Source organism: Bacteroides pyogenes (assembly GCF_014196225.1).
GTDB lineage: Bacteria > Bacteroidota > Bacteroidia > Bacteroidales > Bacteroidaceae > Bacteroides > Bacteroides pyogenes_A.
In genome coordinates, this window is sequence record NZ_JACIDI010000011.1 from 18,091 (window position 1) to 75,761 (window position 57,671).

The window sequence follows — 57,671 nt, forward strand, 5'->3', positions numbered from 1 at the left end:
ACTTGACAGAAGAAGCCCTATTGTTTCTTGGAAGCGCAGTCGCCAGTCTCTTTGGGGGAACTTACTACTTAATTAACGAACTTCATCACTTCTCAAAAGCTCGACTGTCTATCAATTTTACGGAAACAGTGACTTGACAGAAGAAGCCCTATTGTTTCTTGGAAGCGCAGTCGCCAGTCTCTTTGGGGGAACTTACTACTTAATTAACGAACTTCATCACTTCTCAAAAGATCGACTGCAAAGCAGACGGAGCACAACCACCGGACCAACTTAACCGGTTTCATCTGTTCTCAAAAGCCCGATTGCCCGTCACTTTTGCGGAGGTTATTGTTTAATCGAAGAAGCTTTTGAATTTCTTGAAAATCTTTTCCTTTACCGATCCGCTTGGTTTGAAGCTGTCGGAATCGTCCCACTTCTCAAGTGTGCTCTTTTCTTCCTTACTCAAGGTTTCCGGCACATAGATACTGATGTTTACCAACAAATCGCCCGTTCCGTAGCCGTTTACGCTGGGGAGTCCTTTGCCGCGAAGGCGAAGCACTTTGCCCGGTTGCGTACCGGAGTCGATTTTTACTTTAACCTTGCCGTCGATGGTGGGAATTTCTACCGCGCCGCCCAACGCTGCCGTCGGGAAACTGAGCAGAAGATTGTATATCAGGTCGTTTTCATCGCGGATCAATTCCGGATGTGTTTCTTCTTCCACCAATATCAACAAATCGCCCGGAATACCGTTTTGCTTGCCGGCATTTCCTTTGCCTCCCATAGAAAGCTGCATGCCTTCCGCCACTCCGGCGGGTATTTTTACCGTTACCACTTCTTCGCCATAAACGATACCTTCGCCTCCACACTCTTTGCATTTGTTCTTGATGACTTTTCCTCCACCGTTACAAGTGGGGCAGGTGGATCGGGTTTGCATGGTTCCCAGAATGGTTTGCTGATTGCGGATCACTGTTCCGCTGCCTTTACAAGTCGGGCACGTTTCGGAACCGCCGTCGCCTTCCGCTCCGCTTCCGTGACAGTGATTGCAGGACACATATTTTTTCAGTTTGAATTTCTTCTCTACTCCTGTGGAAATCTCCTTCAGTGTCAGCTTCACCTTCACGCGAAGATCGCTTCCGCGATGCCGGCGTTGTTGAGCGCTTCCGCCTCCGAATCCTCCGAATCCGCTGAAGCCCCCGCCGAATCCGCCACGCCCTCCGAAGATGTCGCCGAACATGGAGAAGATGTCGTCCATAGACATTCCTTCGCCTCCGAATCCTCCGAACGGACCGCCATTACCCGCAGCTCCGCTCATTCCGGCGTGTCCGAACTGGTCATAGCGCGCCCGTTTGTCCGGGTTGCTCAAGGCATCATAGGCTTCTGCCGCCTCTTTGAACTTCTCTTCCGCCGCTTTGTCGCCCGGATTCTTATCGGGGTGGTATTGAATCGCTTTTTTACGATAAGCTTTTTTAATTTCTTCTACTGTGGCGGTCTTAGAGACCTCCAGCACTTCATAATAATCTCTTTTTGCCATTTTTTATTCAGTTATGGGAAAATTCAACGTATCGTTCGATACCAATCAGCTTATTTACTCTCCGACTACTACTTTCGAATGACGGATAACCTTGTCATTCAACGTGTAACCGGTTTGTACACAATCCAGAATTTTCCCTTTCAACTCTTCCGAAGGCGCGGGGATTACGGCGATTGCCTCATGGTAATCGGTGTCCAGCGGCTGCTCTTTCGTATCTATCACCTTTACTCCGTTCTGCCCGAGGGTAGCCATGAGTTTGTTGTAGATCAGCCCGACTCCTTCTTTCACGGCAGCTACGTCCGTAGCGGTTTCCATTGTTTTGATGGCGCGTTCAAAGTCGTCGATCACCGGAAGAATACTGCCGATACTCTTTTCGCTGCCGTTCAGTATCAGTTCGGCCTTTTCTTTGAGGGTGCGTTTGCGGTAATTGTCGAATTCGGCGGACAAGCGCAAGAACTTATCTTTTTGCTCTTCAATGATGGCCTGAGCCTCTTCCAATTCTTTTTCCAACTCTTCTTCGCGGGTCAACGGGATTTGTTCTTCCGTTTGTTGGTCTTGCGTCTCTTCTGCGGCTGCATCGCGGGTTTCCTCAACGTTCAGCTCTTCTTCTCTCACTTTTTTTTCTTTTGGATCCATATCTTGATTTTCTTTTATTCATGCTATTGCTCTTCAGCAAAAACTTTGCCATTTTGGCTTCCCTGCTCGAAAAACGCCGCAAAGGTAATATTTTTATGTCAGATTGGCACATACCTTATGGTTCATTATTCATTTTAAATGACTACCTTTGCCGGCTCAAACAGAAAACAGTCAATAGTAAAATAGCAAATAGATAAGATGATTACAGTTTCAAACGTTTCGGTGCAGTTTGGTAAAAGAGTATTGTTCAATGATGTAAACCTGAAGTTTACCGCCGGTAATTGTTATGGCATCATCGGTGCCAACGGAGCAGGGAAATCAACCTTCCTCCGTACCATATGCGGTGACTTGGATCCCACCACCGGAACAATTGTGCAAGGACCGGGCGAACGCCTGTCTGTACTAAGTCAGGACCACTTCAAGTGGGATGCTTATACGGTGATGGACACTGTAATGATGGGCCATACCGTGTTGTGGGACATCATGAAGCAGCGCGAAGTTTTGTATGCCAAGGAGGATTTTACGGACGAAGACGGCCTGAAAGTTTCCGAATTGGAAGAGAAATTCGCCGAGTTGGACGGATGGAATGCCGAGAGCGACGCGGCAATGCTGCTGAGCGGGCTGGGAGTGAAGGAAGACAAGCACTATACGCTGATGGGCGAGCTTAGCGGAAAAGAGAAGGTGCGTGTGATGCTGGCGCAGGCTTTGTACGGCAATCCGGACAATCTGTTGCTCGACGAGCCGACGAACGACCTGGATATGGAGACGGTGGCTTGGCTCGAAGAGTATCTTTCGAATTTCGAACACACCGTATTGGTGGTGAGTCACGACCGCCACTTCCTCGATTCCGTGTGTACGCATACCGTGGATATCGACTACGGAAAGATTAATATGTTTGCCGGCAACTATAGTTTCTGGTACGAATCGAGCCAGTTGGCCCTCCGCCAGCAGCAGAACCAGAAGGCGAAAGCTGAGGAAAAGAGGAAGGAGTTGGAGGAGTTTATCCGCCGTTTCAGCGCCAATGTTTCGAAGAGCAAACAGACTACAAGCCGCAAGAAGATGCTCGAGAAGCTGAATGTGGAAGAAATCAAGCCTTCTTCGAGAAAGTATCCGGGGATTATTTTCACCCCCGAACGCGAACCGGGAAACCAGATACTGGAGGTGTCGGGACTAAGCAAAACGACGGAAGAGGGGGTTGTTCTTTTCAACGATGTCAATTTCAATGTGGAAAAGGGAGACAAGATTGTTTTCCTTTCGCGCAATCCTCGTGCCATGACGGCATTTTTTGAAATCATCAACGGCAATTTGAAGCCTGATGCGGGGCATTTCAATTGGGGGGTGACTATCACCACGGCTTACCTGCCGCTCGACAATACGGATTTCTTCAATACCGATTTGAATCTGGTCGACTGGCTGAGCCAGTACGGCGAGGGCAACGAGGTATATATGAAAGGATTCTTGGGGCGTATGTTGTTTTCGGGAGAGGAAGTGCTGAAGAAAGTAAGTGTGCTTTCGGGAGGAGAAAAGATGCGCTGCATGATAGCCCGGATGCAATTGCGGAATGCCAACTGTCTGATTCTGGATACTCCGACCAACCATCTGGACTTGGAATCGATTCAGGCGTTCAACAATAACCTGAAGACTTATAAGGGAAACATCCTTTTCTCGTCTCACGACCATGAGTTTATCCAGACCGTGGCAAACCGTATCATCGAGCTGACGCCCAACGGAATCATCGACAAGATGATGGAATATGACGAGTACATCGCCTCCGATCACATCAAGGAGTTGAGGGCGCGTATGTACGGCGAATAACGATGCCGGCGGAACGGAGCCTTTGTTCGGAGCGGACGGAGGCTCTGTTTCACTGAAAAGGAGCTTTTGTTTGGAATAAACAGAAGCTCTGTTTGATTGAAGTTAAGCGTTTGCCGAAATAATCTGAAAATTTTCACCGAACTGAAAGCAGATTATACGGGGCTTTACGGTAATGCTGATGAAAACAACCGGAAATTCCGTTTAGCAGAAAAGAGACTCTTTGTTTGAAGAAGCAGTGTTTCTATATTAGGTGAAGCTGATCGTTTGCCGAAATATTCTGAAAATTTTCACTGAACTGAAAGCAGATTATACGGGGCTTTGCGGTAATCTTGCTGAAAAAAAACCGGGAATTCCGTTTAACCGAAAAGGGTTCCTTTGTTCAGCCGGAACAAAGGAACCCTTTTTATTGGTCTGCTGCATCAGACGCGTGCGGATGCTATTTCTTGTAAATCAACTTACTGCCCGTTTCGCTTCCGAACAAGTTGTCGCCCAGCGTGGTAATCTGCTTTCCCGTCACCAATACATGGCGCAGGTTGTCGCATCCGATAAAAGCGCCGTATTCGATGGCCGTCACTTCGGGCGGGAGCGTCAATGTTCCGCAAAGCCGCCCGCAATTGCTGAATACGCGCTGGCCGATGGATTTGAGGTGTTTCGGAAGTTTTACCCTCAGCAGATACTTTTTCTGCGCGAACGTGAAGTCGGGGATGACCGTCGCATTTGTACGTTCCATGTCGATGGCAACCAGATTGGGCATATAGTCGCGAATCAGTTTGAAGTCGGCATTGTCGAGCTTGCCTTCCACCGTCAGGAAATTAATAGCTTTCGGCTGCAACCCTGCTTTTAAGATCGATTCTTCCAGCGTTCCCATCATTCCCACCCGCAATGTTGCCTCTACAGGTTCTCCTTCGATGAAGGCGAAAGATTCCCACCGGTTCTTGTTGCGATACGCGTCGCTACTGCCGAGCGGTACGAAGATGGCCGTCACACTGTCTGCCAATGCCTCAGGAAGCAGGTTGGGAGGTGTCTTTTTACGTATCTGGCAGATCTTCAGGCGGGTGCATCCTTTGAAAGCGGCGTCTTCGATGTTCCGGATTTTCTCCGACAGTATCACCTTTTCCAGCGTCTCCTTTCCTTTGGTTGCCCCGTCTTTCACGTCCGAGAAAGCGTAGGCGGGTATGAAGTTGGGCATGTAGATGTAGAACTTGCCGTCGGGGTAAGTACCCGATTTGCCGGCGTACATTTTGATTTCGGCATTGGAAATGTCGAGAACTTTCAGTTGCGCGAACTCATCGCGCAGATGCCTGAAGTCTTCGGCATTCAGTTTGCCGGTGAGCGTCAGATGCGTGATGCTGTTGGCTTCCGCCTCCGTCATCATCGAAATCAAAGTTCCGGGTTTGCTCACATAAAAGGTCTTGCTCGTTTGAGCGGAGATGCCTATCGCACCGGTTGCCAGTAGCAGGCTCGTCAATAATTGCTTAATAGTCATGATAATAAGATTCTTTTACACGCAAATATAAGAAAAATAGGGAAGAAGTAGCGGTTTTTTGCGTTTTATATCTATTTTTGCGATTTAATAAACTTAACTCTGACATGGAAGAGACCGAAAGAAAGAAACTCGTATCCGGAAAGTTTGCCGTATGTATTTATTTAGCGGCTTTTATGGTGTTGCTATTCGTCTGCTCTTTGTTTTACGGCGGTATAGCCGGCGGAATCCTGCTTCTGCTGAAGGAAAACCCGGAGAATAGCGACAGCCTTTGGGTATTGTTCGTAATGGAAATAGCCCTGCTGCTGGCGGTGCTTACTTCGGTTGCCGTATTGCTTAGGATGGAGCAACGGGGATTTTCCGAACTCGGACTTTCGGTCAAAGGACGCGCCGCCGACATCGGATACGGCATGCTGATGGCTTTGTCGATATACGCCATAGGCTTCGGTCTCTGCCTCGTTACCGGTGAAGTCGAAGTGGCAGGGGTGCATTTCTCCCTCTTGTCCCTGATCGCTTCGTGGGGTTTCTATCTGTTGGTGGCGCTGGCGGAGGAGATCATGGCGCGCGGCTATCTGCTGGGGATGATGCTGAGGCACAACGTAAACAGGTTTCTTGCCCTCTTTATCTCCTCGCTGCTATTCAGCCTGTTGCATATGTTCAATCCTAACTTTGGCCTGCTGCCGATGATCAACCTCGTGCTTGCGGGTTCCCTGCTCGGAGCTTCTTTTCTTTACACCCGCAACCTCTGGTTTCCCATTTCTCTGCATCTTTTCTGGAATTGGCTGCAAGGTCCCGTGCTCGGTTATCAGGTGAGCGGCAATGAGAGGGAGGGTATACTTGACCTGCATCTGCCTCAAGAAACGGTGTGGAACGGCGGATCCTTCGGTTTCGAAGGATCGCTTATTTGCACCGTGCTGATGATTCTGGGCACGGCCGTCATCGTTCTTTGGGGAGAAAAGCGGCTACTCCTGCGGCACACCCGCCATGCTTAGCCGGATACGCTTACGTTCGGCATCGATGCCTATCACTTTCACCATCACGTGCTGATGGATGGATACCACTTCAGTGGGGTCGGAAACGAAACGCTCCGCCATTTCAGACAAGTGTACCAGCCCGTTTTCTTTGATTCCTATATCCACGAAAGCGCCGAAGTTCGTAATGTTGCCTACGATGCCCGGAAGAATCATTCCTTCGCGAAGGTCGTTCAACGTGCGGACATTCTTATCGAATTCGAACACTTTGATAGCCTTGCGCGGGTCGCGTCCCGGCTTGTCGAGCTCCTGCATAATGTCTTGTAAGGTAGGCAGCCCCACCGCAGGAGTGATGTAATCGGATATGTTTATCTTCCGGCGAAGCTCTTTATCTGCGATCAACTCGGCGACCGTACATTTCAGGTCGGCCGCCATCTGCTCCACGATGCAATAGCTCTCGGGATGCACGGCGGTGTTGTCCAGCGGATTCTTCGCCCCCGGAATGCGGAGGAAGCCCGCGCATTGTTCGAAAGACTTGGCTCCCATACGCGGCACTTTCATTAATGCCTTGCGCGAATCGAACGCTCCGTTTTCGGTGCGGTAGTCGACAATGTTCTGCGCCAGTTGCGGCCCTAATCCCGAAATGTACGTCAGCAAATGGCTGCTTGCCGTATTCAGGTTTACTCCTACCAAGTTCACACAGCTTTCTACCGTTTGGTCGAGCGCCTTTTTCAATTTATTTTGGTCTACGTCGTGCTGGTATTGTCCCACACCGATAGACTTCGGATCGATCTTCACCAGTTCCGCAAGCGGATCCATCAGGCGGCGTCCGATAGAAACCGCGCCGCGCACCGTGACGTCGTAGTCGGGAAATTCGTCGCGCGCCGTTTTCGATGCCGAATAAACTGAGGCTCCCTGTTCGCTCACTGCGAATACCGGAATCTGGCGGTCGAATGTCTGCCGGCGTATAAAGTCTTCGGTTTCGCGTCCGGCTGTTCCGTTGCCTATGGCTATAGCCTCTATGCGGTAGGCCTCCACCATTTTGCGGAGCCTCGACGCCGCTTCCCCTGTTTTGCCTACGGGAGGGTGGGGGTAGATGTTTTCGTTATGCAGAAGATTGCCTTGTTCATCCAGACAAACCGCCTTGCAGCCGGTGCGGAAACCGGGGTCGATGGCTAACACGCGCTTCTGGCCCAACGGAGACGCCAGAAGAAGCTGCCGCAAGTTCTCCGCGAATACGCGGATGGCTTCATCGTCGGCTTTCTCTTTCGACTGTCCGGCAAATTCCGTTTCGATGGAAGGCTTGAGCAATCGTTTGTAAGCATCGGCAACCGCCTCGCTCACCTGGCGGCTGCATTCGTTGTCGCCACGAACGAACTGCCGCTCCAGACGCTCGGTGCAGGCATCGTCATCAGGATTTATGGAGACTCTGAGCAGGCCTTCCGATTCCGCCCGGCGAACGGCCAGCAAGCGGTGCGAAGAACAACGTTTCAAGGGTTCGGAGAAGTCGAAGTAATCCCGGTATTTGACTGCTTCTTCCTCTTTTCCCTTCACCACCTTGGCGGTAATCGCGGCTTGCCTGCCGAATTGATGACGTACGGCGTTGCGCGCCCGTTCGTCTTCGTTCACCCGTTCGGCGATGATATCGCGCGCGCCTTTCAACGCGTCTTCGGCATCTTTCACCTCTCCTTTCACGAAAGCCGATATTTTTGCCGAGAGATTGCCCTCTCTTTGCAGCATCAATAGGGTAGCAAGCGGTTCCAAACCCTTCTGCCGGGCAATCTCCGCACGGGTTTTCCGCTTCGGCTTGAAAGGCAGATAAATGTCTTCCAACTCCGTCGGGCTCCATGTGTCGCGGATTCGTTTCTCGAGTTCCGCAGTCAGTTTGCCTTGTTGGTCGATGGTGCTCAACACGGTTTCTTTACGTTTGGCTATTTCGCATAGCTTATCGTATTGTTCTTTGATGTGCTCTATCTGCACTTCGTCCAGACCGCCCGTCGCTTCTTTCCGGTAACGGCTGATGAAAGGAACGGTAGCGCCTTCTTCCAGCAGGCGAAGGGTGTTTCCGACCTGCTTCTCCGCTATGTTCAATGTCTCGGATATCTTTTGATGAAATAATTCCATAACGCTTTTTCTGTGTAAATGAATCACAAAAGTACGCATAAATCTTTTACGAACGGTAAGTTTGGTTATATTTGCGTTAGGTTTTTAATATTGATGAATCTCTGAATTGAAATTGATGATACGATGAATCGAATAGCGTTTGTTTATCTCTGGCTGCTTTCTCTTGTGTTTACGGCGGCGGCGCAAGAAAGGACCGTGAATCTGAAAATAGTGCAGACGAGTGATGTCCACGGCAATTATTATCCTTATGATTTTATCACCCGCACGGGGTGGGAGGGCAGCCTTGCCCGCGTGCATTCTTTCGTGAAGCAGGAGCGGGAGTGCTATAAAGACAATTTGTTGCTGTTCGACAACGGAGATATTCTGCAGGGGCAGCCTACGGCATACTACTATAATTTCATCGATACGGTTTCGCCGCATCTCTGTGCCGAAATAATGAACTATATGGGGTATGACGCCGGCAATATGGGAAACCATGATGTGGAAACCGGACATGCCGTGTTCGACCGTTGGGTGGGGAGCTGTCGGTTCCCCATATTGGGAGCCAACATAGTCGATTTGTCTACCGATGAACCGTATCTTCCTCCGTATAAAGTTTTCGAACGCGAAGGAGTGAAAGTCGCTCTTCTGGGCATGATTACTCCCGCCGTGCCGGTGTGGCTCCCCGAAAACTTATGGAAAGGACTGCGCTTTGACGATATGGAAGAAACCGCGCGCCGCTGGATGAACGTAATCCGGGAGAAGGAAAAACCGGATGTGGTGATCGGCCTGTTTCATGCGGGACAGCGGGAAGAGCCTCCGATGCCGGGAGAATGCAATGAGAACGCCTCGTTGCAAGTGGCGAGGAACGTGCCCGGATTCGACGTTGTGCTGATGGGACACGACCACATGCGGGAGTGCAGAAAGGTTGTAAATGTGGACGGCGATTCGGTGTTGGTGATGAATCCTGCCAACAATGCTCTGGTTGTGTCTGCCGTAAGCATCGCTTTGACGTTGGAAAACGGCAAAGTGAAGACCAAGAAAATAGAGGGAAGCCTTGCGGATATGAGGAATTACGAGGCGGACGAGGATTTTATGCGGTATTTCGACGGGCAATACCAAGCCGTCGGCAAGTTCGTTTCGAAGAAAATAGGAAAAGCCGAGAGAACGATATCCGCGCGTTCTGCCTTTTTCGGTCCTTCGAGCTTTGTAGACTTTATCCATTCCTTGCAGCTTGCCATCAGCGGAGCGGATATTTCGTTCGCGGCTCCGCTCTCGCCGAACGCCGAAATAAAAAAGGGAGATTTATACGTCAGCGACATGTTCAACTTGTATAAGTACGAGAATCTGCTTTACGTGATGCGACTGTCGGGGCAGGAAATCAAGGATTATCTGGAGGAGTCGTACTACTTGTGGACCAACCGGATGAACTCGCCCGACGACCATCTGTTGTGGTTTAAAGAGCCGCGTGGCAACGACTCTGCAAAGAGGTCGGCATTGCAGAACTACAGTTATAACTTCGATTCGGCGGCGGGTATCATTTATACGGTCGATGTCAGACAGCCTAAAGGAAAGAAAATACATATTGTCGGTATGGCGGACGGAACCCCGTTTTCTTTGGCCAAACATTATAAAGTGGCATTAAACTCGTATCGGGGAAACGGCGGAGGCGAATTATTGACCAAAGGAGCGGGCATACCGAAGGAAGAACTTGACGAACGCAGGCTCTTTTCTACCGACAAGGACTTGAGGTTTTACCTGATGAAATACATCGAGAAAGCAGAAGTTGTCTCCCCCAAACCCTTAAATCATTGGAGGTTTATTCCTAAGGACTGGACGATTTCTGCCGCTAAGCGCGATTGCAAATACTTGTTCGATGATGGTCGATAAGCAGGCATAATTGTTCTTTTCGACCGGTAATCTCCTGTATGGGTAGGTCCCTAATTTTATTATTGGTATCTTTGGCCTAAAAACCAAAAGTTTATGAGTGTTCAATATGTTCCGAAGGTTGGAATCTCTTCGGTCTTTCATTCCAAACGCGTAGACCCTGCGGATATTGATTTTGTGGACAATGACATGGCCCTTTTTAATGCGAAGAGTATACTTTCTTTATTCGACGGACCGAGTAAGTTGGAGGTTCTTAGCATCGCACTTTGCCTGGAAGGACGTATCACGCTTAACCTTAATCTTCGTGAGTATGAATTGGTTCCGGGACGCATGGTGGTGATATTGCCTAACCAAATAATGGAATACCGGAAAGAGAATGAAGAGTTTCGGGGAATTTTCTTTGCAATGTCGATGGATATGCTGGAGCTGTTGCCTCAAATCAGAAACATGCTGTCGCTTTTTCTGTATCTGAAAGATTATCCGTGCTTGGATTTGACTTCAGACGAGCAGGATCTTGTGCAAGAATATCACGCATTTATCAGAAGGCGTTTGAAAGACGGAGAGAATCCTTATCGTAGAGATTTGGCATTCGGATTGATGCAAAGTTTTTTCTTTGAGTTATACAGTCTTTTTCATAATCATACTCCGGCAATTTCTTGTCCGGTTAAAAGCAAAAGCCGTCAAGAATATATATTCGGGCGGTTTTATGAAGCACTGCTCCGTTCTTATCAATCGGAACGCAGTGTGAAGTTTTATGCCGACCGGCTGTGCCTGACACCAAAACATTTGTCGGGCGTAGTAAAGAGTGTGAGCGGGAAAACGGTGGGAGAGTGGATCGATGAATTTGTCATCCTTGAAGCGAAAGCGCTTCTGAACTCTTCTAATCTGAACATTCAGGAGATTGCCGACCGGCTTAATTTTGCCAATCAATCTTTCTTTGGAAAATATTTTAAGCATTACACCGGCATGTCTCCGAAACAATACCGTAAAAGCAGATAGCGGAAATGAATTCCGCTCATGCTGCGATGTGTTTATAAAACACCCGAACGTACCCGGCTCAGTGTTTCGGGTGTCATCAATAAGTACGAAGCGATGTTTGCCAACGGCGCGCGTTTGATAATCTCCGGATGTCTTTCGAATAAAAGATGGTATCGCTCGCGCGCGGATTCGAATCGCCATGAATCGGCTTTGATTTGCGAGGTGATTAACGAGTGCTCCAGTATTTTGCGGTAGAACATGTCTACTTCCGGATTCTCTTTTGTCAGTTTCTGAAGAGATGTATAAGGGAACTGATAAATTACGGCCGGTTCCAAAGTCTCTACCATAAGGCGGGTGGGTTCTTGTTTCAAGAAACTTTCGATACACATCAATATGCACCCTTCGTACGAGAAATGTTCGGTGACGTCTTTCCCGTTTTTATAATAATATTGCCGGAGCATGCCTTTGCCCACGAAGATAATTTCACGGGCTATTTCCCCTTCGTTGAGGGCGATTATGCCTTTGGGGAGGTCTTTGCGTACCAAAATGCTTTCTATCAACCGCCGCCCTTCCGCGCTCATCTCCGGAAACCGGGAGTTTACAACGGCGTTTACCGTATCTCTTAATAATGTATCCATTTGATTATTTAGTCATATTGTGCGCAAAATTACTAAAACGATTGACATAAATCAAGCCGGTTTTGAAAAGAAGAGAGAAAAGGAAAGCTTCGGGTGTAAATAATGATATTTTTAAAACGCGTATCCATTCGGATTCACGTAAAGAATAAAGCTCCGTTACATGTTTCTGGATGAATGCGCGTTTAATAATGTGAGCGTCCGATTGTTTTGTCGGACTTTTTTTATTCCGTTATATTCGGCGGTTGCCTTAGAGGATGTTCATTCCTTCTAAAGTAAGTTTGACTATAAAGAGGGTGAAAATAACCCACATCGTGAGTGATATTTGTCTCACTCTGCTGCTCAAAGCTTTGAGGATGACGAATGACAGCATTCCGAAAACGATTCCGTTGGCGATGCTGAACGAGAAAGGCATCATGACGATGGTGAGGAAAGCGGGGAATGATTCCGACAAATCGTTGAAGTTAATTTTCAAAACAGAGCTTATCATGAACAGTCCGACAATAATCAGCGCCGGAGCGGTGGCTGCTGCCGGAACCATCAGAAACAGCGGGGCAAACAGTAGCGACAAGGCGAACATCATGGCAGTAGACAGCGAAGTGAGTCCGGTACGTCCGCCCGAAGCGACTCCCGAAGTGCTTTCCACAAACGAAGTAACCGTACTTGTACCGAGAATGGCGCCTACGGTAGTTCCCAAAGCATCGGCAAACAAGGCTTTTTTAATCTGAGGGAAATTGCCTTCTTCATCCAATAAGTTGGCTTTCGACGCAACTCCCAGCAAGGTTCCGATGGTGTCGAACAGATTCACAAAGAGGAATGTGAACACCACAATCAGCATGTCGAGTGAGAAAAGGTGTTTCCATTCAAAACTCATGAACACCGGAGATATGTCGGGGGGCAACGAAAAAATCCCCTCTTCGGGCAACTTCACAAGGCCGAGGAATACGGCGAATATGGTCGATGCGATGATGCCGATAAGGAAAGAACCGTGAATATTCTTAATGAAAAGCACGGCGGTAACCACCAGCCCCAACAAAGCCACCCAAATGTGCGGATCGGACATGCTGCCCATAGAAACCATCGTGTTGGGGTCTTTCACAATCAACCCGGCGTTTTGCATACCGATCAGCGCGATAAAAAGTCCGATTCCAACCGGAATGGCATCCTTTATCGACTTGGGAATGGTGTTGACAATCATTTCCCGGATGTTGCAGGCGGTAAGGATAAGGAAAATAATACCTTCGATGAACACCGCCGTCAAGGCCATCTGCCAGGAGTATCCCAGCCCGAGGACAACGGAAAAAGCGAAAAAACTGTTCAATCCCATTCCCGGGGCCTGCGCAATGGGAAGGTTGGGAATCAGCGCCATGAATAAAGTTCCTGCCACGCTGGCGATAGCTGTTGCGGTAAACAGTGCTGCGCGGTCCATGCCTGACTGACTCAAGATGTTTGGGTTTACTACCAGAATGTACGACATTGTCAGAAAAGTAATAATACCTGCGACAATCTCTGTGCGTACGTTTGTTTTGTGTTCTTTTAGCTTAAAAAGTTTTTGTAACATGGGTTTTATGATATTATGGAATAAAAAAAGCTATTTACGAAAACGGTAAATAGCTATTTAAATGATTGTAGTGAGTACGGGAATCGAACCCGTATTGCATGCGTGAGAGGCATGTGTCCTAACCGTTAGACGAACCCACCGGATAAAGTCGTATTGTATGATTTCTGTAAGCTTTGCTGCCTTTCAAGAAACACGACAATCGCTTTTTCGATAACGAATGCAAATGTAGACTATACTTTTGATATATGCAAGTCTTCAGACTTGTTTTTTTACCGTAGAAATATTGTTTTTATTATATTTCGCCAAGGCGGATTGTCATTTCTCTTATGTACCGGGAGGCTATGAAAAGCAGGGTATGTGATTAAAAGAAAACCGAACGCGATGGCTGATTTTTCAACCCCCGCTGTCTTCGAAAAAAAGCCCGCCGTGTTTGAAAAAAAGCCCGCCGTGTTTGATTTCAAAGCCCGCCGCCTTTTTTTTAAAGCCCGCCGTGTTTTTTTTAAATCCTCGTACAGCTTGTTCGGTTCATAAATAAAAAAACCGCCAAGTAATTATACCGGCGGGATTTTCTTTGCTTTGTTTTCTTTATGCGTTGCGGAAGCTGGGGGATTCGAACCCCCGGTACGGTTGCCCGTACGTCAGTTTAGCAAACTGGTGGTTTCAGCCACTCACCCAAACTTCCTTTGAATTCGCATTTTCTCTCAAATGCGGTGCAAATATAGAAGTATCTTTTGGACTACGCAAATCTTTTAGTATGATTTTTTATCTATTTCTTCCGGAAACGAGATAAAAGGCTAATCCTCAAATATTAAAAACAGACATTTATGATTTAGGCAAATTCCTCCCGTTCGGTAGGGATTTTCAGTTTCAAGGGGAAAATTCATCTTTTACCTTTGTCATATCAAAAAAGCATAATGATATCAACCATAAAAATAAAGGAATATGAGAGCGAAAAATGTTAAATACTGGGGAATAGCCTTGATAGCTATGTTGGCGATAGGGCTGACATCTTGTGATGTTGAAGTCGGTACCTTTTACGATGACGATAATATAGGTGGAGGTTATTACAATCGTTCTTCCGAATTATGCAGCCGAACGTGGGTGAGTTTTTATATCGATGCCGAAGGAAATCGTTGCCGGCAAGAGTTGGACTTTTATATGAACCGTACAGGAGTCGATTTTATTCGTGTGGAATATCCCGATGGATATGTGAAAGAATTGGAGAATCATTTCCGTTGGAACTGGGACAACTATGGGCAGACCTCACTCCGAATGGTTTACGGCCCGAAAGATGTTTCTTTCCTCGATGGCATTTACATCGGTGGAAACAGGCTGACAGGTTATCTGGACGGGCGGGACAATTATGTGGAGTATAGAGGAAAATAAGAATATTCCTTAATTTCAGGAAGATAACCTGAGACCTTGGGCGGAGGGTGCAAAATGGAAACGAAAAGCTTTGAACGCGGCTAAATAGTTTCTATCTTTGCACCCTACATTTATTACAAACTTGTGCATGGAATGGTTATATAGCTTATTTGTCGAGCACTCTGCTTTGCAAGCTGTTGTAGTTATCTCATTAATATCAGCCATTGGGTTGGGATTGGGAAAAGTGCACTTCTGGGGGATTTCGCTGGGAGTCACTTTTGTTTTTTTTGCAGGAATTCTGGCAGGTCATTTCGGGCTTTCCGTCGATCCGCAGATGTTGAATTATGCGGAAAGCTTCGGACTGGTCATTTTTGTTTATTCCCTTGGCTTGCAAGTCGGTCCGGGCTTTTTCGGTTCTTTCCGAAAAGGAGGAATGACATTGAATATGCTTGCTCTGGGAGTTGTTCTTTTGGGTACTTTAATGACGGTTATAGCGAGTTATACCACGGGGGTTTCATTACCCGACATGGTGGGAATACTCTGCGGAGCGACAACCAACACGCCTGCATTGGGAGCTGCGCAACAAACATTGGTACAAATGGGAATGCCGAGCAACTCGCCCGCTTTAGGATGTGCGGTGGCATATCCGATGGGTGTGGTAGGCGTGATTTTAGCCGTTCTTTTTCTGCGCAAATTGCTCACTCGTCCCGAAGATCTGGAAACAAAAGAAAAAGATGATACGAATAAAGTATATGTCGCCGCTTTCCAGATTCATAACCCTGCCGTTTTTAATAAAAGTATTAAAAATATTGCAAGCATGAGCCATCCTAAGTTTGTGATTTCCCGTTTGTGGAGAGACGGACATGTGAGCATTCCTACATCGGAAAAAATATTGAAAGAAGGAGATCGCTTGCTTGTCATTACATCAGAGAAAGACGTGATGGCGTTGACAGTGCTTTTCGGTGAGCAGGAAAGCACCGATTGGAATAAAGAAGATATTGACTGGAATGCCATTGACAGCGAATTGATTTCCGAACGCATTTTGGTGACTCGTACCGAGCTTAACGGAAAAAAACTGGGTTCGCTTCGCCTGAGAAACCATTACGGCATTAATATCAGCCGGGTGTATCGTTCGGGCGTACAATTGCTGGCTACACCGGAATTGCGGCTCCAGCTTGGCGATCGACTGACGGTAGTAGGAGAGGCGCCGGCTATACGGAATGTGGAAAAGGTGTTGGGCAATGCCGTCAAAAGTTTAAAGGAACCCAATCTTGTTGTGGTTTTTATCGGCATTGTCTTGGGGTTGGCTTTGGGAGCTGTTCCGTTTTCCATCCCGGGTGTCGGCACACCTGTAAAATTGGGTTTGGCTGGCGGCCCGATCATTGTAGGCATTCTGCTGGGAACTTTCGGCCCTCGGCTGCACATGATTACCTATACTACCCGTAGCGCCAACTTAATGCTTCGCGCATTGGGACTTTCGATGTATTTGGCTTGCCTCGGTTTGGAATCCGGCTCCCATTTTTTTGAAACGGTAATCCGTCCTGAAGGTCTATTGTGGATTGGATTAGGCGCAGGGTTGACTATTATTCCGGTTTTACTGGTAGGTTTTATTGCTTTCAAATTTATGAAAATCGATTTCGGCAGCGTATCCGGGATGTTGTGTGGAAGTATGGCCAACCCGATGGCTTTGAATTATGCTAACGATACAATCTCCGGTGACAATCCTTCTGTAGCTTATGCTACTGTTTATCCGTTATGTATGTTTCTGCGGGTAATTATAGCACAGGTTTTACTGATGTTTCTGTTGGGATAATCCCTTGACTGTTAATAATGTGTAATAATTCACTGAAGATTGAACATCCTTTCTTGCCTATTCTTATAACAAAATCAATGTATTATAAAACTCTGAAAACTTATGACTGTTCAAAGTAACATAACGCCTGAGAGTATCGAAAGCGATCTTCGCTATTTGCAGCTATTGTCCCGAAGTTTTCCTACGATAGCCGATGCAAGTACGGAAATTATTAATTTGGAAGCGATTTTGAACCTTCCAAAAGGCACTGAACACTTCCTGACAGATATACATGGTGAATATGAGGCTTTTCAGCATGTATTGAAGAACGCTTCGGGATCAGTGAAGAGGAAGGTTAACGAAATTTTCGGCAACACATTGAGAGAGGCCGAGAAAAAAGAACTTTGCACGTTGATTTATTATCCGGAAGAGAAGATTCAATTAGTGAAAGCCGGAGAAAAGGATTTGGACGACTGGTATCTGATCACGTTGAACCAATTGGTAAAAGTTTGTCAGAACGTATCTTCCAAATATACCCGCTCGAAAGTTCGTAAGTCTTTACCCCCCGAATTTTCTTATATTATTCAGGAGTTGCTGCACGAATCTTCGGTCGAGCCGAACAAGCACGCGTATATTGATGTGATAATAAGGACGATAATTTCAACCAAGAGGGCGGATAATTTTATCATCGCGATGTGCAACCTGATTCAGCGGCTGACGATCGATTCGTTGCATATTGTGGGAGACATTTACGACCGTGGCCCGGGAGCACATATTATTATGGATACTTTGTGCAACTACCATAATTTCGATATCCAATGGGGAAACCATGATATTCTTTGGATGGGCGCCGCATCGGGGAACGATAGTTGTATTGCGAATGTAATTCGTCTTTCCATGCGTTACGGCAACTTGTCTACGCTTGAAGACGGATATGGCATTAACTTGCTTCCGTTGGCAACATTCGCCATGGATACTTATGCGGATGATCCATGTACGGTATTTACTCCTAAAATGAGTTTTGCCGATGCATCTTACAATGAAAAGACAGTACGCCTGATTACTCAGATGCATAAAGCTATCGCCATTATCCAGTTTAAGCTGGAGGCTGCTATTATCGATCGTCGTCCTGAGTTCGGCATGGAAAACAGAAAATTGCTGCACAAAATAGATTTTGAAAAAGGGGTTCTCGTGTACGAAGGAAAGGAGTATCTGTTGCGTGACACGAATTTTCCGACAATAAATCCTGCCGACCCTTATCGGCTGACTGAAGAAGAACAAGAATTAATGGACAAAATCCATTCTTCGTTTATGAATAGTGAAAAGCTGAAAAAGCATATGCGCTGTTTGTTTACTTACGGGGGAATGTATCTGTTATGTAATTCGAATTTGCTTTATCATGCTTCTGTCCCCATGAACGAAGACGGAAGTTTCAGACATGTAAAAATACGTGATAAAGAATATTGGGGACGTAATCTGCTGGAAAAATCGGACCAGTTGATTCGTACGGCTTATTTTGATGAAGAAAGAGGAGAAGATAAAGCCTATGCCATGGACTTTATATGGTACATGTGGTGTGGTCCTGACGCCCCGTTGTTCGATAAAAATAAAATGGCTACTTTTGAACGTTATTTTATTGCCGACAAAGAATTGCATAAAGAAAAGAAAGGTCATTACTACACATTACGCAATCAGGAAGATATTTGCAATAAAATATTAGATGAGTTCGGCGCTTCGGGGCCTCATTCTCATATTATCAATGGACATGTGCCTGTAAAAACTATCAAAGGTGAACAACCGATAAAAGCCAATGGTAAGCTTTTTGTAATCGATGGAGGGTTCTCGAAAGCCTATCAGCCGGAAACAGGAATCGCCGGTTATACGCTTGTATATCACTCCCACGGTTTGCAACTCGTGCAGCACGAACCCTTCCAGTCACGGCAAAAAGCCATTGAAGAAGGGCTGGATATAAAATCTATCAGTTTCGTTCTTGAATTGAACTCTCAGCGCATGATGGTAAAAGATACAGATAAAGGGAAAGAGCTGATAATGCAAATTCAGGATTTGAAGAAACTGCTCGTTGCCTACCGTACAGGATTGATTAAAGAGAAAATATGATTCCTCCTTCTGTAATGGCTCTTTTGTCGTAATTGCCGGACCGGTTATAGTAACGTGTGAAGCCATAACCACCGGTGCCGAATATTCCGATTCTTTTCGTGAGCTGATATTCCAGACTGACGCGTGCCTGCAAAGCATAGAGCCGGCGGGGTATCAGTTCATCTTTGTTTTTGAAAGCTTCGATATGCTCATAACCTAAGTCACTGCTGACGGAAAGTTTCTTATAGAGTGGAAGAGACAATCCCGCCCGATAAGAGGCTGTAGCCGAAAACTTATCGTTCAAATGTCTGCGCTGCGCTCCCAATCCGATAATGGTATAGAATAATCGGTTTTTGAAACGGACACCTATATTGGCAATGGCAGTGTTTCCTCCATAAAGCATCATCTGGATTTTTGTATCGGGATTCGCATTCACCAAGCCTATTTGAAAACCTTTCATTTCTTCTTTGTAATAATTTAAAATACCGATTTGCAGACCATGTGCTTTAGTAGCATAATTGCATAATCCGATTTGTACTCCGTTCATTGCGTTGCCTGCTATATTTCCTATACCGGCTATTTGCACCCCGTTGACGCTTTCGCCGTTTACATTTAGAAAGCCGGATGCCATTAACCCCTTCATATTTCCTCCTGTAATATTGGCCAATCCGGAAAGTTGAATCCCGTACGCTCTTTCTCCGCTTATATTTATTCCTCCACTGACTGCCAATCCTGAAACACGATCTCCTCCGATATTGATAAGCCCTGATAAAACAACTCCTACAACGTCCTGGCCGGTAATATTTACCAGACCGCTTGCGGAAACTCCGGTCATCTTATTTCCATTGATATTGGTGATTCCGGAAAATTGAAAGCCTTCCACATTGTCGGATACTATATTTGCTATGCCCGAAACTTGTATTCCTTTGACATCGGTCCGGACTACACTTCCGAGAATATTCATTCCGATCCCGTTGAGTCGGGTCATATTTGTAAGAACACCGAGGTTCAGATAACTGGTTTGCGTGCTGTCCACCGGCTGAGTACTGATGTCTTTCCACAGAGAAAGGTTGATTCCGGCGCTTTTATTCTGAGCCGATAAACAAGCGGCAGCCATTAAAATAGCTGCCGTACATATTGTTTTCTTTACTCTCATCTTATTTATGCTTAATTATACGTATACGGTATTGCCCCAAACATGAAGTTGCTATCCTTTTGCCTCCTGATATAAATACCGCTTGATACTCTTTTTCGGAGTTTTTTCAAACTCTTCGGGATATATCTTCATCTTGGATATCTGACTGTATGCCGGCAACATCTCGTTGAGCGCTATGCGGTTTTCTTCCATCACTCGCTCGATGTCGCTGTTTCGCAGGCCGTGGGTAAAGGCTTCGTCAAAGTCGGGATAAACAAGTCCTACCAGTTTCTCGTTTTGCTGTACGATTATACTTTCAGCCACGTAAGGCAGGTTGTTCAACTTATCTTCGATCTCTTCCGGATAAATATTTTGTCCGCTCGCACTGAGCAGCATGTTTTTACTCCGACCCTTGATCGTGACATTTCCTTCAGCATCAATCAATCCCAAATCACCGGTATGAAGCCAACCGTCTTTGTCAATTACTTGTTGGGTGGCCTCTTCGTTTTTGTAATATCCTACCATCATGTTCGGACCCTTGCAAACGATTTCTCCGACAATGTTTTCAGGATCGGGCGAAAGTATCTTGACTTCCATTCGAGGCGCGGCTTTACCGCAAGAACCTCGCTTGAATCTTGTCCAGTCTTCGTAGGAAATAATCGGGCCGCACTCTGTCATTCCGTATCCTACGGTATAAGGAAAGTCGATCATTTTCAGCAATTGTTCCACTTCTTGATTGAAAGCGGCGCCGCCTACGATTACTTGTACAAAGTTTCCTCCGAAAGCTTTGATCATTTCTTCTCGTACGGTTGCTTTTATCTTATCGTTAATGAAGGGTACTTTCAAAAGTAACTTCATTGTAGGCGTTTCCAATTTGGGTAATACGTTTTTCTTTATGATTTTTTCGATAATCAATGGTACGGCAACAATGAGTCTCGGCTTGATTTCCGCAAAAGCCTGGAAAATAATTTTCGGGCTGGGCATACGTGTCAGGAAGAAAATCTGGCATCCGGCGGAAAACTCATATAAGAACTCAAAAGCTAAACCGTACATATGAGCCATTGGCAGCATGGACACAATTTTATCTCCGGCTTCCAGAGAAAGGACTTCGAATGCAAATTTAGTATTCGACCACAAGCTTCGATAAGGTAGCATAACCCCTTTAGAGTAGCTGGTGGTTCCGGAAGTGTAATTGATAACCGCCAGTTCTTCAGGCTGATCTTTATGGTATTCGATGTGCTCTTTGCGGAAATTCTTCGGATATTTTTTTCCGAACATCTCATTCAGATGTTCCCGTGCATGAGTGAGACGCTCGGTACGCGAAACCAATATGCTGAAATCTGTCATCAGGAGAATTCCTTCGAGTAGGGGCATGGCCGACTCGTTAAGGTTTTCCCAGATCATGTCTCCCACAAACAGCAACTTGGCTTCGGAATGATTGACAATATTATGTACATTGTCGGCCTTGAATTCGTGGAGGATGGGAACAATAACCGCACCGTATGTCAGTGTTGCCAGGAAAGTTACTCCCCAGTGGGAACTGTTTCGTCCGCAAACGGCTATTTTATCTCCCTTGCGGATACCGCTTTCTTCAAATATAATGTGGAGTTTTTCAATTTTGCGGGCTACATCTTTATACTGTAGGGTGGCGCCTTTGTAGTCTGTCAAGGCGTCTAAATCCCAATGGTTCTTTATACTGCTTTCTATATAAGCTATAAAACTTTGTTCCATTGTTTTGCACATTCTGTTTTAAACTGTGCAAAGATAGTATTATTAAATTAATAATGAAAGAATATGGAATTAAAATGAATTTGATTCCGAATATTCTTTCATAAGCGGCTATTGCAAGTACCATTCGTACATTTTTCGGACACCTTCTTCTATTTCGATTTGATGGTGCCAACCTAATGCGTGAAGCTTGGAAGGATCGGTAAGTTTGCGCATCGTGCCGTCGGGCTTGCTGCTATCGAACGTTATTAAGCCCCGATAGCCTACAGTCGTAACAATTTGTTCTGCCAATTCCCGTATACTGATTTCTTTTCCGGTTCCGATGTTGATATGACAGTTTCGGATCTCCTTTTCCTTTTCATTGTACGTGTCTTTAAAATCGACATGCTCCATCACAAATACGCTGGCGTCGGCCATTTCTTCACTCCATAGAAACTCCCGAAGGGGAGTACCCGTACCCCACAAAGTTACTTCCGCCTGATGAATGCCGTATTTGCTTAAAACAGCACATATCTTCTCCTGAGAGCTTTCTCCATCGATACCTTCTATCGGCCGTTTGCTTAAATCTTTGCGTATAGCTTCCCATTTTCCTTCTTTCAGGCAGTGCGCCAAATGTATTTTTCGAATCATGGCGGGAAGCACATGGCTGCGCTCAAGATCGAAGTTATCATTGGGACCATATAGATTGGTCGGCATTACAGCGATGTAGTTTGTGCCATATTGCAGGTTAAAGCTCTCGCACATTTTAAGTCCTGCTATTTTAGCAATTGCGTATGGCTCGTTTGTATATTCCAGTGAAGAGGTGAGAAGCGCATCTTCTTTCATGGGTTGCTCGGCATCGCGCGGATAAATACAGGTACTTCCCAAGAAGAGTAATTTTTTCACATGATGTCGGAAACTTTCGCCTATGACGTTTTGCTGAATTTGCAGATTTTTGAAGATAAAATCGGCCCGGTAAACATTGTTTGCCATGATTCCTCCCACAAAAGCTGCCGCAAGGAAAACGTATTCCGGACGTTCTTTATCGAAAAAACGACGTACAGCTACTGCATCCAACAAATCCAATTCTTTATGGCTACGTCCTATCAAATTGGTATACCCTTTTTCCTGAAGGTTTTTCCAAATAGCGGACCCTACAAGTCCGAGATGTCCCGCTACATATATCTTTGCGTATTTTTCCATGGTTGGTTAATGTTTGCCGGCAATCATGCGTTTCACCTTTTCCATATCGTGTCTGACCATCAGTTTCACCAATTCTTCGAATGAGGTTTTTCGAGGGTTCCAACCCAATACTGTTTTTGCCTTTGTAGGATCTCCCAGCAATTGTTCCACTTCTGCCGGACGGAAGTATTTCGGGTCTACCTCGACCAATGTTTTTCCCGTAGCTGCATCAATTCCTTTTTCATCCACACCTTCACCTTCCCAACGGATTTCGATTCCGGCCTCTTTGAAGGCCAGGGTGGCAAACTCGCGTACTGTATGCATTTCTCCGGTGGCAATTACAAAATCTTCGGGAGTATGATGTTGCAGCATCAGCCACATACATTCGATGTAATCTTTTGCATATCCCCAGTCGCGAAGGGCATCCAGATTTCCCAAATATAATTTATCCTGTTCGCCTTGGGCTATTCGGGCTGCCGCCAATGTTATTTTTCGGGTTACGAAAGTCTCTCCGCGGCGTTCGCTTTCGTGATTGAATAAAATACCGTTTACCGCGAACATGCCGTAACTTTCTCTGTAATTTTTAGTAATCCAGAAACCATATTGTTTGGCTACGCCGTATGGGCTGCGTGGGTAGAAAGGAGTCGTTTCTTTTTGGGGAACTTCCTGCACCTTGCCGAATAATTCGGAAGTGGAAGCTTGATAAATACGGGTTTTCTTTTCCAGTCCCAAGATTCGTACGGCTTCAAGCATACGCAGTGTGCCGATTGCGTCGGTTTCGGCAGTATATTCAGGAACATCAAAAGACACTTTCACATGACTTTGTGCTGCTAAATTGTATATCTCGTCCGGTTGAATTTGTTGGATAATACGTATCAGCGAACTGGAATCTGTCATGTCTCCATAATGAAGATTAATGGTACGTTTTTGTTTCATATCACGCACCCATTCGTCAAAATATAAGTGCTCAATCCGGCCTGTATTGAAAGAGGAAGAACGGCGGAGAATCCCGTGAACTTCATAGCCTTTTTGCAAAAGGAATTCAGCAAGAAAAGAACCGTCTTGCCCTGTAATGCCTGAAATAAGAGCTTTTTTCATATGCTAATTATTTTGTTTGGGTATTTGCTGCAAATGTCGCTAATTGCTATTAGATATGCAAGATTCTTTATACCTATTTCTTAAGAAAGCTTCCTCCGGAGTGCCCTTACAACACTTGTGATGAGAGATCTTTTGTCATGGCAAACGACCTCCTTTACCCATCACTTTATCAACAATCAGGGCGATGGCTCCGTCGCCTGTTACATTGCAAGCTGTTCCGAAACTATCCATGGCAATATAAAGCGCAATCATTAACGCTTGTGCCGACTCATCGAACCCCAGCATCGATTGCAGGATTCCCAACGCTGCCATGATGGCTCCTCCCGGAACACCCGGTGCGGCTACCATTGTTATGCCCAACATAAATATGAAACCCGCAAACATGGGAAAGTCGAACGTCATTCCTTGCATCATCATCAGCGCAAGTGCGCAGGCAACAATTTTAAGGGTGCTCCCCGAAAGATGTATTGTGGCACAAAGTGGTATTACGAAACCTGCGATATCGGCAGATACTCCATTCTTTTTCGTCTGCTCCAGTGTGACAGGGATAGTAGCGGCCGAAGATTGAGTTCCCAACGCTGTGAAATAAGCGGGCATCATTCGGCATAACAACCGGAGCGGATTCTTATGTACAAAAAGAGATGCAATGAAATATTGCAGAATCAGCAAAAAAATATGTAGAATAAAAATGATACCTATGATTTTGATGAAAACCATCAAAATGGAAAACACCTGTCCGGAATGTGTCATATTCAGGAAGATGCCGAATATGTAAAGCGGAAGCAACGGAAGAATGACTGCGCTTATCATACGAATAATTATTTCCTGGAAATCACGCGCTACATTTTTCAATGCTTCTGTATTTAATGAAGCGAGTCCCAAACCTAATGTGAAAGCGAAAATAAGTGCTGTCATCACATTCATCAATGGAGGAATCGAGACAGAGAAATATGGCAGTATTCCTTGCGCTTCACTCACATCTTCCAGAGAAACATCAGTCTGAATGAGAGAAGGAAATATAGCGGCACCTGTAAAATACGACAAGAAACCTGAGAACAAGGTTGCTCCATAAGCGATCAAAGCAGTAAAAAGCAACATTTTCCCTGCTCCTTTTCCGATGTCGGCTATTGCGACGGTAACCAGTCCGAGAATAATAAGAGGGATGGAGAAGTTCAGATATTCACTGAAGATGCCGTTGAATGTAACGAAAAGTCGTACTAACGAAACGGGTAAAATCGCACCTGCGGCAATGCCCAGTATAATTGCAATGATGATACGTGGCAATAAACCTATTTTGAGTTTTCTCATTGAGTTGCTTTTGTTTTATTTAAGGTTTGATAAAACGCAAAAATAATATTTTAATCTGTAAAATCTACGAACATTTGTTCATTTTCATCTGTTATCCACATAATAATTCAATAAAATATCGTAACTCAAAAGAAATATGGAAAATCGTTATAAATCGGATATCGGATTGATTGGCTTGGCTGTGATGGGCGAGAACTTAGCTTTGAATATGGAGAGCAAGGGATGGCAAGTATCGGTATACAATCGTACGTTACCCGGAGTGGAGGAGGGCGTGGTTGAACGTTTTGTCAACGGGCGCGGTAAGGATAAAAATTTTAAAGGATTCACTGAAATGAAAGCTTTTGTTGAATCCATCGCCACTCCGCGTAAAATTATGATGATGGTTCGTGCAGGGAAACCTGTCGACGAACTGATGGAGCAGCTTTTCCCGCTGCTTTCTCCCGGAGATATATTGATTGATGGGGGGAATTCTAATTATGAAGATACGAACCGACGTGTTGCGCTGGCCGAGTCGAAAGGTTTTCTGTTTGTCGGCAGTGGTGTATCCGGTGGCGAAGAAGGAGCATTGAACGGTGCTTCTATTATGCCGGGAGGATCGGCGAAAGCCTGGCCGGAGGTTAAGTCTGTATTGCAAAGTATTGCGGCGAAAGCGGACGATGGTTCTCCTTGTTGTCAATGGGTAGGCCCTGAAGGAGCAGGACATTTCGTGAAAATGATTCATAATGGTATTGAATATGGCGACATGCAGCTTATAGCCGAGGCATATTGGGTGATGAAAAACCTGGCGGATATGAGCAACGATGAAATGGCGGATGTGTTCACTCGTTGGAATGAAGGAAAGCTCCGAAGCTATCTGATTGAGATTACAGGAAACATCCTGCGACATAAAGATGTGAACGGAGATTATCTGATCGATAAGATTCTGGATGCCGCAGGACAAAAAGGAACCGGCAAATGGTCGGTCATCAATGCCATGGAGCTGGGTATGCCATTAGGCTTAATTGCCACGGCTGTGTTTGAACGCAGCCTCTCGGCGCAAAAGGAATTGCGTAACCGGGCAGCCCGTCATTTTGAAAAAACGAATCAAAAAGAGAAATACGCGGAATCGGACTTGGTAAAGAAGATTTTTTCTGCACTTTATGCTTCCAAACTGGTTTCCTATGCGCAGGGATTTGCTGTTCTACAGCAAGCTTCCGATACTTTCGGATGGAATCTTGACTTGGCGTCGATTGCCCGTATGTGGCGTGGCGGATGTATCATCCGCAGCGTTTTTCTGAATGATATAGCCTCTGCTTTCGAAGCTACCGACAAACCTGCACATCTGTTGTTGGCGCCTTACTTCTCACAAGAAATAAAAAGTTTGCTTCCCGAATGGAAAGCACTTGTCACAGAAGCAATGACTGAGGAGTTGCCCGTTCCTGCATTCTCTTCGGCTTTGAATTACTTCTATTCACTGACCTCTGCCGATCTTCCTGCCAATATGGTGCAGGCCCAGCGCGATTATTTCGGCGCTCATACCTTTGAACGTAAAGATACTCCCCGAGGAGATTTCTTTCATGAGAATTGGACCGGTCATGGAGGCGACACAAAGTCGGGAACGTATAACGTATAATAAAAAAAGAAACCGTTTCAACCCGGTACGCTTCATATATCCGGAGTGTGGCGTATGGAGCGATTCGTCTTTATAATCTTGAGTATTCATCTTTTATCGATATCAGAGAGAATGATTGTCGCGTAGAAAGGAAAAAAGATGAGTTGAAAGAAAACATTGAAAAAAATAGAAACTATGGATAAATTTGCAATGATTATTTTCGGTGCTTCCGGAGACCTGACAAAGCGTAAACTGATGCCGGCTCTTTATTCTCTTTATCGGGATAATCGGCTCACCGGAGCTTTCTCTATATTGGGCATTGCCCGTACAGCATACTCCGATGGAGAATTCCGCTCTTATATATTGGAGGAATTACAACATTTCGTCAAAGCTGAAGATCAGGACGAGGAGATTATGAATTCCTTTGTGTCTCATCTCTATTATCTCCCGATGGACCCCGCAAAGGCCGACGGCTATGCTACGCTTCGCAAGAGATTGGCGGAACTGACTCATGACGAACATCCTGACAATCTTTTATATTATCTGGCCACACCCCCTTCGCTTTATGGATTAGTGCCTCTGCATTTGAAAGAAGCCGGACTGAATACTTCAGGAGCGCGCATTATTGTAGAGAAACCATTCGGTTATGATCTGGAATCGGCGCGTGAACTGAATCGTATTTACACCTCTGTTTTCGAAGAACGTCAAATTTATCGTATCGATCATTTTCTGGGCAAAGAGACTGCGCAGAATTTGCTTGCTTTCCGTTTTGCCAATGGAGTATTCGAACCGTTATGGAACCGGAACTACATTGACTACGTGGAAGTGACTGCCGTAGAGAATCTGGGAATTGAAGACAGGGGAGGTTTTTATGAGACAACAGGTGCTTTGCGTGACATGGTTCAAAATCATCTCATTCAGCTTGTGGCTCTTACGGCGATGGAACCGCCGGCAATCTTTAATGCCGATAATTTCCGTAATGAGGTTGTGAAGGTATATGACTCGTTGATGCCGCTTGATGATGTCGATTTAAACGAACATATTGTTCGCGGACAGTACACGACTTCAGGAAATAAGAAAGGATATCGGGAAGAGAAGGGAGTCGACCCGGAATCCCGTACAGAAACTTATATCGCAATGAAGCTGGGTATCAGTAATTGGCGCTGGAGCGGTGTGCCTTTTTATATCCGGACAGGAAAGCAAATGCCGACAAAGGTTACGGAGATTGTGGTTCACTTCCGTGAAACTCCTCACCAAATGTTTCGTTGCGCAGACGGCAATTGCCCTCGTGCCAACAAGCTTATTCTACGCCTTCAGCCCAATGAAGGGATTGTGCTGAAAATTGGGATGAAAGTTCCCGGCGCAGGGTTTGAAGTTCGTCAGGTAACGATGGATTTCAGCTACGACCAATTGGGAGGAGTGCCGAGCGGCGATGCTTATGCTCGTTTAATTGACGATTGTATACAAGGCGATCCGACTTTGTTTACACGCAGCGATGCAGTAGAGGCTTCATGGAAATTCTTCGACCCGATACTTAAGTATTGGAATCAAAACCACGATGCTCCGCTTTATGGATATCCTGCAGGAACATGGGGACCTCTCGAGAGTGAAGCCATGATGCACGAACATGGCGCAGAATGGACTAATCCGTGTAAGAATCTCACTAATACCGATCAATATTGCGAACTATGAAACTATTTGTTTACTCTTCGCCGTTAGAAACGGCTCGTGCATTACTAAAACATTTGCTCGTATTGATGGATGAACAGCCTGACAAAACATTCAATATCGCAGTAAGCGGCGGAAGCACTCCTGCGCTGATGTTCGAATTATGGGCCAATGAATATGCGGATGTTACTTCATGGGAGCGCATAAGAATTTATTGGGTGGACGAACGTTGTGTTCCTCCCGAAAGTGTGGACAGCAATTACGGAATGACACGAAAGCTCTTATTAGACGTTGTTCCGGTTTCATCCGATCATGTTTTTCGTATTCGTGGAGAAAAGAATCCGAAAGAAGAAGCCGAACGCTATTCAGAACTGGTGAGCGGACAGGTTCCTTCCCGAAATGGCTGGCCGGAATTTGATGTGGTGCTTTTGGGAGCGGGCGATGACGGGCACACTTCTTCCATTTTTCCGGGACAAGAAAGTTTATTGTCTTCCGATGCTGTGTATGCGGTCAGCACGCATCCTTCTACCGCCCGGCAACGTATTGCATTGACCGGATATCCGATAATGAATGCACGTCACGTTATTTTTCTTATTAATGGGGAAGAAAAGGCCGAGGTCGTGAAAGACATGTGTAAATCTGCTGATGCAGGGCCAGCAGCTTATATAGCTCATCATGCGAAGAATCACATGGCTTTGTTTATGGATGCGGCAGCAGCGGCGTATATCCGCCCCGCAGAAAGTTGCAATAACGAAGAAAAAACAAGTTAATTGCAGTCCGGCTTGTTCTCAAGCTGTTAACTTCCAGCAAAATCTCCGGATGCCGAACGATGGAGCAAGCGCATATGACGTAAGGATTTGAAGTCTTCATTCTCAAAACGAAAAAGCAACCTCTTCACTCAATAAGGAGAGGTTGCTTTTTCGTTAAGATAGAACTTTCAATGTTCCTGAGATTTTCATTAGAGCAAGGGAAGCTGGCATAGTGTATCGGACACATTGGGAAAAATGAGACCGGCGAATTATTATTTATCCGTTATCTTGTTGTTAATATAGCCGGTTATTTATTTCGATAGATATATATCCGGTATGGTGAGAATATATCCAACGCGGTGGATAATATATACTGCAGACAATATGGTGCTATCCCTATCCGGAATTAGCAAAGGTTTTACGAGAGGGTCATACTATTCAAACATTGTGGCTCGTGAATTTTTCCCTTATCGAACTAAGTTATAAAGGAATAATTCACGAGCCACAATTATGTACAAAAGCATTTAGATGATGCGTCAAAGCTTTTTGCGGTGAAAAAGAATCGGGGCATTGCCTTTCCATTCACTTACAAGCAGTATTCGCTTATTCCCATCTGTTGCAAAAGGAACTGTAGAAAATAGAGTCACGGATTCGGATTCAATACTCTACTTTATAGTCTCTTTTTAATTTTTTCCCTTTCCAAGCTTTCAAAGCGCTCCATTCGGCAGGAGCATCTGTCCAGAAAGGATGATTCGCGGGCAGTCCCAATGGAAGGAAGCCCAATGTTGCCATGTAAAGACTTCCGGTAGAAGTATACACATCCGCTATTTCCGGTTGATGACCATTAAAACCTAATACCAGCCATCCGTCGGCATCGAAATTCTGATTCCCGTCATACATATTATGAATGACGCGTGTGAGACCGCAACGTACCTGAGCCGGCAGTATATGTGCGGGCAGCTTGTCCATTAAAGCTACCTGACATAGTGATTGGAAAGCAGCCGTACGGTAAGTTATGGAACGTCCGAACGGAGGATAGCTTCCATCCGGAGCGATCAGGCGTTCTGAAAATTCTGCATGTCGAATCATTCTCTTCAATGCTTTGTCATATTCATTGACATTCATCTTACCGACATCGACCAGCACCTTGAGCATATCTACCAACATGGGGTGCATTACGTAATCATTGTAGTAGTCCATACTGAACTTTCCACCGTCACTATACCATCCATCGCCCACATACCATTCGCGAAGCTTATAAACGGCCATATTGATTCTTGCGGGATCGTATTCTTCGCCGATTTTCATTAAAAATGCCTCGGTGATTCCGGCAAACAGCAACCAATTGTTATAAGCTCCCGTACGGTTACGAAGCGATTTGAATTCTTCTACAAAACGTTGCTTGGTCGTTTCGTCCAACGGTTCCCACAATGCTTTTGGAGCACGCAAAAAGGCATGAACCACATAAGCTGCATCTACAATGGGTTGTTGATGGATTCTGAAATTCAGATAATCGGGATTGAGGGGATCGACGGCGTTGACCAATCCTTTCACCGCCTTTTCTCTGATTTTTTTCCTCAATACTCCTTCCTCCGTATCGTCATCGGGCAATTCCAACCAAGGAGCTATGCCTGCAAGAGTCCTGCCCACAGCTTCCAGATAGGTCACTTTTTTTGCATCCAGTCCATAATCGGGAGAAGTTTCTACCGGCATATTTTTGCTTAACGTTCCTTCGGCAAGATTATGAATGACAGGAAAAGCTATTTTGCATAAAGCGTCTACCCATATTTTCCGGTCGGTCGTTCCATCGGAAAGCTCTCTCCCTCCTTTTTCCTTTCTTTTTTGTTGTGCCTGTGCAGGCATAACAAAAAAGAGTATCAATAAAAGGAAAATGTTATATTTTATTCTTTTTTCCATCAACGAATATTTATCTGTGATATATGTGGCTTACCATCCCGGATTATTAGGCCTCAAAGAGTTGTTCTTCTCGATTTCTTCTGCCGGAATAGGCCATAAATAGTCCCGGCTGCTAACTTTACGCGTGTAACGAACCTTACCGGTGAAATCTTTCTCTTTTTTCTCATTCAGTGTCTCCAGCAATCCCCAACGGCGCATATCACTGAAACTTAACCCTTCGGCAGCAAGTTCTACGGCGCGTTCATGACGGATACGTGCAAATACTTGCTCCTTTGTCCGGGCTTCCAGCCATGCAGGGCCACTGTTGATGCCGGGCATATTCACACGTGCGCGAACTTCATTGATCAATCTGACAGCATCATCCTGTTTTCCTTCTTCGTTGTAACATTCTGCCAGCATCAACAGCACATCGGCATAACGAATCAAGGGGAAATTGATAGGCGTATGCGAGCGATTATTGATTGCTCCGCCCATGTTATATTCCGCTACGAATTTTCTCCACAGGTAAGTTTCGAAATTCTGGTTTACGCGTATCATTCCATACTTTTCGTTAACACCTGATGCCACAACGTATTCACAATCCATGGGAGCGTTGGCATACCATCCTTTGAAAGAAGAATAAGGCAATATGACGGATACTGCCATGCGCGGGTCGCGTTCTTCATACATTTTCAGCAGTTTCTCCTTGGCTTCGGGATATGTTTTTACTTTCGTCTTGTCTTGACTCAATGTTGCACGGAAAGTTTTGTTCTTTATCTCATCGCTGGTGGTAAATCCTGGAATTACTTCTTCCCAATCGAACGGGCGGCCGTCTTTCCATTCGTACGAGTCGACAAAACTGGTGGCTGCCATCACATTATTCCAATCGCTTCCGAAAGCGGCGCGGCTGCCCATGTAAAAAGTCAAGGGCATTCCTATATCTTTTCCTACTCCTCCCATATTCTGAATGGCAAAAACCATTTCCGAACTTTCATCGCCTCCGGGTTTAAATAAGTCGGCATAATCGGGATACAAGGCATGTCTCCCACTTTTGACAACATTCTCAAAACACACAGCAGCCTCTTTGTATTGTTTATTGAACAGCAGAACTTTGCCTTTCAGCGCCATGGCTGCTTCGGCCGTTGCCCGTCCTTTCTGCGAATCAGGCCACTCTTCTCCCGACAAGGCTTCAATTGCGTCATCCAAATCTTTCAGGATGAAAGTACGGACTTTGTCAGCAGGAGTTCTGGGCTCAAGCATATTGCTATAATTTTTCTCAACAATCACACTTTCATCATAAACAGGCACAGCACCGAAAAAGTCGAGTAAAGAGAAATAATACAAAGCGCGTAAAAATTTAGCCTCTCCTTTATAGCGTTCGATGAGTTTCTCGTCCATCTGACAACGATGCAAGTTCTGGAGAACAATATTGGCCCGAGCAATTCCTTCGTACAGGTATTTGAATTTATTGGCTCCGTATGAGTTCCTCACATCGTACGTGCCGCGCTGTATAGATTGATAAGACGCATTGTCGTATCCCATTGCTATTCCTCCCAGGCAGTCTATGCCGAAATGCATGCCGAATACGGCTTCGTATTGCATCGTACTGTAAACACCCATCATGGCCTGATCGGCATGTTCTTTTGTTTGAAAGAAGTTATTTGCGTTTGGACGATCGAAAGGATATCTGTCCAGGTCATAGCAGCTGCTCATCAGCAGAAGCGCGACCATCATTATGGAAATTCTATATATTTTATTCATGATATACTGGGTTAAAAGGTTACATTAAGGCCGATCACCGCTTGTTTCATGGTCGGATAATTCATACTGCTGACTTCCGGATCGAAACCGTTGTATTTGGTGAACGTAAAGAAATTCTCCAAGCTTCCGTACAGGCGGACACGGTTTATATGTACTTGCTGTGTCCATGTTTTCGGAAGAGTATATCCTAACTGAATATTACGTATTTTTACGAAAGCTTTGTTCTCCAGATAAAAATTGCTTGTCTGCATGTTGACCCGATTGTTGTACTCAAGCAGGCGAGGATAGGTTGCATTTGTGCGACCTTCATACCAGCGTCCGTCAGTAACCTTTTTATTAAGTTGATAACCAATGCGGACACTTGGAGTGTTGTAGGGAGTATACATCCAAAATTCTTTGATGCCTGCCGAACCTTGCAGCAGCAAAGAGAAATCAATTCCTTTCCATGCTGCCGAAAGGTTGACACCAAACAAATATTTTGGGTTGGGGCCGTCACTGACGATCTTCTTGTCATTATTATCAATAATGCCGTCATGATTGATATCCTTGTACAACAAGTCTCCTTTTTGCGGGGTACCGAATGCGGCAAACGGATTTTTCTTGTTGCCATTCTCGTCCAGCGGAGCATTGTCTATCATGGTTTGCACAAGTTGCATATCTTCATCCGTCTGCAACAAACGATCTACTATCAGCAAGTATTGCGAGTTGATGGAATGTCCTTCCCAAATCAGATTCGCTCCGCTGATGGCTTGTCCGCCTACATCCTTTCCCTTAAATTTGTTTACCTTATTCTTTACATAAGTGAGGTTTGCGTTGACAGCATAAGAGAAATCTTTTATCTTATCTTGCCATCCGAGTGTGAGTTCGACTCCCTGGTTTGTCACAGTGGCGCTATTCTCTTTCGGAATAGAGGCAATCCCGTGTACGTCGGGTGCAGGCAAATTTATAAGGATGCCCGTGGTTCGTTTGTGGAAGTAGTCGATTGTTCCTGTCAGGCGATGATTTGCCAATCCGAAGTCCAATCCGAAGTCAGCCACTTTAGTTGTTTCCCAAGTCAGCCGCGAATTGGCGATAGCAGCTTGCACAAGTCCCATGGCCAAGCTGTTGTTCAAAACATAGCTGACCAATCTACCATTTTTGTCTTTATTGGAGAAAAGAGAAAGCGCATCGTAGTTGCCAACCGAGTTGTTTCCTAACGATCCGTAAGAAACGCGCAGCTTCAAGTTGCTTAATCCTTTGTTGACCAGATTTTCCATGAATTGTTCCTGATCGATGCGCCATGCAGCCGAGAAAGAAGGAAAATATCCCCACCGTTTGTTCGAAAGGAAGCGTGAAGACCCGTCGGCGCGCAAATTAACCTCAAGCAGATATTTATTATCCCAATCCATATTAATGCGCCCGAAGTAAGAGCGCATAGCCCATTCTGTCTTAGATCCGCCAGCGGTGGCCTCGCCGGCCGCCGCATCGATTACGTCAAGACCGGTATCGATCATGTCGAACTTGCGGGCATTGAAGCCTTTCGATCTGAAAAGTTCCTGACTTCCACCCAACATCAAGTTTAATCCCAACTTTTTCTCGAGCAGTCTGGTTTCATAACGCATCACAAGATCATTGAAATACCGCTCCACTTTTCCGTTGGAGTTATAGATGCTGGTTTTCCCGCGGTTGGAGGAAGTAATCGTTTCCGTTTGAAAATTCCACTTATCAATAAAAACAGGTTTGGTCTCTACCTGTTCGTCCACAAACTCATACGAATAAGTTCCTGTGATAGAGAATCCTGTAAACGGAGTAAGCACTCCTGTAAAATGAGAGCGGAAATTATTTTTCCGGATATTGCCGGCAATGCTGTTCAGACGCGCCAGCGGATTATTGTTGGCGGACTGTGCCGCATCTTCCGACGAGTTCATTCCGCCATATCTGCCGTCGGGAGCGCGAAATACCATTCCGGGAGTAGTGGCAGCCGCATAAGTGAATATGTCGTCTACTACCGTTCCCGAATCTTTATATTTGGCTGCCGGCTCCATATCCGAGACATATCCGCTTACTTGTACACCCAACTTCAACCAAGGCTTCACATTGGCATCTATACTCAGGCGGGCATTGTGCTTTTTAAATCCGGAGTTTTCCATCACACCCGGATCATTATTATAGCCGTATGAAGAATAAAAACGTAATTTCTCGCTGCCTCCGCTCATGGAGATCACATGATTTGTAGCTGTCGACGAGCGAAAAGTCTCTTTTATCCAGTCCGTATTCGGATAAAGCAGCGGATTTTTTCCGGCATCTTCTCTCCATAGTTTGATAGTCGCTTCAGAGAATGGCTTTTTCAGCTTGGAGTTTCCATACCCTTCGTTGACTAATTCCATGTATTCGGCATAGTCGGATACGGGAGTCAGTGTATTGCGAATAGATTCAAAAGATACATAACCGTTGTACTCTATTTTGAAGTCTCCCGCTTTTCCTTGTTTGGTAGTAATAAGAATTACTCCATTAGCTGCACGCGACCCGTAAATGGCAGCAGAGGCCGCGTCTTTCAAAACAGACATAGACTCTATATCTTGTGGGTTTACTGTGTTGATCCCAGCTTCTACACCATCTATAATAATCAATGGCGCCGAACTGTTTAGTGTACCTTGTCCGCGCACTTTAATGGTGGCGTTATCATTACCCGGCTGGTTGTTGGCAGAAGAAACCTGCACGCCGGCCGCCATACCCGCCAGCGCCTGCGAAATATTCGTGATGGGGCGTCTTTCGGCCAGTTCGCCTACATTAATAGAAGATACAGACCCCGTCAGATTTACTTTCTTTTGTGTGCCATATCGATAATCGGTCCCGATTTATCTTCTACAACTCCCGTTACAGTAACTTTTTCCTGTTGCTGAACATTTTCGACCGATGGGAGTGGAGAGTAAGGCATTGCGTTTGCCTTTCCGGAGAATGCAAGGAAAACAAAGAGAACCCATAATAATTTCCTTGGCAGAACGAAGAATAATGACTTCTTTCTCATACTATTAGATTTTAATGAATAATAAGGTTACCGAGAATTTACTAATTAAAGTAGTATCGCAAAATTACGATAAGTAAACACCGATGGTGTTCAATATTGTTCATATTGCTTCTAATATTGTTCGAAAAGCAGTGTTTTTCGGTTACAAAGGCAGCTGTCTGTGTGACTTCTATATCACACGAAAGGGTATGACTTTGAAAAAACGCCTCATTGTTTTTCCGCTCTATGATTGCATGGTCAGAAAGTGAGTCCCAATGATAAAACGGCACTCCATGCTGTTGTAAAATTGTGGTAACGGGAATATTCGACATCGGCCTGTAGAAAAATGCCTCCTTTGACAAAAGAGACGGGAATATCCCAACGTGCTGTGCCCGACAACATTGAAAGATGGGAAGAAAGCAATTGGAAGGTATTATCCGTCAGTGGCTTCAGAATATCCGTTTCTTTCTGTCCCTCCATTCGCCGGGTAGCCGAAAGGCTACGCCGATAGCCTAAGGAGAAGATGGTGGTTAGCGATGAATGCTGAAAAACTTTGTTGTTTTCCCAACTGACGCGGAGGTTCGCCTGTTTGCCGCAAATCTTTCTTTCCGGTTCAGGGTAATTTATATCCATAGAAAGAAGAGAAACTTCTGAAATCAGGTTCCATGAAAGAGTGGGAGAGCTTTGACCGTAGATTCCCTCCAGCTTGAATTCATTCCGGACATCAGAAAAACTCTTTACGCTATTGATGACAGGATAAATACCTCCGTTGGGAGAGCCGAAAACATGCTCCGTTCCGGAACGTTTTTTATGGATGATGCTCGCTTTTATACCTTTCTGGCCGTCCATGTATGACACCTCTCCGGAAAACTTATCCGCTTTCAATGTGCAGAGAGTGATGTCACCCAGATCTTTCATCTGCTTGTCGTACCCGAAACGATGATATCCTGCGGATGCAAAAACGCCTTGTTTGTGTTCCGGCAGCAAGTCGATGCTTCCTCCGAATGAAGCTCCGTCATAAAGAACGTTGGTGTTTGCCCCTGCAAAACGCACGTAATGCATGCCCAAGCCGGTGAGGTGATAAATCGTAGTGCCTCCCAAAGCGCTGAAGAACTTCAAAGTGTTGTCTTGTTTGTATTTTCCTGCATGGAAAGACAATGCTCCGCGATAATCGCCGGCAATCTTCCGGCTTCCGGCGATGATAAACAACAAATCGGATACGGTGTTTTTGGGACGCGGGTCTGCATTCCTGAATTCCATGACAGCCTGATAGGCCAACCGCGCGGCCCATGTATATGCTCCTGCCGAATGTACGTATTCGCCGCTGAAACGATAGGTTTCGCTGTTCAGGTCGCCTCCCTGTTCGTCGGCGGATACATAAGGGTAAATTGTTTCGTAATCGCTCGATTCGTTCCACAGAACCGATTTACGCTTTTTATTGACATATTCTGCCGTGCCTCTGATTTCACTTTCCGGAGTGAACCTTAACACAGAATTTGCTTTGATGGCAAATCCATGTTCGCCGTCTCCCTGTTGCAAGGATACGCTTTCCGTTTCCTTATGCGCAAACCCTTCCATTTGCAATTGAGATAGCGGGGCCTGATTCATAAAGAACTTTAAAGCGGGGTTCTCCCAAACCTCTCCGGCAAAACAGCGGTCGGAACGAATGTTCTGCCACACTCTGCGGTCGATACGAAGAGTGTCTGAAGCGTAGCTTGTCGTAACCGGCAATATCCCCATAAAGATTGCAACAAGAAGAAGGCGAAGTTTTGACATATAAACAGTTGAATGAAAGGTTAATTGGCCAATGACGGAATCATGTCTCGCTCGAAATCGCGTGTAGAGTCATTCGTGTCCTGCAAAATCTTACGTCCGTCGGCTGTGGTAGAAAGAACCTTTCTGCGCACACACTTGCCATACTTGGTTTTATCGTTGGAGTCTTTTCCGCAATAAGTATATCCGGCATCGAGCGAAGCATCTACCACGTTCCATTTATGTTTGTCGGGAGTGCCGAGTTGCACTGCGTCGATTACCCACGAATTAGGAATCTTATAGGTAGAACTGTTCATCGTTTTTTCCTTTCCTGTTACAGGATTTACCATTGTCCATGAGTAGTCGTATTTATATTTTGCAAGGAAATCATCAGTTTCTTTCATATCTACCAAAGCATAGGCTTTGTTTCCCTGTCTGTTAACTACCCAAACTGTTGCCGTATAGCAATATATTTTATTCAGATTAGGAACACTCGGGTTATCCGTATCCGTAGTTGTGGGCTTAGTCGATTCATCATACCATTCGAAATTCGCCTTACTCAAATCGAATGAGTTCGTATTTGCTTCTTTGTGATTGATGGCTTTATCGCATATAATGATAGATGCACCCGGCTGTACCATGTGTTTTTTCTCACCTTTGGAGGGGATGGAGTAAATAGCGTCGGCGGTAATGGCCTCGCCCATTATATTGGGAGTATAATCGAATTTCGTTGAGGAATTGAATCCGGTTTCTACCAGTGTCAGTCCGCCTGCATCCAATGCTTTGTCGGAGTTATTGGTTATTTTAAAATACTGGTCGCCCAGATATGGCTTTTGAGTATTCGGATATGCGCTTCCCGCATAAAAAATCTCTTCAATCACAAAACCCGCGTTTTCGCTGTACACGAATGGATTGAAGCTAAGTGCGCAAGTTTCTCCTTTTACTGTGGCAGGATTTATTTGAGCTTTAAAAGTTGTGTTATGAGTTTTTCCGTCGAGTCGATATGTTCCTTTCGCTTCGAACGAGATGGAGTAAAGGCCTTGAGGCATGGTCAGTGTAAAGCGGTTGTCACGGATAGCGACTTTCTCGCTTTTTTCGATGGCGGTCGTCAGGTTTTTGTAGGCAACACTTGCTTCCGTGTAGCTGACTTCTTTCAGATTGTCGATTTCATTCAACGTAAAAGTAACGGTTGAGACAGGAATGCCGTTTTTGCCGTTGTCGTCGCTACAGGCACCCATGCAGAAGGCAAGGGTGATTACTGCTAATAAATAGATAATTTTTCTCATGTTTTCTTTTTTTTATCGGGTTTTTAAAATCGGTTGTTTAAAATTTCAGGTTGGCTTCCATGCCGAAATAAGGTGAAACGGAGCGGTGAATCGTCAGTCCGTTTCTTTGGTAGTCGGGTGTATAATCCAATATCTTGTTGACAAACAAAGCCAGGTTGATGTGTTTGCCGAGTTGCTTGGTCGCTTTCAGGTTGATGATCATGGCAAACGGCACATCCTGTTCGGTGACAGAATATTCCTTGCGGACCAACCATTGGCGGACGGGATCGGTTTCGTCGGCATGAGTGTACGGATGCTTTTCGCCGTATTCGTCTACATACGCATAAGGCACGCGGCTTTTGGGCAACGTTTTCATTTTCGTAAACCACATGCACTGCGCCGATGTGGAAAAAGTAAGTCCCAACCGGGGCAGATAAGAGTCGATGATCAGATTCGTGTTGAATCTCTCTTGCCGGTTTCCGTCGTTGGATTCGTATATCCCGTAGTATGGATAGCGTTCGCCGTTCAGCACGATGGAGGGATGCTCCACAACCGGCGCATCGATGTTATAGAGAGTGTTGAACCATGCTCCGTTCAGGGTGATTCTCGTGTTTATTTTCGGGATTCGTTTAGACTGGAACTGAAATTCAATCCCTTCTTTGTCTATCCTGCTTCCGTTTTTCGTTTGCCCGTAGCCGATAAGCATTCGTATCTCTTTGTATGGGAGTACGGAAGGATCGGGTGGGGCAGTCAACTTGTCGGGGTCAATTCCGCTTGTGTCGTATCTTTTGTATGAGAGCGATTTTAAAGCAGTGTGGGTTCTGAACCCTGTGCGGCAAGATTCTCTGAAATAAGTTACCGACAGCCTGTTGCCCGCCCATACGACGTCGGCGCTCAATTCCCATTTCCTGTTTCGCGCCGCCCTCAGCCCCTGGTTTGCAGGACTCCATATATAAGTCATCAGATACAGTCTTCTGTAGTCGGGGTTGTTGTGGTAGTAGTTCATCTCTTCGATGTCGTAATATATCAAGCCCGGATACAGTTGTGCCATAGTAGGCGTTTTGGTCTGTATGCCGTATCCTCCTCCCACCGAGAAGGTCATTTCTTTGCCCACAACCATTATCTCAGGAAACTTCCATTTGGCGTTGACGCGCGGATCGGGATATATTTTGTTTTGCAAGCTGTATCCCTCGTTCAAACCGAGCATGGTATTGAAACGTATGCCTGCCAGCAAACTGAAAAGATGCTTCCCTGCCGGAATGGCTATCTTGTCTTCCGCATAGATCGAAAGCTTCTGCAGGGCGGGAATGTCTTTGTAGGGGCGGGGACGTCCGCGCATCGACGGGTTGACAGGGCGTGCGGAATCGTACAACTCGCCTTTGCCGTAGTTCTTGTCGGCGGAGTATTCGGCTCCCGCAAGCAGTGAATGTTTCATTCTGAATGTCTGAAAACTGAAACTTGCTTTCAGCTTCAGGAAAGCATTGAAGGGTTTTCCGTCCACCGTCAGGTGAGCCAGATAATTGAAAGGAAGAAACAGGCCGTCGTGCTCGCCTTCTGTCATACTGTTGGGAACGGAAGAAGGCATATTCAGGTAGACGTTTTTGGTTTGCTTCAGTTTATCCAATTGCAAACAGAGTGAATTGCTTATTTCTATCGACTGTACAAAGCCCGGTTGCAGGGGTTTCCACCGAAACGTATTGCCCCATGCTATCCGGTTGTACGAAGAGCGGAACTTATCCTGCTTCTCGTCGGTGTCTATGTCTTTCTTCTCATTATCGAACGAGCCGCTGTAATCCAAATGGCTGTTCCACTCCAATAGCGAGCGGCGAACGTGTTTTTGAGACGAGAAGCGGAGAGAAGCTGTGAGGCGTTTGTAGTTTTCCATATTGTCCCTCGGATCGGTCTTGGAGTCGAGATAGTCCAGCGAGACGTTCAGGATATTCCGGTGATTGCGTATCGGGAACCCTTTCCCCGCATAGAACAGTTTGCTGAACTGGTCGCTTTTGAAGCGGGCTTCGAAAGGAGACGTTTTGCTTTTGCGGTGAATCTTCACCACTCCGCCGGTCAGGTCGCCGTATTCCGCCGAAGGGATTCCGCGTATCACCTCTACCGATTCGATATTGTCGGTAGGGATGCTTCGCATATCGATGCCTTTCGATACAAAACCCTGTTGCTTGGGTGAAACACTCGAAGCGCCCGGAGTAGCCTGCAAGTTGGCATCGCCGGAAAGCGGGATGCCGTCTACGACAAACGAAGTTCCCAACGAAGATATATCGTAATGAGAAGAAGGAGCGCCCGCTTCGCGTATCCTGATCAGGTTGGCCGTCCCCATCGAAGGATCTTTGGCTATCCCTCCCGGAAGCAACTCCAGTAAATCGGAGAAACTGGTGGGCTGTAAATGTTCCATGGCGGTTCTGTCGATATGCGAAGAAGTGGACAGCCCTTTCGATTCGGAAGCGGTGACAACCACTTCGTCGAGCAGGTTTTCGGCGGGAAGCATTCTGATATGGAGAGTAAGCGTTTGCTTCAACTCAAACGTTTGCAGAAAAGCCCGATACCCCACGTAGGACACTTTCATTCGAAGCACGGAAGACGGCAGACGGAACCGGACCTTTCCGTTCAGGTCTGTGATGCCGGCATATTTCTTCCCTTCTTTGTCCGTCAACTCCACCAATGCTGAAGGAAGAGACTCGCCACCGGTTTCATCGGTCACGGTTACAAATAAGGTATAGGTATTATCGATCTTTTGTCCAAACGCCGAATTCAAAAAGCATATATATATGATAATCAGCAGTATTCTGTTCATTTTCGGGCATTCTGTTTCGCGGTTCAAAGATACGCTTTCCTGTTTGCATACGCAATGGCAACTTATTGGTATAATGGAAGATAAAATAACAAGAGTTAGGTATGGAAGTATCATATATATATTGTAATTTTGCAGTCGGAAATAAAAACGAAAGAATATGAAGAATATTAAGAAATTTTCACTTTTGACAGCCTTTACGGTTCTGACCCTTGTCGGAATTTCCTGCGGGAACAAACAAAAAAGCGGTGCGGCTGAATCGGTTTTGACGGAACAAACCGGAAACGCAGCTTTAGACGTAGACTCTTTGCTGGCAAATGCCGGGAATCTTGCGGGACAAGAGGTAACGGTGGAAGGCGTGTGCACGCATACTTGCAAGCATGGCGCGAAAAAAATCTTCCTGATGGGAAGCGACGACACGCAAACCATTCGTGTGGAAGCCGGAGCTCTGGGAGCTTTCGATGCGAAGTGCGTAAATTCCATTGTACGCGTGAAAGGATATTTGAAGGAGCAGCGGATAGATGAAGCCTATCTTCAGGAGTGGGAAGCCCAGATAAACGCACAGTCTGAAAAAAAACACGGGGAAGGCGAAGAGGGGTGCTCCACAGAAAAGAAAGCCCGTGGCGAAACCGCCGCTACATCGGCGGACCGTATCGCAGATTTCCGCGCAAAGATAGCCGCCAACAAAGAGAAGAGCGGAAAGGATTATCTGTCGTTCTACTACATAGAGGCTACTTCGTATGACATTCAAGAGTAGCGATTTACGCAAGTGGAGCCGGATAATCCATCGTGACCTGTCGTTCTTCTTCTCCGGCATGCTGCTGATTTATGCCGTGTCGGGCATCGTAATGAACCACCGGGACACGATCAATCCCCATTTTTCTGTCAGCCGCAAGGAGTATAAGGTAAACAAACCTCTTCCCGGCGAGCAGGAAATGACCAAAGAAAAGGTGTTGGAGCTGCTGGTCCCGCTCAAGGAGGAAGGCAACTATACGAAACATTATTTCCCGGATCGGGATGTGATGAAGGTGTTTCTCAAAGGCGGTTCCAACTTGGTGGTCAACGTGCGGACGGGCGAAGCGGTATACGAATCGGTTTCCCGACGTCCGATTATCGGAGCGATGGCTCGCTTGCATTATAATCCGGGAAAATGGTGGACATATTTTGCCGATCTTTTTGCCATAGGACTGATCGTCATTACCTTTTCCGGTATGCTGATGATCAAAGGCGGCAAAGGTCTGATAGGCAGAGGAGGCATCGAGCTGCTTGCCGGCATTCTGATTCCGCTGATATTCCTTTTCTTTTTTTGAGAAACGAGTGTACGAAGATTCCGTGCGCTGCTGTTGTTTTTTGAAATAATGGCAGCGTGTGCGGTCTTTTACGCTGATTTATCCGGGTTATACGGGATGAAAGAAAGAAGCATTCGGAGTTTCAAAAGTTTCCCTTGCGGGAAACAATAGTTTCCCCGTGGGGAAACTTTATTGTCCCACCGGGGAAACTTTTGTTTCCCCGGTGGGAAACTCGACGAACTCTTTATCTTTTCCGGCTTCTGTCTCGATCTTTCCGCCGTTCGGGATATTTGCCCCCTTTGCGAAGCGCGCATGCGTGTCCGTAACCGGGTGCGGCGACGGAAGTTGCCGATATGGCGGCTGTCGCGAACTAACCCTGTTTTTATTCATTTTGAATGATGGAACCTATTATAGAATGCAAAAACCTGACCCATTATTACGGGAAACGGTTGATTTACGAGAATCTGAGTTTTCATGTACCGAAAGGACGCATCCTGGGGCTGCTTGGGAAGAACGGGACGGGCAAGACGACTACTATCAACATCTTGAGCGGTTATCTGAAACCCCGCTCCGGAGAGTGCCTCATTTTCGGGCAGAATATACAAACGATGGATCCCGCTTTGCGCCGCAACATCGGGCTTCTTATAGAAGGACACGTGCAGTATCAGTTCATGAGCATTTCGCAAATCGAAAAGTTTTACGCTTCTTTTTATCCCGGGCAATGGAAAAAAGAGGCTTACTACGAACTGATGAACAAACTGAAGGTTGCCCCGCGACAAAGAATCTCGCGTATGTCTTGCGGACAACGTTCTCAGGTTGCGCTCGGACTGATTCTGGCGCAAAACCCCGAATTGCTTGTGCTCGATGATTTTTCGCTCGGACTCGATCCCGGCTATCGCCGTCTGTTTGTCGACTATCTTCGCGATTATGCGCGGTCTGAAGGCAAAACGGTGTTTCTCACCTCGCACATCATTCAAGATATGGAACGGCTGATAGACGACTGCATCATGATGGATTACGGGAAAATACTGATTCAAAAGCCTGTGGACGCTTTGCTGAAAGAGTTGCGGAGATATACTTGCCACGTTGCGGAAAGATACGAACCGGTCCCGACGGAGGGTTTCTACCATCCTTCCGTTCTTAGAAACACGCTGGAGTTTTTCTCTTTCCTCCCTCCGCACGAGGCGGAAAGGAGGCTGCATGATCTATCGGTCCCGTACTCCGGGTTACAGCACGAAACGGTGAATCTGGAAGACGCCTTTATCGGACTGACCGGAAAATATTGATTATTTCAGTTTAAACATAGAAAATAGAAACAAGTGAACGCTATATTTTATAAAGAATGGATCAAGACACGGTGGTTTTTCCTGTTTTCCGTTGTCGTTATGCTCGGATTTTCGGGCTATTCCATGCTTCGCATCCACCGAGTAGCGGGGATGAAAGGGATTGCCCACGTCTGGGAAGTGATGCTGCAACGCGATGTTGTTTTCGTGGATTTGCTTCAATACATTCCGCTGTTGGTGGGAATTTTGATGGCAATCGCGCAGTTTGTGCCCGAAATGCAGCGCAAATGCCTGAAGTTGACGCTGCATCTCCCGTGTCCGGAATTGAAAATGATCGGATCCATGCTGCTTTCGGGGCTCATTCTCCTGCTGCTTTGCTTGGGTTCGGGCTTTTTGCTGATGTACATCTACCTGAGCGGAGTGATGGCGCCGGAGCTGAGAAATCATATTTTACTCACTGCTTTCCCCTGGTTTCTCGCAGGCATTTCCGCCTACCTGCTGGTTTCGTGGATATGCTTGGAGCCGGCTTGGAAACGGCGTGTCGCCAATTTGGTTGTAACCGTACTGTTGCTGCGCGTTTTCTTCTTGTCTACCACTCCCGAAGCATATACTCCGTTTATTCCCGCGCTGACAGTATATACCCTGCTTACGGCTTCTTTTTCATGGATCTCCGTCCTCCGGTTCAAAGCCGGAAAGCAAGACTGATTCCGGGTGTTTTGATTAATCATTATGAAAAAACGAAGAATGAAACATTTTAGTACCCTACTGCTTTTTCTGACTGTTTGTTTTCTGCTGCTATGGCAATTGCCTTGGTGCTACAACTTCTTTGCGGCTAAACCCGGCAAGACGCCTTTTACGTTATATAGTACGGTGATCGGCGATTTTGCCATGATCGGGCATGAAGAGGAAAAGGGAATGATCAGGCGCGACCTCGCCGGACGTGTTTACACGCAGGCGCAATTCGACAGCATTCTGCCGATGTTTTACCTCCGCCAGCTGGTGGCCGACGACCGTTTCCCCGATTCTATACACGGAGTCGCCGTAACGCCGAAAGAAGTACAGATGGAAAATATAACCTTCCGCAGCGTTCCGTCGGAAGTCAATGCTCCCGTCATCGGACTTTACCCGTTGCTCGAATCGCTTTCGGGCAGGGTAGACCTGAAAATGCCGGACGATGTATTCCGGATTACGGGCAAAGGCATCGAATTCATAGATATGGCTTCCAATAGCGTGAATGTTTCAAAGAGTCTTCGGTTTACGGAGGCGATGAAGAAAAAAGGATTTCATTTCCCCGCCCGGGCAATTGCCGGAAACCCTACCGTAAAAAAAGAATACGACGAGGGCTATCTGGTACTCGACGCCGATTCGCGCCTGTTCCATCTGAAACAAGTGAAGGGACGTCCTTTTGTTCGTGCGGTGAATCTCCCGGAAGGAGTGGAGCTGAAGCATCTTTATGTAACGGAATTCAGGAACAAAAAAGTGTTGGGGCTGCTCAGCGGGGCGGATCACAGCCTCTATGTGCTTAACAACCGCACGTATGAAGTCGTCAAGGTGGGCGTCTCTTCTTTCGATCCCGAATCGGATGAGCTGACCCTATTGGGGAATATGTTCGATTGGACCATCCGGATATCGACTCCTCGTGAGGATCGTTATTATGCGGTCGATGCGAATGATTATACATTGATTAAATCTTTTGTCCGTTCCCGTTCCCGGAATTCGATACCCGGTTTGACTTTTACTTCCTACAAGGATAAATGGGTATATCCCCGTTTCGAATAAAGGTTTCGGAGAGGGGCATCAACCTGTACGAACTGTACATTCCGGGTGTATCCTTGTTCCGAATGAACCATCTGGAAAGGGTTCGGCAGAAGATGAACGGCAATCTTGCGGTGCATCCCTATTTCGAATAAAGGCTTCGGAGAGGGGTATCAACCTGTACGAAATGTACATTCCGGGTGTATCCTTGTTCCGAATGAACCATTTGGAAAGGGTTCTTGCACGAAATGAACGGCAATCTCGCGCGGTGCGTCCCTGTTTCGAATAAACGTTCTGGGAAAGGAAAGTCGAGAAAGCATTTTAAAAGGCCTGTTTTTTTCCCGAAGAAATGTATTCTTCCTTAGAATGAAAAAAATGCGGATTTATCAATCGGAGTGGACAGCTCCTTTAGATTAATCCGCATTCTTTATTTTCTTGCCGGCCGATCGGGCAGTAGGACTTATAGACTTTTCTTTCTCCGGCTTGCCACCTGTCGCACCGTGTTTGCCGTTCGATCAGGCTTTCCGTTCGTTTTGCCAAGCCGTTTGCCCGTTCGATCGTCAGGCTTAGTACGCGAAGATAGGATATTTCTTCATCGTTTCGTTGACACGGGCGCGTACCTTGCCGATAACTTCCTCGTTGTCCACATTCGACAAGACGGTTTCGATCATTTCCGCAATTTCCAGCATCAAGTCTTCTTTTGCACCACGCGTAGTGATTGCCGGAGTACCCAGGCGAATGCCTGACGTCTGGAAAGCCGAACGGCTGTCGAACGGAACCATATTTTTGTTGACGGTAATGTCGGCGGCTACCAACGCTTTCTCTGCAATTTTACCTGTCAGCTCCGGATATTTGCTACGCAAATCCACCAGCATCGAGTGATTGTCCGTACCTCCCGAAACGATGGTGAATCCCCGGTCGATCAAAGCTTTTGCGAGCACCGACGCATTCTTTTGCACTTGTTTGGCGTATTCTTTATATTCGGGGCAGAGAATTTCTCCGAATGCTACTGCTTTGGCTGCAATGACATGTTCCAAAGGACCTCCCTGAATACCCGGGAATACGGCAGAATCCAATAGCTGAGACATCATTTTTATTTCACCTTTCGGAGTTTTCTTGCCCCATGGGTTGGGGAAATCCTCGCCCATCATAATGACTCCTCCGCGAGGTCCGCGAAGTGTCTTGTGAGTAGTGGAAGTGACAATGTGGGCATATTTTACGGGATTGTCGAGCAATCCGGCAGCTATCAAACCGGCAGGATGCGCCATGTCGATCATCAGAATAGCGCCTACCTTGTCTGCAATTTCGCGCATACGCTTGTAATCCCATTCTCGGGAATATGCAGAGCCTCCGCCTATGATTAATTTCGGTTTTTCACGTAGAGCGATTTCTTCCATCTGATCGTAATCTACTCGCCCGGTCTCTTTGTTCAGGTTATATTCGCACGGCGTATAGATAATGCCCGATGTGTTGACTGGCGATCCGTGAGATAAATGACCTCCGTGTGCCAGATTCAGTCCCATGAATTTGTCGCCCGGCTTCAATACAGCCAGAAAAACGGCTTCATTGGCCTGTGCTCCGGAATGGGGCTGTACGTTCGCCCATTCGGCTCCGAAGATTTCTTTCAATCGGTCGATAGCGATTTGTTCGCTTTGATCGACTACTTCACAGCCTCCGTAATAGCGTTTGCCCGGATAACCTTCCGCATACTTGTTTGTCAGGCAAGAACCCATTGCCTCCATCACTTGGTCACTTACAAAATTCTCGGATGCGATCAGCTCTATACCTTTAAGCTGACGTTGGTGTTCTTTTTCGATGATGTCGAAAATTAAGTCGTCCCTTTTCATTCTTTTGTAGATAAGATTAAAGTTTTAATTCGAGATACCCTTAGTTTGAATGTGTACAAAGTTAATGAAAATAAATAGATAAATAAACTATAAAAGAGTATTTAAATTGAATATACTTACGAAAAATGCGAGTGATTTTTTGTTAGAGGAGTAAACCGAGCGAAAAGCTCAACGCACTGTCGCGCCGATTAAATACGATAGGGCTGACGTTAGCGGATTTATTTGCTTTTTCGTGACTGTAGGTGATCGATTTCGACATGTTCACCACTCCTTGTTCGTAACGGAAATCGAAGAAAATACGGGAGATGTTGACGCCGATGCCTACAACGATGCCGGCGTTGAGCGGATGAAGCACTTCCTCCACTTCTTTTTGGTCGAAGTTTTTAAATTGTATCTCACTCTTTTTCCTCCATAGATAACGGAACTTGGGACCTGCAAAAACAGACATTTCGTAAGGGCCGCTTTTAACCACATTATATCCGTATAGAATGGGAAAATCGATGCTATGTAGAGTGGATTGAACCGCCGCAATATCCGGTTCGATATCGGGATGCTGCACTCCAAGCTTGTCGAAAGCGATTTCGCCCTTGCTCACATTGTAAGAAACCTCCGGCTGGATAAAACTGTTCTTTATATTGACGCGTGTGAAAAGAGAAAGGAAATGACCGATTTTATAGTTGTTCTGCACTTCGTCGATAGTTACATCGTTGATTTTCAGTTTAGAAACAATAAACATGGTTGAGTTGAAACCGGCTTTAATACCTAAATTTAGTTTTTGTGTATTCGGAGCGCTCACTCTGTCGATGCCGTTGCTTTGTCCATAAGCTACATACGGGATAGTGAATAAAGAATAAAGTAAAATTAGATGTATCCTGCCCATAACCTCGTTTTATTTCTTTTTTTCTACACTCCAGCCGAATTTTCCTATTTTCTTTCCTAATTCGTAATAACCTCCGTGTACATAGACCAACGGGTTGGTTTCGGCCAATTCCAGCTTGCCTGTTTCCGCATTCAGGTTCCGGTCGTCGGCCCGCACGTTTACCACATCGGCAATAAACATATCGTGTGATCCGAGCGATATGATTTCCTTCACACGGCATTCGATGCTAAGAGGGGATTCTTCGATCAGCGGCGCGCTTACTACCGAACACCGTCCCGGAGTAAGTCTCATTTCTTCGAATTTACGGTAATCCTTTCCCGAGCGCACTCCGCACCAATCGGTAGCGTATACCATATCTTTAGTGGTAAGGTTGATAACGAACTCCATGTTTCTTTTTATAATTTCGTAGGAGTGCCGTTCGGGACGTACGGATATGTAGCACATGGGCGGGTTCGAACAAATAGTGCCTGTCCATGCTACAGTGATAATATTGTATTCGCTTTCTTCTTTTCCACAACTGACCAACACGGCAGGCAATGGATAAATCATCGTACCCGGTTTCCAATCTTGTTTCATTGCATTAATTTGTTTTATGGCTTTATCCTTATATTTATGGGTTCGGTTCTGTTTGCCGTTTTCAAACATGGAACATCTGCTTTCCATGAAGAAAAACATGTAAGAATTTAGATGATAACCAACTCTTCTCGTTTTTGCTCTTTCTCGCAATAGTGACATTTCACAATGCAGCTTTCTTTGTCTATCACATGAAACCGCGTTGCCATCGGTTCATTGTTCGTAATACATTTCGGATTGGCACATCTTACGATACTGCGCAATTCGTCGGGTAGCTGCACTTCCTTTTTTTCTACCACTTCGTAGTCGCGGATAATGTTCAGTTGAACACGTGGAGCCACTACTGCGATGCGGTTGATTTCATCGTCGCAAAAAAACTTGTCGGCAATCTTTATAATGCCTTTCTTGCCGAGCTTCTTGCTGTCAAGATTAAACCCGATAGTGATGTTACTTGTCATCTGTTCTACACCCAGCAGTTGTACGACGGTAAACAATTTCTCTGAAGGAATATGGTCGATTACGGTTCCGTTCTCTAAAGCGGCAACCTGTAGTTCTTGTTTCTTTTTGTTCATAACGGCATGTCTTTTTTAATGTCTTCCAATGTAATACCCAAAACATCGCACAGAATAGCTTCACGGGCATATAATCCGTTTTGTGCTTGTTGGAAATAATATGCTTTGGGGTTATCGTCCACGTCATAAGCTATCTCGTTCACACGGGGCAGAGGGTGGAGGATACGAAGGTTCGGGCGAGTGTTTCCCAGCATCTTGTTGCGAAGTATATATACGTTTTTCACTCGTTCGTATTCCATTAAATCTGTAAATCTCTCTCGTTGGACACGGGTCATATACAAAATATCCGCATCGGCGATAATCTCTTCGGTAAAATCCGTATGTTCCGTATATCTGATTTGGTGCTCTCGGCAGTATATCTTATATTCTTCCGGCATTTTCAGCTCATCCGGGGCGACAAAGTGGAAAGTCGGGTTGAAATGGCGCATGGCCATAAGCAGGGAGTGTACCGTGCGCCCGTATTTCAGGTCGCCTACCAAATAAATGTTGAGGTTTTCGAGCGTGCCCTGGGTTTTGTATATTGAGTACAAGTCGAGCATCGTCTGCGAAGGATGTTGATTGGCTCCATCACCTGCGTTGACTATGGGAACAGGGGCCACTTCACTGGCATATCGTGCTGCTCCTTCAAGATAGTGTCGCATGACAATAATATCTGCGTAGCTGCTGACCATTAAAATTGTATCTTTAAGTGTTTCTCCTTTCGAAGAGCTGGTTACTTTTGGATCTGTAAACCCGATGACACGAGCGCCCAGTCGGTTCGCTGCCGTTTCGAAACTGAGGCGGGTGCGGGTAGAAGGCTCGAAAAATAATGTAGCTACTACTTTGTCATGCAATAATTGGCGATTCGGTTTCTTTTCGAATTGTTTCGCCATTTCGAGCATGTAGAGGATTTTTTCTTTTGAATGTTCGGCAATGGTCACTAAGCTTCTGTTTTCCATTTTGTCATCTTCTTTATACATAAATAGAATTTGTTTTACCAGTGTGTAAAGGTAAAGAGAAAATATGGAAAAAGAGATACCTAACCCGCAATATTTTTATATGTTTGGCACAAATGTGTATTTGCCGGATAAGCCTGCTTGAAGTACGTGATTGCTATGAAGAAGAGCAAATAATTGATAATTCTTGCTGGCAGTATAATGGAATTTATCTACCTTTGCCTTTTTAAAATGAGAACGTTTTATTTTAAATAAAGCTTTTGAAAAAGATGATTCGAAAAATTATAAAAATATTATGGATATCATTGGCAGTTGCTTTAGTAGCTAGTGTGATCGTTTTTGTTTCTATCTCTAAAGGGTGGATAGGGTATATGCCTCCGGTTGAAGAATTGGAAAACCCCAATTATAAATTTGCCACAGAAATATTCTCTGAAGACGGCAAGGTGCTGGGTACGTGGTCGTACAGTAAGGAAAACCGAGTATATATTGCTTATGAGGCTTTGTCTCCTCATATCATCAATGCTCTTATTGCGACGGAAGATATTCGTTTCGCCGAACATTCGGGCATCGATGCAAAGGCCTTATTCCGTGCTTTTCTGAAACGTGGTTTGCTTTTTCAAAAGAATGCGGGAGGGGGCAGTACTTTGTCACAACAGCTCGCTAAACAGCTGTTTACTGAAAAGGTTGCCAAGAATACTCTTCAAAGACTTTTTCAAAAGCCGATAGAATGGGTTATTGCAGTGAAACTGGAGCGATATTATACGAAAGAAGAAATTCTAAGCATGTATTTAAATAAGTTCGACTTCTTGAACAATGCTGTTGGAATAAAAACTGCAGCGCATACCTATTTCGGTTCTGAGCCGAAAGAGTTAAAGATAGAAGAAGCGGCTATGTTGGTTGGTATGTGTAAAAATCCGTCGCTTTATAACCCGATTCGTTTTAATGAAAGGGCGAAAGGACGCCGTAACGTGGTGATAGAACAAATGCGTAAAGCCGGATATATTACTGCTGCGGAATGTGATTCTTTAAAAGCTCTTCCATTGAAATTAACTTATAATCGGGTAGATCATAAAGAAGGGTTAGCGACTTACTTTCGCGAATATCTTCGTGGCGTAATTGCCGCTAAAAAACCTGTGAAGAGCGATTATCGTAGTTGGCAAATGCAGAAATATTATGAAGATTCGCTTTCATGGGAAACAAATCCATTGTATGGTTGGTGTGAGAAAAACCATAAGAAAGACGGTTCTACATATAATATTTATACCGACGGATTGAAGATTTACACAACAATCAATTCACGTATGCAACAATATGCTGAAGAAGCGGTAAAAGAACATCTGGGCGATTATTTGCAACCGGAATTTTTCAAATCGAAAAAAGGGCGCAAGCAGGCGCCATATACGAATATGCTGACTCAAGAGGAAGTTAATAAAATATTGACACGCTCTATGAAACAAACAGACCGCTATAGGGCTATGAAAGCTGCAGGGGCCTCGGAAGCGGAGATCCGGAAAGCCTTTGATACTCCGGAGGAGATGTCTGTGTTTTCGTGGACAGGTATAAAAGATACTGTCATGACTCCAATGGATTCGATTCGCTATTACAAGCATTTCCTGCGAACCGGTTTTATGTCTATGGATCCTGTCAATGGACATGTGAAAGCGTATGTAGGTGGTCCTAATTATACTTATTTCCAATATGATATGGCTATGGTGGGACGTAGGCAAGTAGGGTCTACCGTCAAGCCCTATTTGTATACCTTAGCGATGGAGAATGGGTTTTCACCATGTGACCAAGCACGTCATGTAGAGCAAACATTAATTGATGAAAATGGAAGACCATGGTCACCGCGAAATACCAATCATAAGCGTTACGGAGAAATGGTTTCATTGAAATGGGGATTAGCGAATTCTGACAACTGGATATCTGCTTACCTGATGAGTAAGCTGAATCCATATGCTTTAGTTCGCCTGCTTCATGCTTTCGGGGTGCGCAATAAAGACATCCAGCCAACAGTTTCCCTTTGTCTGGGACCGTGTGAGATATCCGTGGGAGAAATGGTAAGTGCATATACAGCTTTTGCGAATAAAGGAATTCGTGTAGAACCTTTGTTTGTCACGAGAATTGAAGATAGTGATGGAAACTTGCTTTCTACTTTCAATCCACAAATGGAAGAAGTGGTTAGCGCTACGAGCGTGTATAAAATGTTGGTGATGCTTCGGGCTGTTATCAATGAAGGTACGGGTGGAAGGGTACGTCGCTATGGAATAACTGCCGATATGGGAGGTAAAACCGGAACAACCAATCGCAACGCAGACGGATGGTTTATGGGATTTACTCCGAATCTGGTATCCGGCTGTTGGGTAGGAGGTGAAGAACGGGACATTCATTTCGACACGATGACTTATGGTCAAGGGGCTTCGTTGGCATTGCCTGTTTGGTCTAAATATATGAAGAAAGTATTCGATGACCCTTCTTTAGGCTACAGTCAGCAAGAGCGTTTTAAGCTTCCCGAAGGTTTTGATCCGTGTGCCGGATCGGAAACCTCAATGGATGATATCATCGAGGATGTCGGATTGGATGATTTATTTAATTAGACATGAAAAAATGTGTAGTTTGTATAGGAAGTAATTATAACCGAAAGGAGAGTTTAGCATTTGCAAGACGCAAGTTGATGGAGTTGTTCTCTCCTGTGTGTTTTTCTGTCGAACAAGAGACACTTCCTGTCAACATCAAGAACCGATCATTGTTTTCGAATCAAGTTGCTGTTTTTTTTTCGGAGTTGAAAGAGGAAGAGGTAAAAGTAGAACTGAGAAAAATAGAGGAAGCTGCTGGTCGTAGTTTTGAAAATAATAAAAAAGGGATTATCGTTTTAGATATAGATCTACTCTTATTTCATCATCGGATTTTGAAACCGGAAGATATGAAAAGAGAATATATTCTGAAAGGAATAGAGGAAATTATGAATTCAGAAACTTACCGGATGTTATGACTTTTTTAGGAATTATACCTGCACGCTATGCATCTACGCGTTTTCCCGCCAAGCCATTGGCGATGTTGGGCGGGAAAATGGTTATCCAACGGGTGTATGAGCAAGTAAAAGATATATTGGATGACGTTTATGTAGCAACGGACGATGAGCGCATTGAGACTGCCGTGAAATCTTTCGGGGGGAAAGTTATAATGACCTCCATCCATCATAAAAGTGGAACGGATCGCTGTTATGAAGCTGCCACTAAGATAGAAGGTGATTTTGATATTATTTTCAATATACAGGGAGATGAACCTTTCATTCAGCCGTCACAAATAAATACTCTGAAAAATTGTTTTATGGAGGATCTTACCACTCAGATAGCCACATTGGTGAAACCATTCACCGCAAACGATTCATATGCGGCATTAGAAAATGTAAATTCTCCCAAAGTGGTAATCAATAAAAATAGAGAGGCTCTTTATTTTAGCCGGTCTATCATTCCTTATCAGCGAAATACCTGTCATGAAGAATGGTTGGAAAAACATGTTTATTATAAGCATATCGGATTATATGCTTTTCATAAAGATATACTCAAAGAGCTGGTAAGCATACCACAATCGGCATTGGAAATGGCAGAATTATTGGAGCAGCTTCGATGGCTGGAAAACGGATATCGCATTAAAGTTGGAATCAGCGAGGTAGAAACGATTGGTATCGATACACCGCAAGATTTAGAATATGCGGAGTCTTTTTTGAAGAATTGGCAATAAGCAATTCATAGAATTGTGAATATGTAATAAAACCACAAATCGCTCCATAAATATAATGAAATAGAAAACTGCATCTGGTATTTCTTTCAAAAGAAGCGGATAACATGGTGTGTAATCATACGATAGGTACGCTGAATAAAATCTCCGGGAAATCGAATAATTGGTAAAATAATATGCAAAGAGACATTAAAAGAGGTCGCTGCTGGTAAAAAGTTGTCATAAAAGTGGCTGCAGTTGGGGCTTTTTTATGGAGAATTGTATCTTTGTCAAGATTGTATTTAATGATTAATGGGTAATTTTTATGAGAAAAAAACTATATACTACGCTTTTTTTGATTCTTTTTGCTCAAACAGGAGTCGTGGCTCAAAATAAAAGTCATGGCGGAGTTTTTGAGAAATTAAGAAATATATTCTCCACAGAATTAAAAATAGGAAACTATACTTTCAAAGATGGCAGTATCTATACTGGTGAAATAAAAGGACGTAAACCGAATGGCAAGGGCAAGACGGTTTTTAAAAACGGAGACATGTACGAGGGGGAATATATAAAGGGAAAAAGAGAAGGGTATGGTGTTTATACCTTTTCCGATGGAGAGAAATATGAAGGACAATGGTATGAGGACCAACAGCATGGAAAAGGCATTTATTATTTTATGAATAATAATCGTTATGAAGGTATGTGGTATCAGGACTTTCAGCAGGGAGCAGGAACGATGTATTATCATAATGGGGATAAATATGTAGGAAATTGGATAAAAGACAAGCGTGAAGGTGAAGGAACTTACACATGGGTAAGTGGTGCGAATTATTCAGGCCGTTGGAAGAATGATAAGAAGAACGGCGAAGGAACGATGGAATGGGATGATGGATGTAAATATACCGGTGAATGGAAAGACGATGTGCGTCACGGAAAAGGAGTGTTTGAATATGTTAACGGTGACAAATATGAAGGAGATTGGGCAGAAGATATTCAACATGGAAAAGGATTATATTATTTCCACAGTGGTGATCGCTACGAAGGCTCATACCTTTTAGGAAAGCGTACTGGTCAGGGGACTTATTACCATATGAATGGTGACAAATATATTGGCGAGTTTAAAGATGGCATGCAGGATGGTAAAGGAAAGTTTTTATGGACAAATGGTGCTGTCTATGAGGGTGACTGGAAGAGTAATAAGCGCGAAGGTAAAGGAACTTATACATGGAGCAACGGAGATATATACGAAGGGGATTGGAAGAACAATCGTCCAAACGGTCAAGGAGCTTTAAAAACTGTAGTAGGTATGAGTTATAAGGGAGGTTTTTTAGACGGCTTGGAAGATGGACAAGGTGTACAAATAGATAAAGATGGTAATCGGTATGAGGGTTTCTTTAAACAAGGAAAAAAGGACGGCCCTTTCGTGGAAACGGATAAGGACGGGAAAGTAATCCGGAAAGGTAGATATAAAAATGGAAGGTTGTCTCAGTAATGTCCTACCTGATCCCTATTTCGCAGTATGAAGAATGAATGTAGTTGCTCCTATGGTAACAATGGCTCCATCGTTGATTCGAATACGATCTTTATCTTTTAAAAGTTCATTCGTTAAAAAAGTACCTGTCAAGCTGGGAGCATCTCTTAACGTATAAATAAGCTTGTCTTGCTTATTGCGTTTCACATTAATGATGCAGTGCCGTCTATCCATACTCATATCTCCGCTTTCAATAGGAGTGTTGATTACGGTTCCTATGCAACGACGGCCGATTACATTGTCCCCTTCCTGTAAAGGAAGTATTTGTTTAAATCCGAAAACGTTTTCAATTACTGTAATATATCCGAACTCCTCTTTTTGTGCTTCAGCTTCTTTTTTCAAGTTTTCCTCTTTACGCAGAGCTTTTACTTTGCTTTTTCCAATCCGGATACTGAACTGTTTGCCGCAGTGCTCGCATAGAAATACGAGCGATTGGCCTTCGCTATATTTTGTTTCATCGAAATAGAGATAATTTTCGCACTTAGGACACAGAACTCGTTTCATTTTTAAAATAGAGTTTTTATTTTACTAATAACCACGCGTTGTGATAAGCTTCATTTTTTCTCAATTCCAATAATTGCTCAGTTGCTTCTTCACGATTATTGAAAGAGTGGATGCTTACACGCACTTTTCCGTCTTCATTCAACACTCTTGCTTGCGTGAAACCTTTTATCCTTAAGTTGTCGGCTACAGCTTCGGCATCTTTTAAACTGATTCCTCCTATGACAATGAGATGAAACGGGGCATTTAATATAGGTTGTACTTCAACTGTAGAGTTTGTTTCCGGTTTGTTTTTCTTTATGTCTTTCGTTGTTACCGATTCATCCGTAATATGAGCTTTCTTCTGAGAAGCTGAAGTTGCATTGGCAAGATGAGCCATTACAGAATTCACATGAACAGGAGTTACTGCCACAGACTGTTTTTCTATTTGCTGAAAGAGTTCTCCGGACAATAACTGCGCGTAATTTGTTTGCCTGATTCGTGTGTTCTCTACAGGGGTTGAAAAAGCAAAAAACATGGCGATGGTAGCAATCATTGCGATAGCATTACGCAAAAACGCACGATTGATTCTAATCTCATATGTTTTTCCTTTCTCTGTTGTGTCGGCTGGAAGCTGCGCACTCTCTTTCGCTTTTAAAGCTGCAAGTTGCAGAATCTCGAAAGTATCAAGTCCATATAAAGAAGGAGTTGCTACTTTAAAAATATAAGGTTTGAACTCATAATCGCCACGAAGATTATAAAAGATTTCACCGATATTGTCTAAATATATCTTTCCTTCATCATGCAATGTGTGAATAAGTTGGTTTACTTCCTTATCTACCATTCGTGCAGCATCGGCAAAGCTTGTATCACGGGCAGCCATATATGATTGTATCAGAACTCCATCGTTCAGTCTCAGTTGAGGATTAAACCCAATACTGCGAACAGGAGGTAAGAAAAGGTTCTCTTTCTTGATATATTTGGCCGAATCATAGTGTGTCACGAACCCACCAAAACCGGGAACAATAACGCAATCATTTTCCAGTAATAACGCTTCTATATGTTGTGCCAA

General features: G+C 45.1%; 44 protein-coding genes, 2 tRNA genes and 1 pseudogene (1 of these 47 running past the window's edge). 20 read left to right on the forward strand and 27 right to left on the reverse strand.

Annotated elements, in window-relative coordinates; genetic code table 11:
* Positions 1-331: 331 nt before the first annotated feature.
* Both dnaJ and GGR07_RS08630 read right to left on the reverse strand, forming a co-directional pair.
* Positions 332-1,510 (reverse strand): molecular chaperone DnaJ, encoded by a 1,179-nt coding sequence (gene dnaJ, locus GGR07_RS08625; protein ID WP_021644689.1) that lies wholly within the window; start codon positions 1,508-1,510, stop codon positions 332-334.
* A gap of 54 nt (positions 1,511-1,564) precedes the next feature.
* The gene (locus tag GGR07_RS08630) at positions 1,565-2,146 is read right to left on the reverse strand and encodes a nucleotide exchange factor GrpE (protein ID WP_034542974.1); all 582 of its coding nucleotides are present in this window, start codon (positions 2,144-2,146) and stop codon (positions 1,565-1,567) included.
* 198 nt (positions 2,147-2,344) lie between these two features.
* Here GGR07_RS08630 and GGR07_RS08635 point away from each other — a divergent pair, with 198 nt between their 5' ends.
* Positions 2,345-3,961, forward strand: a complete 1,617-nt coding sequence (locus tag GGR07_RS08635) for an ABC-F family ATP-binding cassette domain-containing protein (protein WP_034542975.1) — start codon at positions 2,345-2,347, stop codon at positions 3,959-3,961.
* A gap of 436 nt (positions 3,962-4,397) precedes the next feature.
* Here GGR07_RS08635 and GGR07_RS08640 read toward each other — a convergent pair whose 3' ends face one another.
* On the reverse strand, positions 4,398-5,447 hold the full coding sequence (locus tag GGR07_RS08640; protein WP_034542977.1) for a leucine-rich repeat protein: 1,050 nt from the start codon (positions 5,445-5,447) through the stop codon (positions 4,398-4,400).
* Positions 5,448-5,551: 104 nt separating this feature from the next.
* On the opposite strand from GGR07_RS08640, the gene GGR07_RS08645 reads away from it, so the two are divergent.
* Positions 5,552-6,436, forward strand: coding sequence for a CPBP family intramembrane glutamic endopeptidase (locus GGR07_RS08645; protein WP_034542978.1), 885 nt, complete (start codon positions 5,552-5,554; stop codon positions 6,434-6,436).
* Here GGR07_RS08645 and GGR07_RS08650 read toward each other — a convergent pair.
* Positions 6,407-8,539: a Tex family protein gene (locus GGR07_RS08650; RefSeq protein WP_122056586.1), complete on the reverse strand. Its 2,133-nt coding sequence runs from the start codon at positions 8,537-8,539 to the stop codon at positions 6,407-6,409. The two genes, GGR07_RS08645 and GGR07_RS08650, sit on opposite strands and share 30 nt — an antisense overlap.
* A gap of 123 nt (positions 8,540-8,662) precedes the next feature.
* On the opposite strand from GGR07_RS08650, the gene GGR07_RS08655 reads away from it, so the two are divergent.
* Positions 8,663-10,408, forward strand: a complete 1,746-nt coding sequence (locus GGR07_RS08655) for a bifunctional metallophosphatase/5'-nucleotidase (RefSeq protein WP_021644699.1) — start codon at positions 8,663-8,665, stop codon at positions 10,406-10,408.
* 93 nt (positions 10,409-10,501) lie between these two features.
* Complete coding sequence (locus GGR07_RS08660; protein ID WP_122056587.1) at positions 10,502-11,404, forward strand: helix-turn-helix domain-containing protein; 903 nt, start codon at positions 10,502-10,504, stop codon at positions 11,402-11,404.
* 32 nt (positions 11,405-11,436) lie between these two features.
* Here GGR07_RS08660 and GGR07_RS08665 read toward each other — a convergent pair whose 3' ends face one another.
* The 3 genes from GGR07_RS08665 to GGR07_RS08675 all read right to left on the reverse strand — a co-directional run bounded on the left by GGR07_RS08665 (position 11,437) and on the right by GGR07_RS08675 (position 13,719).
* Positions 11,437-12,021: a Crp/Fnr family transcriptional regulator gene (locus GGR07_RS08665; protein WP_021644701.1), complete on the reverse strand. Its 585-nt coding sequence runs from the start codon at positions 12,019-12,021 to the stop codon at positions 11,437-11,439.
* 247 nt (positions 12,022-12,268) lie between these two features.
* On the reverse strand, positions 12,269-13,579 hold the full coding sequence (locus tag GGR07_RS08670) for an NCS2 family permease (protein ID WP_021644702.1): 1,311 nt from the start codon (positions 13,577-13,579) through the stop codon (positions 12,269-12,271).
* Between the two features lie 68 nt (positions 13,580-13,647).
* Positions 13,648-13,719, reverse strand: a tRNA-Glu gene (locus tag GGR07_RS08675).
* A 217-nt stretch (positions 13,720-13,936) separates the two neighbouring features.
* Between GGR07_RS08675 and GGR07_RS08680 the strand changes: the two genes are divergently transcribed.
* Positions 13,937-14,110 (forward strand): hypothetical protein, encoded by a 174-nt coding sequence (locus GGR07_RS08680; RefSeq protein WP_021644704.1) that lies wholly within the window; start codon positions 13,937-13,939, stop codon positions 14,108-14,110.
* 64 nt (positions 14,111-14,174) lie between these two features.
* Here GGR07_RS08680 and GGR07_RS08685 read toward each other — a convergent pair.
* Positions 14,175-14,261: transfer RNA gene (locus GGR07_RS08685), tRNA-Ser, on the reverse strand.
* A 260-nt stretch (positions 14,262-14,521) separates the two neighbouring features.
* On the opposite strand from GGR07_RS08685, the gene GGR07_RS08690 reads away from it, so the two are divergent.
* From GGR07_RS08690 to GGR07_RS08700, 3 genes are all read left to right on the forward strand, one after another.
* Positions 14,522-14,965: a hypothetical protein gene (locus GGR07_RS08690; protein ID WP_021644705.1), complete on the forward strand. Its 444-nt coding sequence runs from the start codon at positions 14,522-14,524 to the stop codon at positions 14,963-14,965.
* 127 nt (positions 14,966-15,092) lie between these two features.
* Positions 15,093-16,757, forward strand: coding sequence for a putative transporter (locus GGR07_RS08695; RefSeq protein ID WP_021644706.1), 1,665 nt, complete (start codon positions 15,093-15,095; stop codon positions 16,755-16,757).
* 102 nt (positions 16,758-16,859) lie between these two features.
* Entirely contained in the window at positions 16,860-18,854 is a 1,995-nt protein-coding gene (locus tag GGR07_RS08700) for a fructose-bisphosphatase class III (RefSeq protein ID WP_034542980.1), read from the forward strand.
* Here GGR07_RS08700 and GGR07_RS08705 read toward each other — a convergent pair.
* From GGR07_RS08705 to GGR07_RS08725, 5 genes are all read right to left on the reverse strand, one after another.
* Entirely contained in the window at positions 18,838-19,989 is a 1,152-nt protein-coding gene (locus GGR07_RS08705) for an LA_2272 family surface repeat-containing protein (protein WP_021644709.1), read from the reverse strand. The genes GGR07_RS08700 and GGR07_RS08705 overlap by 17 nt on opposite strands.
* A 51-nt stretch (positions 19,990-20,040) precedes the next feature.
* Positions 20,041-21,699, reverse strand: a complete 1,659-nt coding sequence (locus GGR07_RS08710; RefSeq protein ID WP_021644710.1) for an AMP-binding protein — start codon at positions 21,697-21,699, stop codon at positions 20,041-20,043.
* A 108-nt stretch (positions 21,700-21,807) separates the two neighbouring features.
* Positions 21,808-22,878, reverse strand: coding sequence for a GDP-L-fucose synthase family protein (locus GGR07_RS08715; RefSeq protein WP_021644711.1), 1,071 nt, complete (start codon positions 22,876-22,878; stop codon positions 21,808-21,810).
* A 6-nt stretch (positions 22,879-22,884) separates the two neighbouring features.
* Positions 22,885-23,955, reverse strand: coding sequence for a GDP-mannose 4,6-dehydratase (gene gmd / locus GGR07_RS08720; protein ID WP_021644712.1), 1,071 nt, complete (start codon positions 23,953-23,955; stop codon positions 22,885-22,887).
* Between the two features lie 135 nt (positions 23,956-24,090).
* Positions 24,091-25,263: a dicarboxylate/amino acid:cation symporter gene (locus tag GGR07_RS08725; protein ID WP_021644713.1), complete on the reverse strand. Its 1,173-nt coding sequence runs from the start codon at positions 25,261-25,263 to the stop codon at positions 24,091-24,093.
* 136 nt (positions 25,264-25,399) lie between these two features.
* Here GGR07_RS08725 and gnd point away from each other — a divergent pair, with 136 nt between their 5' ends.
* The 3 genes from gnd to pgl all read left to right on the forward strand — a co-directional run bounded on the left by gnd (position 25,400) and on the right by pgl (position 29,292).
* Positions 25,400-26,875 carry a decarboxylating NADP(+)-dependent phosphogluconate dehydrogenase gene (gnd, locus tag GGR07_RS08730; RefSeq protein ID WP_021644714.1) on the forward strand — a complete coding sequence of 492 codons (1,476 nt, stop codon included), beginning with the start codon at positions 25,400-25,402 and terminating at the stop codon, positions 26,873-26,875.
* A gap of 174 nt (positions 26,876-27,049) precedes the next feature.
* Positions 27,050-28,546, forward strand: a complete 1,497-nt coding sequence (gene zwf / locus GGR07_RS08735) for a glucose-6-phosphate dehydrogenase (protein ID WP_021644716.1) — start codon at positions 27,050-27,052, stop codon at positions 28,544-28,546.
* On the forward strand, positions 28,543-29,292 hold the full coding sequence (pgl, locus tag GGR07_RS08740) for a 6-phosphogluconolactonase (RefSeq protein ID WP_021644717.1): 750 nt from the start codon (positions 28,543-28,545) through the stop codon (positions 29,290-29,292). Before zwf ends, pgl begins: the two co-directional genes overlap by 4 nt.
* A 636-nt stretch (positions 29,293-29,928) precedes the next feature.
* Here the strand turns inward: pgl and GGR07_RS08745 are convergent.
* The 7 genes and pseudogenes from GGR07_RS08745 to GGR07_RS08775 all read right to left on the reverse strand — a co-directional run bounded on the left by GGR07_RS08745 (position 29,929) and on the right by GGR07_RS08775 (position 41,737).
* A complete protein-coding gene (locus GGR07_RS08745; RefSeq protein ID WP_021644718.1) occupies positions 29,929-31,188 on the reverse strand; it encodes a DUF2264 domain-containing protein in 1,260 nt (419 codons plus the stop codon).
* A 30-nt stretch (positions 31,189-31,218) separates the two neighbouring features.
* The gene (locus GGR07_RS08750) at positions 31,219-32,928 is read right to left on the reverse strand and encodes a RagB/SusD family nutrient uptake outer membrane protein (RefSeq protein WP_021644719.1); all 1,710 of its coding nucleotides are present in this window, start codon (positions 32,926-32,928) and stop codon (positions 31,219-31,221) included.
* A gap of 11 nt (positions 32,929-32,939) precedes the next feature.
* A pseudogene (locus GGR07_RS08755) lies at positions 32,940-35,747 on the reverse strand (SusC/RagA family TonB-linked outer membrane protein); the annotation flags it as partial.
* A complete protein-coding gene (locus tag GGR07_RS08760) occupies positions 35,726-35,935 on the reverse strand; it encodes a hypothetical protein (RefSeq protein ID WP_034542982.1) in 210 nt (69 codons plus the stop codon). The gene GGR07_RS08760 and the pseudogene GGR07_RS08755, both read right to left, overlap by 22 nt.
* 237 nt (positions 35,936-36,172) lie before the next feature.
* Positions 36,173-37,690 carry a DUF6850 family outer membrane beta-barrel protein gene (locus GGR07_RS08765; RefSeq protein WP_147298146.1) on the reverse strand — a complete coding sequence of 506 codons (1,518 nt, stop codon included), beginning with the start codon at positions 37,688-37,690 and terminating at the stop codon, positions 36,173-36,175.
* A 20-nt stretch (positions 37,691-37,710) separates the two neighbouring features.
* Positions 37,711-38,952: a DUF4876 domain-containing protein gene (locus GGR07_RS08770; protein ID WP_021644722.1), complete on the reverse strand. Its 1,242-nt coding sequence runs from the start codon at positions 38,950-38,952 to the stop codon at positions 37,711-37,713.
* A gap of 37 nt (positions 38,953-38,989) precedes the next feature.
* Positions 38,990-41,737 (reverse strand): TonB-dependent receptor, encoded by a 2,748-nt coding sequence (locus GGR07_RS08775; protein ID WP_034542993.1) that lies wholly within the window; start codon positions 41,735-41,737, stop codon positions 38,990-38,992.
* Positions 41,738-41,894: 157 nt separating this feature from the next.
* Here GGR07_RS08775 and GGR07_RS08780 point away from each other — a divergent pair, with 157 nt between their 5' ends.
* The 5 genes from GGR07_RS08780 (at position 41,895) to GGR07_RS08800 (ending at position 46,085) form a co-directional block, all read left to right on the forward strand.
* Positions 41,895-42,491: a hypothetical protein gene (locus GGR07_RS08780; RefSeq protein ID WP_034542984.1), complete on the forward strand. Its 597-nt coding sequence runs from the start codon at positions 41,895-41,897 to the stop codon at positions 42,489-42,491.
* Positions 42,475-43,044, forward strand: a complete 570-nt coding sequence (locus GGR07_RS08785; protein WP_034542985.1) for a PepSY-associated TM helix domain-containing protein — start codon at positions 42,475-42,477, stop codon at positions 43,042-43,044. The genes GGR07_RS08780 and GGR07_RS08785 overlap by 17 nt, the downstream gene beginning before the upstream one ends.
* A 377-nt stretch (positions 43,045-43,421) precedes the next feature.
* A complete protein-coding gene (locus GGR07_RS08790) occupies positions 43,422-44,309 on the forward strand; it encodes an ABC transporter ATP-binding protein (protein ID WP_122056708.1) in 888 nt (295 codons plus the stop codon).
* A gap of 33 nt (positions 44,310-44,342) precedes the next feature.
* Entirely contained in the window at positions 44,343-45,011 is a 669-nt protein-coding gene (locus tag GGR07_RS08795) for a hypothetical protein (RefSeq protein WP_034542986.1), read from the forward strand.
* Between the two features lie 39 nt (positions 45,012-45,050).
* Positions 45,051-46,085: a DUF4857 domain-containing protein gene (locus GGR07_RS08800; protein WP_122056589.1), complete on the forward strand. Its 1,035-nt coding sequence runs from the start codon at positions 45,051-45,053 to the stop codon at positions 46,083-46,085.
* Between the two features lie 542 nt (positions 46,086-46,627).
* Here the strand turns inward: GGR07_RS08800 and glyA are convergent.
* From glyA to pyrB, 5 genes are all read right to left on the reverse strand, one after another.
* The gene (glyA, locus tag GGR07_RS08805; protein ID WP_034542987.1) at positions 46,628-47,908 is read right to left on the reverse strand and encodes a serine hydroxymethyltransferase; all 1,281 of its coding nucleotides are present in this window, start codon (positions 47,906-47,908) and stop codon (positions 46,628-46,630) included.
* Between the two features lie 142 nt (positions 47,909-48,050).
* Complete coding sequence (locus GGR07_RS08810; RefSeq protein WP_034542988.1) at positions 48,051-48,788, reverse strand: porin family protein; 738 nt, start codon at positions 48,786-48,788, stop codon at positions 48,051-48,053.
* A 9-nt stretch (positions 48,789-48,797) separates the two neighbouring features.
* Positions 48,798-49,364: a flavin reductase family protein gene (locus GGR07_RS08815; RefSeq protein ID WP_034542995.1), complete on the reverse strand. Its 567-nt coding sequence runs from the start codon at positions 49,362-49,364 to the stop codon at positions 48,798-48,800.
* Positions 49,365-49,471: 107 nt separating this feature from the next.
* Positions 49,472-49,933 (reverse strand): aspartate carbamoyltransferase regulatory subunit, encoded by a 462-nt coding sequence (gene pyrI, locus GGR07_RS08820; RefSeq protein ID WP_034542989.1) that lies wholly within the window; start codon positions 49,931-49,933, stop codon positions 49,472-49,474.
* Complete coding sequence (gene pyrB, locus GGR07_RS08825; protein ID WP_034542996.1) at positions 49,930-50,871, reverse strand: aspartate carbamoyltransferase; 942 nt, start codon at positions 50,869-50,871, stop codon at positions 49,930-49,932. Before pyrB ends, pyrI begins: the two co-directional genes overlap by 4 nt.
* 266 nt (positions 50,872-51,137) lie before the next feature.
* Here pyrB and GGR07_RS08830 point away from each other — a divergent pair, with 266 nt between their 5' ends.
* The 4 genes from GGR07_RS08830 (at position 51,138) to GGR07_RS08845 (ending at position 56,080) form a co-directional block, all read left to right on the forward strand.
* Positions 51,138-53,465 carry a transglycosylase domain-containing protein gene (locus tag GGR07_RS08830; RefSeq protein ID WP_021644736.1) on the forward strand — a complete coding sequence of 776 codons (2,328 nt, stop codon included), beginning with the start codon at positions 51,138-51,140 and terminating at the stop codon, positions 53,463-53,465.
* Positions 53,466-53,467: 2 nt separating this feature from the next.
* A complete protein-coding gene (locus tag GGR07_RS08835) occupies positions 53,468-53,860 on the forward strand; it encodes a 2-amino-4-hydroxy-6-hydroxymethyldihydropteridine diphosphokinase (protein WP_021644737.1) in 393 nt (130 codons plus the stop codon).
* Complete coding sequence (gene kdsB / locus GGR07_RS08840) at positions 53,857-54,612, forward strand: 3-deoxy-manno-octulosonate cytidylyltransferase (protein WP_021644738.1); 756 nt, start codon at positions 53,857-53,859, stop codon at positions 54,610-54,612. The genes GGR07_RS08835 and kdsB overlap by 4 nt, the downstream gene beginning before the upstream one ends.
* 301 nt (positions 54,613-54,913) lie before the next feature.
* On the forward strand, positions 54,914-56,080 hold the full coding sequence (locus GGR07_RS08845) for an MORN repeat-containing protein (RefSeq protein WP_021644739.1): 1,167 nt from the start codon (positions 54,914-54,916) through the stop codon (positions 56,078-56,080).
* Between the two features lie 15 nt (positions 56,081-56,095).
* Here the strand turns inward: GGR07_RS08845 and GGR07_RS08850 are convergent, their stop codons facing one another.
* Positions 56,096-56,623 carry an FHA domain-containing protein gene (locus tag GGR07_RS08850; RefSeq protein ID WP_021644740.1) on the reverse strand — a complete coding sequence of 176 codons (528 nt, stop codon included), beginning with the start codon at positions 56,621-56,623 and terminating at the stop codon, positions 56,096-56,098.
* Positions 56,624-56,639: 16 nt separating this feature from the next.
* A protein-coding gene (locus GGR07_RS08855) for an HU domain-containing protein (RefSeq protein WP_021644741.1) crosses the window boundary here: on the reverse strand, positions 56,640-57,671 show its 3' portion. The gene runs 9 nt beyond the window's last position; 1,032 of the gene's 1,041 nt are visible here — the last part of the coding sequence; its start codon lies off the right edge, out of view; its stop codon occupies positions 56,640-56,642.

Excerpts from the sequence above, each read along its gene's own strand:
- dnaJ (WP_021644689.1), bottom strand. The coding sequence starts at position 1,510 with ATGGCAAAAAGAGATTATTATGAAGTGCTGGAGGTCTCTAAGACCGCC.
- GGR07_RS08630 (WP_034542974.1), bottom strand. The coding sequence starts at position 2,146 with ATGGATCCAAAAGAAAAAAAAGTGAGAGAAGAAGAGCTGAACGTTGAG.
- GGR07_RS08635 (WP_034542975.1), top strand. The coding sequence starts at position 2,345 with ATGATTACAGTTTCAAACGTTTCGGTGCAGTTTGGTAAAAGAGTATTG.
- GGR07_RS08640 (WP_034542977.1), bottom strand. The coding sequence starts at position 5,447 with ATGACTATTAAGCAATTATTGACGAGCCTGCTACTGGCAACCGGTGCG.
- GGR07_RS08645 (WP_034542978.1), top strand. The coding sequence starts at position 5,552 with ATGGAAGAGACCGAAAGAAAGAAACTCGTATCCGGAAAGTTTGCCGTA.
- GGR07_RS08650 (WP_122056586.1), bottom strand. The coding sequence starts at position 8,539 with ATGGAATTATTTCATCAAAAGATATCCGAGACATTGAACATAGCGGAG.
- GGR07_RS08655 (WP_021644699.1), top strand. The coding sequence starts at position 8,663 with ATGAATCGAATAGCGTTTGTTTATCTCTGGCTGCTTTCTCTTGTGTTT.
- GGR07_RS08660 (WP_122056587.1), top strand. The coding sequence starts at position 10,502 with ATGAGTGTTCAATATGTTCCGAAGGTTGGAATCTCTTCGGTCTTTCAT.
- GGR07_RS08665 (WP_021644701.1), bottom strand. The coding sequence starts at position 12,021 with ATGGATACATTATTAAGAGATACGGTAAACGCCGTTGTAAACTCCCGG.
- GGR07_RS08670 (WP_021644702.1), bottom strand. The coding sequence starts at position 13,579 with ATGTTACAAAAACTTTTTAAGCTAAAAGAACACAAAACAAACGTACGC.
- GGR07_RS08690 (WP_021644705.1), top strand. The coding sequence starts at position 14,522 with ATGAGAGCGAAAAATGTTAAATACTGGGGAATAGCCTTGATAGCTATG.
- GGR07_RS08695 (WP_021644706.1), top strand. The coding sequence starts at position 15,093 with ATGGAATGGTTATATAGCTTATTTGTCGAGCACTCTGCTTTGCAAGCT.
- GGR07_RS08700 (WP_034542980.1), top strand. The coding sequence starts at position 16,860 with ATGACTGTTCAAAGTAACATAACGCCTGAGAGTATCGAAAGCGATCTT.
- GGR07_RS08705 (WP_021644709.1), bottom strand. The coding sequence starts at position 19,989 with ATGAGAGTAAAGAAAACAATATGTACGGCAGCTATTTTAATGGCTGCC.
- GGR07_RS08710 (WP_021644710.1), bottom strand. The coding sequence starts at position 21,699 with ATGGAACAAAGTTTTATAGCTTATATAGAAAGCAGTATAAAGAACCAT.
- GGR07_RS08715 (WP_021644711.1), bottom strand. The coding sequence starts at position 22,878 with ATGGAAAAATACGCAAAGATATATGTAGCGGGACATCTCGGACTTGTA.
- gmd (WP_021644712.1), bottom strand. The coding sequence starts at position 23,955 with ATGAAAAAAGCTCTTATTTCAGGCATTACAGGGCAAGACGGTTCTTTT.
- GGR07_RS08725 (WP_021644713.1), bottom strand. The coding sequence starts at position 25,263 with ATGAGAAAACTCAAAATAGGTTTATTGCCACGTATCATCATTGCAATT.
- gnd (WP_021644714.1), top strand. The coding sequence starts at position 25,400 with ATGGAAAATCGTTATAAATCGGATATCGGATTGATTGGCTTGGCTGTG.
- zwf (WP_021644716.1), top strand. The coding sequence starts at position 27,050 with ATGGATAAATTTGCAATGATTATTTTCGGTGCTTCCGGAGACCTGACA.
- pgl (WP_021644717.1), top strand. The coding sequence starts at position 28,543 with ATGAAACTATTTGTTTACTCTTCGCCGTTAGAAACGGCTCGTGCATTA.
- GGR07_RS08745 (WP_021644718.1), bottom strand. The coding sequence starts at position 31,188 with ATGGAAAAAAGAATAAAATATAACATTTTCCTTTTATTGATACTCTTT.
- GGR07_RS08750 (WP_021644719.1), bottom strand. The coding sequence starts at position 32,928 with ATGAATAAAATATATAGAATTTCCATAATGATGGTCGCGCTTCTGCTG.
- GGR07_RS08760 (WP_034542982.1), bottom strand. The coding sequence starts at position 35,935 with ATGAGAAAGAAGTCATTATTCTTCGTTCTGCCAAGGAAATTATTATGG.
- GGR07_RS08765 (WP_147298146.1), bottom strand. The coding sequence starts at position 37,690 with ATGTCAAAACTTCGCCTTCTTCTTGTTGCAATCTTTATGGGGATATTG.
- GGR07_RS08770 (WP_021644722.1), bottom strand. The coding sequence starts at position 38,952 with ATGAGAAAAATTATCTATTTATTAGCAGTAATCACCCTTGCCTTCTGC.
- GGR07_RS08775 (WP_034542993.1), bottom strand. The coding sequence starts at position 41,737 with ATGAACAGAATACTGCTGATTATCATATATATATGCTTTTTGAATTCG.
- GGR07_RS08780 (WP_034542984.1), top strand. The coding sequence starts at position 41,895 with ATGAAGAATATTAAGAAATTTTCACTTTTGACAGCCTTTACGGTTCTG.
- GGR07_RS08785 (WP_034542985.1), top strand. The coding sequence starts at position 42,475 with ATGACATTCAAGAGTAGCGATTTACGCAAGTGGAGCCGGATAATCCAT.
- GGR07_RS08790 (WP_122056708.1), top strand. The coding sequence starts at position 43,422 with ATGGAACCTATTATAGAATGCAAAAACCTGACCCATTATTACGGGAAA.
- GGR07_RS08800 (WP_122056589.1), top strand. The coding sequence starts at position 45,051 with ATGAAACATTTTAGTACCCTACTGCTTTTTCTGACTGTTTGTTTTCTG.
- glyA (WP_034542987.1), bottom strand. The coding sequence starts at position 47,908 with ATGAAAAGGGACGACTTAATTTTCGACATCATCGAAAAAGAACACCAA.
- GGR07_RS08810 (WP_034542988.1), bottom strand. The coding sequence starts at position 48,788 with ATGGGCAGGATACATCTAATTTTACTTTATTCTTTATTCACTATCCCG.
- GGR07_RS08815 (WP_034542995.1), bottom strand. The coding sequence starts at position 49,364 with ATGAAACAAGATTGGAAACCGGGTACGATGATTTATCCATTGCCTGCC.
- pyrI (WP_034542989.1), bottom strand. The coding sequence starts at position 49,933 with ATGAACAAAAAGAAACAAGAACTACAGGTTGCCGCTTTAGAGAACGGA.
- pyrB (WP_034542996.1), bottom strand. The coding sequence starts at position 50,871 with ATGGAAAACAGAAGCTTAGTGACCATTGCCGAACATTCAAAAGAAAAA.
- GGR07_RS08830 (WP_021644736.1), top strand. The coding sequence starts at position 51,138 with ATGATTCGAAAAATTATAAAAATATTATGGATATCATTGGCAGTTGCT.
- GGR07_RS08835 (WP_021644737.1), top strand. The coding sequence starts at position 53,468 with ATGAAAAAATGTGTAGTTTGTATAGGAAGTAATTATAACCGAAAGGAG.
- kdsB (WP_021644738.1), top strand. The coding sequence starts at position 53,857 with ATGACTTTTTTAGGAATTATACCTGCACGCTATGCATCTACGCGTTTT.
- GGR07_RS08845 (WP_021644739.1), top strand. The coding sequence starts at position 54,914 with ATGAGAAAAAAACTATATACTACGCTTTTTTTGATTCTTTTTGCTCAA.
- GGR07_RS08850 (WP_021644740.1), bottom strand. The coding sequence starts at position 56,623 with ATGAAACGAGTTCTGTGTCCTAAGTGCGAAAATTATCTCTATTTCGAT.